General features: G+C 63.6%; 47 protein-coding genes (2 of these 47 running past the window's edge). 33 read left to right on the top strand and 14 right to left on the bottom strand.

Annotated elements, in window-relative coordinates; genetic code table 11:
• The 3 genes in view from ABIE35_RS02605 to ABIE35_RS02595 are tightly spaced (each overlapping or abutting the next) and all read left to right on the top strand, a layout consistent with a single transcriptional unit that may run on beyond the window.
• Window positions 1-266 carry the 3' portion of a DUF4244 domain-containing protein gene (locus ABIE35_RS02605; RefSeq protein WP_354512300.1) on the top strand. Its footprint begins 124 nt before the window's first position, so the window shows 266 of its 390 coding nt (coding positions 125-390); the start codon falls outside the window, past its left edge; its stop codon occupies window positions 264-266.
• Window positions 263-748: a TadE family type IV pilus minor pilin gene (locus ABIE35_RS02600; protein WP_502921345.1), complete on the top strand. Its 486-nt coding sequence runs from the start codon at window positions 263-265 to the stop codon at window positions 746-748. Before ABIE35_RS02605 ends, ABIE35_RS02600 begins: the two co-directional genes overlap by 4 nt.
• Window positions 745-1,107, top strand: coding sequence for an Rv3654c family TadE-like protein (locus ABIE35_RS02595; protein ID WP_354512298.1), 363 nt, complete (start codon window positions 745-747; stop codon window positions 1,105-1,107). Before ABIE35_RS02600 ends, ABIE35_RS02595 begins: the two co-directional genes overlap by 4 nt.
• Before the next feature lie 33 nt (window positions 1,108-1,140).
• Here the strand turns inward: ABIE35_RS02595 and ABIE35_RS02590 are convergent, their stop codons facing one another.
• Together ABIE35_RS02590 and ABIE35_RS02585 are read right to left on the bottom strand one after the other, a co-directional pair.
• Window positions 1,141-3,483, bottom strand: coding sequence for a DEAD/DEAH box helicase (locus tag ABIE35_RS02590; RefSeq protein ID WP_354512297.1), 2,343 nt, complete (start codon window positions 3,481-3,483; stop codon window positions 1,141-1,143).
• A gap of 93 nt (window positions 3,484-3,576) precedes the next feature.
• The gene (locus ABIE35_RS02585) at window positions 3,577-4,272 is read right to left on the bottom strand and encodes a GNAT family N-acetyltransferase (protein WP_354512296.1); all 696 of its coding nucleotides are present in this window, start codon (window positions 4,270-4,272) and stop codon (window positions 3,577-3,579) included.
• A 159-nt stretch (window positions 4,273-4,431) separates the two neighbouring features.
• Between ABIE35_RS02585 and trhO the strand changes: the two genes are divergently transcribed.
• Complete coding sequence (gene trhO, locus ABIE35_RS02580) at window positions 4,432-5,328, top strand: oxygen-dependent tRNA uridine(34) hydroxylase TrhO (protein ID WP_354512295.1); 897 nt, start codon at window positions 4,432-4,434, stop codon at window positions 5,326-5,328.
• Between the two features lie 7 nt (window positions 5,329-5,335).
• Here the strand turns inward: trhO and ABIE35_RS02575 are convergent, their stop codons facing one another.
• The gene (locus tag ABIE35_RS02575; RefSeq protein WP_354512294.1) at window positions 5,336-5,866 is read right to left on the bottom strand and encodes a DUF6023 family protein; all 531 of its coding nucleotides are present in this window, start codon (window positions 5,864-5,866) and stop codon (window positions 5,336-5,338) included.
• Window positions 5,867-5,931: 65 nt separating this feature from the next.
• Entirely contained in the window at window positions 5,932-6,375 is a 444-nt protein-coding gene (locus ABIE35_RS02570; RefSeq protein ID WP_354512293.1) for a DUF6023 family protein, read from the bottom strand.
• 92 nt (window positions 6,376-6,467) lie between these two features.
• On the opposite strand from ABIE35_RS02570, the gene ABIE35_RS02565 reads away from it, so the two are divergent.
• The 7 genes from ABIE35_RS02565 (at window position 6,468) to proC (ending at window position 15,367) form a co-directional block, all read left to right on the top strand.
• Window positions 6,468-8,117, top strand: a complete 1,650-nt coding sequence (locus ABIE35_RS02565; RefSeq protein WP_354512292.1) for a DUF7059 domain-containing protein — start codon at window positions 6,468-6,470, stop codon at window positions 8,115-8,117.
• 23 nt (window positions 8,118-8,140) lie between these two features.
• A complete protein-coding gene (locus ABIE35_RS02560) occupies window positions 8,141-8,824 on the top strand; it encodes an ArsR/SmtB family transcription factor (RefSeq protein WP_369746684.1) in 684 nt (227 codons plus the stop codon).
• Window positions 8,825-8,949: 125 nt separating this feature from the next.
• Window positions 8,950-11,673: a type I DNA topoisomerase gene (gene topA, locus ABIE35_RS02555; RefSeq protein WP_280623479.1), complete on the top strand. Its 2,724-nt coding sequence runs from the start codon at window positions 8,950-8,952 to the stop codon at window positions 11,671-11,673.
• A gap of 66 nt (window positions 11,674-11,739) precedes the next feature.
• Complete coding sequence (locus ABIE35_RS02550; RefSeq protein ID WP_141281152.1) at window positions 11,740-12,174, top strand: SseB family protein; 435 nt, start codon at window positions 11,740-11,742, stop codon at window positions 12,172-12,174.
• Between the two features lie 88 nt (window positions 12,175-12,262).
• Entirely contained in the window at window positions 12,263-13,384 is a 1,122-nt protein-coding gene (locus ABIE35_RS02545) for a Ppx/GppA phosphatase family protein (protein ID WP_354512291.1), read from the top strand.
• Between the two features lies 1 nt (window position 13,385).
• Window positions 13,386-14,219, top strand: coding sequence for a sugar phosphate isomerase/epimerase family protein (locus ABIE35_RS02540; RefSeq protein ID WP_354512290.1), 834 nt, complete (start codon window positions 13,386-13,388; stop codon window positions 14,217-14,219).
• Between the two features lie 317 nt (window positions 14,220-14,536).
• Window positions 14,537-15,367: a pyrroline-5-carboxylate reductase gene (gene proC, locus ABIE35_RS02535; protein WP_089596108.1), complete on the top strand. Its 831-nt coding sequence runs from the start codon at window positions 14,537-14,539 to the stop codon at window positions 15,365-15,367.
• A 67-nt stretch (window positions 15,368-15,434) separates the two neighbouring features.
• On the opposite strand, the gene ABIE35_RS02530 is transcribed toward proC, so the two are convergent.
• Together ABIE35_RS02530 and ABIE35_RS02525 are read right to left on the bottom strand one after the other, a co-directional pair.
• Complete coding sequence (locus ABIE35_RS02530; RefSeq protein WP_011775951.1) at window positions 15,435-16,073, bottom strand: potassium channel family protein; 639 nt, start codon at window positions 16,071-16,073, stop codon at window positions 15,435-15,437.
• A gap of 40 nt (window positions 16,074-16,113) precedes the next feature.
• Complete coding sequence (locus ABIE35_RS02525; RefSeq protein ID WP_354512289.1) at window positions 16,114-17,547, bottom strand: TrkH family potassium uptake protein; 1,434 nt, start codon at window positions 17,545-17,547, stop codon at window positions 16,114-16,116.
• Window positions 17,548-17,649: 102 nt separating this feature from the next.
• Here ABIE35_RS02525 and ABIE35_RS02520 point away from each other — a divergent pair, with 102 nt between their 5' ends.
• The 3 genes from ABIE35_RS02520 to gdhA all read left to right on the top strand — a co-directional run bounded on the left by ABIE35_RS02520 (window position 17,650) and on the right by gdhA (window position 21,068).
• Window positions 17,650-18,876, top strand: coding sequence for an acetoin utilization protein AcuC (locus tag ABIE35_RS02520; protein WP_354512288.1), 1,227 nt, complete (start codon window positions 17,650-17,652; stop codon window positions 18,874-18,876).
• 80 nt (window positions 18,877-18,956) lie between these two features.
• Window positions 18,957-19,523 (top strand): ArsR/SmtB family transcription factor, encoded by a 567-nt coding sequence (locus ABIE35_RS02515; protein ID WP_354512287.1) that lies wholly within the window; start codon window positions 18,957-18,959, stop codon window positions 19,521-19,523.
• Window positions 19,524-19,730: 207 nt separating this feature from the next.
• Window positions 19,731-21,068 (top strand): NADP-specific glutamate dehydrogenase, encoded by a 1,338-nt coding sequence (gene gdhA, locus ABIE35_RS02510; protein WP_354512286.1) that lies wholly within the window; start codon window positions 19,731-19,733, stop codon window positions 21,066-21,068.
• Window positions 21,069-21,145: 77 nt separating this feature from the next.
• On the opposite strand, the gene ABIE35_RS02505 is transcribed toward gdhA, so the two are convergent.
• Entirely contained in the window at window positions 21,146-22,477 is a 1,332-nt protein-coding gene (locus tag ABIE35_RS02505) for an alpha-hydroxy acid oxidase (protein WP_354512285.1), read from the bottom strand.
• A gap of 90 nt (window positions 22,478-22,567) precedes the next feature.
• Here ABIE35_RS02505 and ABIE35_RS02500 point away from each other — a divergent pair, with 90 nt between their 5' ends.
• Window positions 22,568-23,266: a FadR/GntR family transcriptional regulator gene (locus ABIE35_RS02500; RefSeq protein ID WP_354512284.1), complete on the top strand. Its 699-nt coding sequence runs from the start codon at window positions 22,568-22,570 to the stop codon at window positions 23,264-23,266.
• Window positions 23,267-23,307: 41 nt separating this feature from the next.
• On the opposite strand, the gene ABIE35_RS02495 is transcribed toward ABIE35_RS02500, so the two are convergent.
• Entirely contained in the window at window positions 23,308-24,339 is a 1,032-nt protein-coding gene (locus tag ABIE35_RS02495) for a LacI family DNA-binding transcriptional regulator (protein ID WP_354512283.1), read from the bottom strand.
• Window positions 24,340-24,528: 189 nt separating this feature from the next.
• Between ABIE35_RS02495 and ABIE35_RS02490 the strand changes: the two genes are divergently transcribed.
• From ABIE35_RS02490 to ABIE35_RS02470, 5 genes are read left to right on the top strand one after another with little or no spacing between them, the layout of a single operon-like run.
• The gene (locus ABIE35_RS02490; RefSeq protein ID WP_354512356.1) at window positions 24,529-25,941 is read left to right on the top strand and encodes a Gfo/Idh/MocA family protein; all 1,413 of its coding nucleotides are present in this window, start codon (window positions 24,529-24,531) and stop codon (window positions 25,939-25,941) included.
• Between the two features lie 29 nt (window positions 25,942-25,970).
• Complete coding sequence (locus ABIE35_RS02485) at window positions 25,971-26,951, top strand: NAD-dependent epimerase/dehydratase family protein (RefSeq protein WP_354512282.1); 981 nt, start codon at window positions 25,971-25,973, stop codon at window positions 26,949-26,951.
• Window positions 26,948-27,853 carry a 5-dehydro-4-deoxyglucarate dehydratase gene (locus tag ABIE35_RS02480; protein ID WP_354512281.1) on the top strand — a complete coding sequence of 302 codons (906 nt, stop codon included), beginning with the start codon at window positions 26,948-26,950 and terminating at the stop codon, window positions 27,851-27,853. Before ABIE35_RS02485 ends, ABIE35_RS02480 begins: the two co-directional genes overlap by 4 nt.
• A complete protein-coding gene (locus tag ABIE35_RS02475) occupies window positions 27,853-29,010 on the top strand; it encodes a mandelate racemase/muconate lactonizing enzyme family protein (protein ID WP_354512280.1) in 1,158 nt (385 codons plus the stop codon). Before ABIE35_RS02480 ends, ABIE35_RS02475 begins: the two co-directional genes overlap by 1 nt.
• Window positions 28,991-30,442 carry an aldehyde dehydrogenase (NADP(+)) gene (locus tag ABIE35_RS02470; RefSeq protein WP_354512279.1) on the top strand — a complete coding sequence of 484 codons (1,452 nt, stop codon included), beginning with the start codon at window positions 28,991-28,993 and terminating at the stop codon, window positions 30,440-30,442. The genes ABIE35_RS02475 and ABIE35_RS02470 overlap by 20 nt, the downstream gene beginning before the upstream one ends.
• 85 nt (window positions 30,443-30,527) lie before the next feature.
• On the opposite strand, the gene ABIE35_RS02465 is transcribed toward ABIE35_RS02470, so the two are convergent.
• From ABIE35_RS02465 to ABIE35_RS02455, 3 genes are read right to left on the bottom strand one after another with little or no spacing between them, the layout of a single operon-like run.
• Window positions 30,528-31,682: a M24 family metallopeptidase gene (locus ABIE35_RS02465; protein ID WP_354512278.1), complete on the bottom strand. Its 1,155-nt coding sequence runs from the start codon at window positions 31,680-31,682 to the stop codon at window positions 30,528-30,530.
• Window positions 31,679-33,760: a DUF6807 family protein gene (locus tag ABIE35_RS02460; RefSeq protein WP_354512277.1), complete on the bottom strand. Its 2,082-nt coding sequence runs from the start codon at window positions 33,758-33,760 to the stop codon at window positions 31,679-31,681. The genes ABIE35_RS02465 and ABIE35_RS02460 overlap by 4 nt, the downstream gene beginning before the upstream one ends.
• Window positions 33,757-34,995, bottom strand: a complete 1,239-nt coding sequence (locus ABIE35_RS02455) for a dienelactone hydrolase family protein (protein WP_354512276.1) — start codon at window positions 34,993-34,995, stop codon at window positions 33,757-33,759. Before ABIE35_RS02455 ends, ABIE35_RS02460 begins: the two co-directional genes overlap by 4 nt.
• Window positions 34,996-35,365: 370 nt before the next feature.
• On the opposite strand from ABIE35_RS02455, the gene ABIE35_RS02450 reads away from it, so the two are divergent.
• The 3 genes from ABIE35_RS02450 (at window position 35,366) to ABIE35_RS02440 (ending at window position 38,863) form a co-directional block, all read left to right on the top strand.
• Window positions 35,366-36,310 (top strand): carbohydrate ABC transporter permease, encoded by a 945-nt coding sequence (locus ABIE35_RS02450; RefSeq protein ID WP_311214028.1) that lies wholly within the window; start codon window positions 35,366-35,368, stop codon window positions 36,308-36,310.
• Window positions 36,303-37,241: a carbohydrate ABC transporter permease gene (locus tag ABIE35_RS02445; RefSeq protein WP_354512275.1), complete on the top strand. Its 939-nt coding sequence runs from the start codon at window positions 36,303-36,305 to the stop codon at window positions 37,239-37,241. Before ABIE35_RS02450 ends, ABIE35_RS02445 begins: the two co-directional genes overlap by 8 nt.
• A 248-nt stretch (window positions 37,242-37,489) precedes the next feature.
• Complete coding sequence (locus tag ABIE35_RS02440) at window positions 37,490-38,863, top strand: ABC transporter substrate-binding protein (protein WP_354512274.1); 1,374 nt, start codon at window positions 37,490-37,492, stop codon at window positions 38,861-38,863.
• 88 nt (window positions 38,864-38,951) lie between these two features.
• Here the strand turns inward: ABIE35_RS02440 and ABIE35_RS02435 are convergent, their stop codons facing one another.
• Window positions 38,952-41,000, bottom strand: coding sequence for a beta-galactosidase (locus ABIE35_RS02435; protein ID WP_502921344.1), 2,049 nt, complete (start codon window positions 40,998-41,000; stop codon window positions 38,952-38,954).
• Between the two features lie 202 nt (window positions 41,001-41,202).
• Here ABIE35_RS02435 and ABIE35_RS02430 point away from each other — a divergent pair, with 202 nt between their 5' ends.
• From ABIE35_RS02430 to ABIE35_RS02405, 6 genes are all read left to right on the top strand, one after another.
• The gene (locus ABIE35_RS02430) at window positions 41,203-42,489 is read left to right on the top strand and encodes an ABC transporter substrate-binding protein (RefSeq protein ID WP_354512272.1); all 1,287 of its coding nucleotides are present in this window, start codon (window positions 41,203-41,205) and stop codon (window positions 42,487-42,489) included.
• A gap of 51 nt (window positions 42,490-42,540) precedes the next feature.
• Window positions 42,541-43,491 (top strand): carbohydrate ABC transporter permease, encoded by a 951-nt coding sequence (locus ABIE35_RS02425; protein ID WP_354512271.1) that lies wholly within the window; start codon window positions 42,541-42,543, stop codon window positions 43,489-43,491.
• Window positions 43,488-44,411: a carbohydrate ABC transporter permease gene (locus ABIE35_RS02420; protein WP_354512270.1), complete on the top strand. Its 924-nt coding sequence runs from the start codon at window positions 43,488-43,490 to the stop codon at window positions 44,409-44,411. Before ABIE35_RS02425 ends, ABIE35_RS02420 begins: the two co-directional genes overlap by 4 nt.
• Before the next feature lie 34 nt (window positions 44,412-44,445).
• Window positions 44,446-45,087 (top strand): Poxvirus protein I5, encoded by a 642-nt coding sequence (locus ABIE35_RS02415; RefSeq protein WP_354512355.1) that lies wholly within the window; start codon window positions 44,446-44,448, stop codon window positions 45,085-45,087.
• A gap of 105 nt (window positions 45,088-45,192) precedes the next feature.
• A complete protein-coding gene (locus tag ABIE35_RS02410; RefSeq protein ID WP_354512269.1) occupies window positions 45,193-46,500 on the top strand; it encodes an MFS transporter in 1,308 nt (435 codons plus the stop codon).
• Window positions 46,501-46,633: 133 nt separating this feature from the next.
• Window positions 46,634-47,923: an ABC transporter substrate-binding protein gene (locus tag ABIE35_RS02405; protein ID WP_354512268.1), complete on the top strand. Its 1,290-nt coding sequence runs from the start codon at window positions 46,634-46,636 to the stop codon at window positions 47,921-47,923.
• Window positions 47,924-47,981: 58 nt separating this feature from the next.
• Here ABIE35_RS02405 and ABIE35_RS02400 read toward each other — a convergent pair whose 3' ends face one another.
• The gene (locus ABIE35_RS02400; RefSeq protein WP_354512267.1) at window positions 47,982-51,143 is read right to left on the bottom strand and encodes a family 78 glycoside hydrolase catalytic domain; all 3,162 of its coding nucleotides are present in this window, start codon (window positions 51,141-51,143) and stop codon (window positions 47,982-47,984) included.
• Window positions 51,140-53,242 (bottom strand): DUF6807 family protein, encoded by a 2,103-nt coding sequence (locus ABIE35_RS02395; protein WP_354512266.1) that lies wholly within the window; start codon window positions 53,240-53,242, stop codon window positions 51,140-51,142. The genes ABIE35_RS02400 and ABIE35_RS02395 overlap by 4 nt, the downstream gene beginning before the upstream one ends.
• A gap of 332 nt (window positions 53,243-53,574) precedes the next feature.
• Here ABIE35_RS02395 and ABIE35_RS02390 point away from each other — a divergent pair, with 332 nt between their 5' ends.
• From ABIE35_RS02390 to ABIE35_RS02375, 4 genes are all read left to right on the top strand, one after another.
• Window positions 53,575-54,288 (top strand): YesL family protein, encoded by a 714-nt coding sequence (locus tag ABIE35_RS02390; RefSeq protein ID WP_354512265.1) that lies wholly within the window; start codon window positions 53,575-53,577, stop codon window positions 54,286-54,288.
• A gap of 225 nt (window positions 54,289-54,513) precedes the next feature.
• Window positions 54,514-56,043, top strand: coding sequence for an extracellular solute-binding protein (locus tag ABIE35_RS02385; protein ID WP_261609122.1), 1,530 nt, complete (start codon window positions 54,514-54,516; stop codon window positions 56,041-56,043).
• Entirely contained in the window at window positions 56,040-57,014 is a 975-nt protein-coding gene (locus ABIE35_RS02380) for an ABC transporter permease (RefSeq protein WP_354512264.1), read from the top strand. Before ABIE35_RS02385 ends, ABIE35_RS02380 begins: the two co-directional genes overlap by 4 nt.
• Window positions 57,014-57,671: the 5' portion of a carbohydrate ABC transporter permease gene (locus ABIE35_RS02375; protein ID WP_354512263.1), read on the top strand. 215 nt of this gene lie beyond the right edge of the window; the window shows 658 of its 873 coding nt (coding positions 1-658); its start codon is at window positions 57,014-57,016; the stop codon falls past the right edge of the window. The genes ABIE35_RS02380 and ABIE35_RS02375 overlap by 1 nt, the downstream gene beginning before the upstream one ends.

Below are 57,671 nucleotides of genomic sequence, written 5' to 3'. Positions count from 1 at the left end.
TGCGGGAGCCGGAGAACCTCCGCGACCAGGGAACGTTGCGGAAGCGACCAGGGCGGCATCATCGGAAGAACCTGTGGAGGAGTCATGAACGTCTCCGGACACGGGGAATGCTTCCGGGCTCGGAGAGCGGTATGGCCACGGCCGAGTATGCCATCGCTACCCTCGCTGCAGTAGGTCTCGCGGGGCTATTGGTGGTCCTCCTTCGGAGCGAAGAAGTCCGCGGCTTCCTGCTCAACCTGATTCGCACGGCCCTGTCCTTGCCATGACGCACGTGCTGCCTGCCGGCAGGAGTTCATCTGCTGCCTGCGCCGGACCAACATCCGGCCAGAAGGCCGGACCATCATCCAGTCAGAAGGCTGGCGGGGAGGAGTCGGGCGCAGTGACCGCGGAGTTCGCCGTTGCCTTGCCGGCCGTGGTCTTCCTCTTGGCATTGCTGCTGGCAGGCGGCGCTGCGGGACTCACACAACTGCGATTGGAGGAAGCCGCCACGGCAGGAGCACGGGCCTCCGCGCGGGGCGAGACGGGTGGTGCCGTGGAAGGAATTGTGAGGCGGCTTGCCGGTGACGGCGTCAGTTCGTCCGTTACCAACGACGCCGGGTGGCTCACGGTGACGGCGTCGTCCCGGGTAGGCGGAGCCGTGGGATCACTGATCCCTTGGACGTTGACGGCGTCGGCTTCCGCCCGCGCAGAGTCAGCCGGTTCGGGGGCTGATGCCGAATCAGCGGGCTCAGGGGCCGGCATGCCATGAACCCGTTTCCAACCCCTTTCCATCTCGAGCGCGGGGCGGGAACAGTTCTCGCGCTGACGCTGGGTGCAGTGGTGATGGCCTTGCTCGTGGGCGTCCTGGTCCTGGCCCAGGCAGGGGTGATGGCGTCCAGGGCTGCGTCCGCTGCGGACCTGGCTGCGCTCGCCGCCGCCGATGCTGCCAGGGGCCTCACTTCAGGGGAACCGTGCACGGTGGCCTCCGAAGTAGCGGCGCGGCACGATGCAACAGTCACATCCTGCACAGTAACCGGAGGGAACGTAGCTGATGTGGCTACCGAGTTGGCTCATCCCTTCGCCTGGGGAGTCGCTACGGGACGGGCACGGGCAGGGCCACCTCCGTAGGCGCCGTTGTTCGCAGGGCTGACCTGGAGGGGCCTAGATGGCGTCCTTCAGCAACACACCCAGCAGCGTGATGGCGGCTGCCTTGTCCAGCGGGTTGTTCTTGTTGCCACATTTGGGGGACTGGACGCAGGACGGGCAGCCGGCCTCACACTCACAGGCCTGGATGGCTTCTTTGGTCGCCGTCAACCAGATCTTGGCCTTTTCAAAGCCCCGCTCAGCGAACCCGGCGCCACCTGGATGTCCGTCGTAGACGAAGATCGTGGGTACCCCGGTGTCGGCATGGAGGGCAGTGGAGACGCCGCCGATGTCCCAGCGGTCACTGGAGGCAACCAAGGGAAGAAGCCCAATGGCGGCGTGTTCTGCCGCATGAAGTGCCCCCGGGAACTCTGCTTCCACCAGCCCTGCCCCGTGAAGCGAGCGGTTATCCACTACAAACCAGACGGCCTTGGTAAAGAGATCCCGGGCGCCCAACTCCAAGGGTTCCTCACCGAGGATCTCGTTGGAAATCAGGGCCTTACGTTGGAAGGAGACAACTTGTGTAGTCACTTTGACGTCGCCAAAATGCGCGGTGATGTCGCCCCACTGGACCGAGCGCGACGTTTCGAGAACTTCAATCTGGGTTACGTCGCGTGCCGTGGTGTAGAAGTCGGGGTTGACCCGGCGCACCATCACGCAGTGGTCGGCCTCGTTGAGGTCCTCCACCAGGTAGCTCTCGTCTTGGTGGACATAGATCGCACCTGTATGGGCTTGGTAGTGGGTTTGCGGCGAGTCCATGGTCCCCAGCAGCGACCCCGTTTCGGCATCAACGATGCTCACTGGACCGCCTCCGTCCGCCCGGAGGTTCACCATTCCGGCAGCACTCTCCGGATGGGTCCAGAACCAACCCGCAGGCCGTTTGCGGAGGTATCCCTGGACCACAAGACGGTCCAGCAGCCCTTCGGAGGTGGGGCCAAAAAGGTCGAGCTCGGCCGGCCCGATCGGCAACTCAGCGGCCGCTGCACACAAATGGGGACCAAGAACGTACGGGTTGCCGGGATCAAAAACGGTGGCTTCCACAGAGACGTCAAAGATGGCCTCGGGATGGTTCACCAGGTAAGTGTCCAAGGGGTCATCGCTGGCAACAAAAGCGGCGATGGCATCCTGTCCTGCGCGCCCTGCCCGGCCAATCTGCTGGAAAAGCGAAGCCCGGGTGCCCGGCCATCCAGCCACCAGCACCGCATCCAGCCCCGAAATATCGATGCCCAGCTCCAATGCCGAGGTACTGGAAACGCCCAGCAGCTGACCGGACCTCAGAGCCTGCTCCAAAGCCCGCCGCTCTTCGGGCAGGTACCCGGACCTATAGGCAGCAACCCGCCCCGGCAAGCTGGGGTCCACCTCGTCCAGGAGTCTTTTGGTGATGGAGGCAATGGACTCGGCTCCGCGGCGCGACTTGATGAACGCGATGGTCCTCACACGCGAGGAAACGAGGTTTGCCAGGATGTCCGCTGTTTCGGCTACGGCGGTCCGCCGCTGCTTGGCACCGTTCTCACCCTTGACGTCCGTGAGCGCCGGCTCCCAAAAAGCAACTGTGGTGGAACCGTGGGGCGAGCAGTCCTCGGAAACCTCCCTGACAGGCGCACCGATGAGCCGGCCAAAAGAAACGCCGGGGTCGGAGGCGGTGGCGGACGCGGCAATGAATACCGGCTCGGGGAACGTGTTTCCTGCACCGTAGTAGGCGCAGATCCGCCGGAGCCGCCGCATCAGGTTTGCCACGTGGGAGCCGAAGACACCGCGGTAGCTGTGGGCCTCGTCCACAATCACGTAGCGCAGCCGCCGGAAAAACTTTGCCCACCAGGTGTGGTTGGGCAGGATGCCGAAGTGCAGCATGTCCGGGTTGGCCAGGATGAAGTTCGCGTGATCGCGGATCCAACGGCGCGACGCAACATCGGTGTCGCCGTCGTAGGTCTCTGCCCGTACGGTGGGCAGCTTCAGCGAGCGGATCGCGGCGAGCTGGTCCGCCGCCAACGCCTTGGTGGGGGACAAGTACAGGGTGACGGCACCGTCGTCATGGATCTTCCCTGGGTCGGCCAGGACCCGCAATTCGGAACGGTGTATCGCGTCCAGAGCCGGCAGTTGGTAGGCGAGCGACTTTCCGGATGCCGTTCCAGTGGCGATCACCACGTGCTGTCCGGAGTGGGCGAGGTCGGCGGCCTGGACCTGGTGCCGGTACGGTTCGTGGATCCCCAGGGCCTCATAGGCCCCCACGACGTCGGGATGGACCCAGCCCGGCCACGGCTCATTGACGGCCTTCCTGGCGGGGATGGTGTGGACATGGCGCAGCTGTTCCGGGTCAGGCGTCCGGCCCAGCAGGGAGATCAATGAATGAGGTGCAGCCACCGAATCATTCTGTCACTGTGCGGGCATGCCGACGGCGGCACCCGAGGACGCCGCCGTCGAACCTGGCTCAACCAGTAGCCGAACCGAGAGAAGCTACGCCCCTGAAAGGTCGGACCCTTCAGTGCCGCTGGCGGACATCATGAGCACGTGGCACACCACGTCCCAGCCAAGATGGGAGTAGAGCTTCTGGCCGTCCAGGGATGCCAGCAGAAGCCCGTTCTCCACATCATGCGAGAACGCTTGGGCGGCGAGGGCCTTCATGATGAAGCTTCCAAGCCCACGGCGCTGGAAGTCCGGTTCGGTGACGATCTTGTCGAAGACGGCGGTACCGTCCACCACGAAGACCCGTCCGCTGGCGGCCACCTGCTCGCCGGAATGGACCACGGCGTAGTGGACTCCGTTGGATTCGGAGGTGGCGAGTTCAAGGTCGTCGTCGGGCAGCCACGGGTCCTCGGAATCCTGGGTTTCCATGTCCACGATCATCATGGTTTGCGATGCGGACGTCACGGTCAGCCCGTGCTGCTCAGCCAGGTACTTGTACCGTTGGACGTCGTTGGTGAGGACCGTCAGGATCCGGGTAGGGGCTTCTGCGGTCTTGCCCGCAAGGGCGGTGAACTCTTCGTCCGAGGGATCGTGGGCAAAATACTCCCAGTCACCGGTTTTGTCGGCGCGAAGCGCAGCAGGGAAGCGGCCTTCTTGGCGTGACTCATAGCCGCGGCAGCCGGACCAGCCGGCTACCCAGACTTCCAAGAGGTGCGCAATGTCTTCAACCAACGCGTCTGGACTCATGTAGAGAGAGTATGCCAGCGCACCATGAAGCAACAGAGCCCGATCAGCCCCGGAATGCTTGCTTATGGAATTGTGACTTCTCCTATCGGCAGGCGCTGCGCCAGCCGGGCCGGAAGTGTGGCCGGCCTGCGATTTTACTGCACCAAGTACCCTTGAATAGTGGCTTTGAACCGAATTGTGCTCTTCTATGGCTTTACCCCGATCGCCGACCCCGACGCCGTGCGTCTGTGGCAGCGCGCCCTCTGCGAGAAACTGGGCCTCACCGGCCGGATCCTCATATCGAAGGACGGCATCAATGCCACGGTGGGCGGCGAACTGAACAACATGAAGCAGTACGTGAAGACCACGCGTGAATATAAGGGCTTCCACGGGATCGACTTCAAATGGTCGGAGGGAAGCGCCGCAGATTTCCCGCGCCTCAGCGTCAAGGTCCGCGATGAAATCGTCTCGTTCGGTGCTCCCGGGGAACTCAAGGTTGATGCCAACGGCGTGGTGGGTGGGGGCAAGCACCTGCAGCCGGAGGAACTCCACGCGCTGGTGGAGGCCAGGAAGTCCAGTGGCGAGGACGTGGTCTTCTTTGACGGCCGCAACGCGTTCGAGGCACAGATCGGCAAGTTCAAGGATGCGATCGTTCCGGACGTGGACACCACGCACGACTTCATCAAGGAACTGGACTCGGGCAAGTACGACGACCTCAAGGACAAGCCGGTCGTCACCTATTGCACCGGTGGAATCCGCTGCGAAGTCCTATCCAGCCTGATGGTCAACAGGGGCTTCAAAGAGGTCTACCAGTTGGATGGCGGGATTGTCCGCTACGGAGAAACGTTCAAGGACAAAGGGCTCTGGGAAGGTTCCCTTTATGTCTTTGACAAGCGCATGCACGTTGAGTTCAGCGAGGACGCCAAAACCATTGGCGAATGCGTCCGCTGCGCTGCCCCCACCAACAAGTTCGAGAATTGCTCCAACCTCAGTTGCCGCACTCTGACCCTGTACTGTGCCGAATGCGCCTCAAGTCCGGAAACGCTGCGCTGCCCCGGAGGCTGCGAAGCCGCTTAGTGCGGCCTTATAGCCTGCTTACCCGGTAGGCGAAATTGGCATCGGACCTGGATCCGACCGTGATGGACAGGATGGCGTCCTTGTCCAGTTGAACCACGCTTACCCGCGCGTTGGCGCATCCCAAAGTCAGGTCCACCAGGGCCACATCGTTCAACGTCACGGCGAACGTGACCCGGCGGGTGCCACGGCATGCCAGCGTCACGGCGTATGTTCCTCCGGGCAACTGCACCGTTTGCTCGGATTTGGACTCACCGGGGTTCAGATAGCCGCTGCTGGAGTAGAACGACTGACCTTGCGACTCAGGCAGCGCAGCCTTTGCCCATTCTTCAAGGGCATCGCCGCTGACGGTTTCTTCCAGCGCCGGATCGGGCGGAAGAGCGACGTTTCCTGCAGTAGAGGTGGCGGTGCCCTCCGGCCTGCCGCCGTCCTCATAGGTGTATTCGCAACCAGCCACGCCGCCGCCCAGGACAACGAGAAGCACGACGGCGGCCCTCGCCAGCCGCTGTGACATCACCGAGCAAGCTGCCTTGCTGCCCATGCACTGACTTTACGCCCGGGTGGCCGCTGTCTGAAGGCTTGTGGGTGGAAGAAATCCGGAGCCTTCTAGCTTGCCGTCGGAGCCAGGTGATAAGCGTAAATCAGTGGGGCATCGACGCTGCTTGTCGAGATACTGAGGGGGCCGGCGGCAGGCACTTTGATTTTCACCACATCGAGGCTGCCGTTGCATGCTGCAGCAGCATCGGCGATTTTGTCTCCGCTCAAGGAAACTGCGAAGTAGGCCTTGCCGCCGCCGTCGCACGCCATGGTGAGCGTAAAGGTCCCGGCGGACACGCTTGGCGATTCCTTGACCAAGGGGTCCCGGTTGAGGATCTTGCCGGAGTCCTCCAGGACCGCGCCGCTTGCTGTCGGGAGGACCTTTTCCTTCCAAGCGGGAACGTCTGCATCTGCGATGTTGACCGGCGCCTGGCAGGCGCTGACCCCCAGCAGGACACCAGCGGCCAGGGCACCAAGGCCCGCGCGGCGCCTTGTGGAGGAGAAGTTGAGCATGATTCCACGCTACCGGGTTCCAGCGGCGTCCTTTGTCCACATAGCCCGGAACGGGACCGCCCGGCCCGGCGGGCCGCCCCTACACTTGCAGGGTGACTGACACAGCATTCTTGTTTACCGCCGGCAACACTGACGATGCTCCCCGAAGCGACCAACCCGGTCTGCTCCAGGTGCTTGCCAGGGACCTTCGCGCCCTCTCCTACACCGTGGACGGGGTGGCTGCCCTGCTGGGGGAGTCGGCTTCAGCAGCGCTTAGCCGGGACCAAGTGGTTCCTGCGCTCCTGGCCACCGAGCGGTTGAAGGACTCGCACGATCCCGCGGTCCGGTCACTGGCTGTGATTGTCCGTCTCTGGCTTCTGGCCGTCCCACAGTCCGTGGCCGACGTTGACTCCGCCCTGCCCGGAGTCCGTACCCAAGGACTCGTGGAACTTGGCCTGGCTGCCATGGATGGCGGGGTCGTCCGGGTCACAGTAGACCTGCGCCCCTACGGGTGGGACGCGAATGCTGACGGCAGCGGTGGCGCCGAACTCTGGGTCGCCAGTGACCTCGCCGCCCACCAACAGCCGGGAGTCCTGCGTCACGACCATGTCCTGGGCATTGGCCGCGCCTCCACAACGCTGGTCCAAACCACCTTCAGGCAACACACCAAACGCGCCCTGGACCTGGGGACTGGCTGCGGGATACAGACCTTCCACCTGCTGCACCATTGCGAGCACGTTACTGCAACGGACATCTCCTCAAGGGCACTGGCATTTACCCGGTTCAACCTGCTGCTGAACGCGGCGGAGCTTGATCTGGATCCCCAGGACTTGGAAAGCCGGGTAAGCCTGCGCCTGGGATCGCTCCTGGACCCTGTGGAGGGTGAACAGTTCGGCTTGGTGGTGTCCAACCCTCCCTTCGTGATTACACCCAGGACGGGCGGGGAATCGTCGTCGGACCAGTTCACCTACCGCGACGGCGGACTTCCGGGTGACGGGATCGTAGCTTCGTTGGTGCAATCACTTGCAAGCGTCCTGGAACCCGGGGGCACCGCACAAATGCTGGGCAACTGGGAGGTTACAGAGGGCTCGGACTGGAAGGACCGTCCCACTGCGTGGCTGAAGGACTCGGGTCTTGACGTGTGGTTCATCCAGCGCGAGCAAGTGGATCCGGAACAGTATGCGGAGACCTGGCTGCAGGATGCCTCGCAGAACCGTGACCGTGAGCAGTACAAGGAGTCGTACGCCGCTTACCTGGACGACTTCGCCTCCAGGAACGTGGAAGGGATCGGCTTCGGCATGATCTGGCTGCGCCGCCCCGAGCCAGGACACCGGCCCATCATCAGCCGCTTCGAAGAGATCACCTATCCCATCGAACAACCCATCGGACCGCATCTGGGCGCGGCCGTGGAACGGGCCGATTGGGTGGCCGCCACCCCGGTGGCCGACGCGCATCTGGTAGTAGCGGAGGACGTGACCGAAGAACGCCACCAGCGACCTGGAGCTGCCCACCCGGGTGTCATCCTGCTGAGGCAGGGTGCAGGCCTCCGCAGGACCAATCTACTCAGCACGGAGCTTGCAGGTTTCGCCTCTGCCTGCGATGGAGAGTTGTCGGTCCGCCAGATCGTGGCGGCCCTGGTCTCGCTGTTGGGAGGTGACGAGGACTTTGACGAGGACGCTTTCACGGAGGGCCTGTACAGGGATGTCACCAACCTCGTCCTTGAGGGTTTCCTGCTTCCGGACCCGACGCAGACCAGCGAATGAGCAGCGACGCGACGCCGCCGGCGATGAACTCCGATGGTCCCGCAAGTGACCCTGACTACACTGATCAAGTGATTGCGAACAACGAGACATCCCAAACGTCAGGCGACGTTCCGCGGCGGAAGCGGGCCGAGAAGACGGTTGAGATCACCGATCCCAAGGCTATCCGCGCCTTGGCGCACGCTGCCCGCATCGAGGTCATTTCTGAGCTTTACGCCACCCAGGTGAGCCACACAGCAACCGAACTCGCTGCCCGGACCGGCCTGACTCCCAGCGCCATGAGCTACCACCTCCGCGCCCTCCAGAAATGGGGAATCGTGGCACCGGCCGAAAATGCCGGCGATGCACGCGAGCGGCGTTGGAAGGCGGCCGGAACAGACTTCACCATCTCCGGAGGCAGTGTCGCCAGCCCCGAGATTGCCGTGGTTGACCTGGAGCTCGATGCGTTCCGTCGGCGCGCTTCTGCCTTCGCCAAAGCCCGGGGGGAGCGCCGCCAGCGCGGTGAAGGGGGAGACGAGCCGGTATCGGTGGTCCTCTCCAGCAACCTGCTCTATCTCACCAACCCGCAACGGAAGGAACTGGCGGACAGAATCCGCGAGGTCGTGAGGGAGTACGAACTTGAGGATCCCACGCAGATTCCGGAAGGTGCCGAACGTGTGGCAACCTTGTGGTCGATGATCCCGGACGACCGCGTGGCACCTGGGCAATAACCCTCCGGCCTGGTCACCGAATGACCGCCCTGGTTTCCGTACCAAAACGCAGGATTCTGCAAACTATGGTGAACTAGGCCAATATGGGCACCAGCCCAATTACACATTTTTTCTGTAGGAGCACCGTGCCCAGCAAGGCAAAAACCGGCAAGAAACTCGTGATCGTGGAGTCTCCCGCCAAGAGTAAGACCATCGCCAAGTACCTTGGCGAAGGCTTCATCGTCGAGGCTTCCATCGGCCACATCCGGGACCTCCCGCAGCCGTCTGATCTCCCTGCAGAACTGAAGAAGACCTCGCTGGGCAAGTTCGCCGTCGACATCGAAAACGACTTCAAGCCGTACTACGTTGTCTCCCCGGACAAGAAGAAAAAGGTTGCCGAGCTCAAGGCCCAGCTTAAAGACGCTGATGCGCTCTACCTCGCAACCGATGGGGACCGCGAAGGCGAGGCCATCGCGTGGCACCTCTTGGAGGTCCTGAAACCCAAGGTTCCCGTCTATCGCATGACCTTTGGTGAAATCACCAAGGAAGCCATCCACCGCGCCATGGACAACCTGCGCGATGTGGACACCGCTTTGGTGGATGCGCAGGAAACCCGCCGCATCCTCGACCGCCTGTATGGCTACGAGATCTCTCCTGTCCTGTGGCGCAAGGTTGCCCGCGGGCTTTCGGCCGGCCGCGTGCAGTCCGTGGTGACCCGCATGGTGGTGGACCGCGAACGTGAACGCATGGCATTCCGGGCAGCCTCCTACTGGGACCTCACCGGCCAGTTCGGTGCTGACTCGGGTTCCTTCAAGGCCAAGCTTGCTGCTGTGGACGGTTCCAAGGTTGCCAGTGGCCGTGACTTCAATGACAACGGCCAGCTCACCTCCTCCACAGTGGTGCACCTCAACGAGGAACTTGCCACGTCCTTGGCCGCGGGCCTGGAAAACGCCGAATTCCGCGTACGCTCCGTAGATACCAAGCCGTACACCCGCCGTCCGGCCGCACCGTTCACCACGTCGACGCTGCAGCAGGAAGCCGGCCGCAAGCTGCGCTTCTCCTCCAAGAGCACCATGCAGGTAGCCCAGCGCCTGTATGAAAACGGCTACATCACGTATATGCGTACCGACTCCTCGGCGTTGAGCGACGAAGCCCTCACGGCATCCCGCCGCCAGGCCGCCGAGCTCTACGGCCCTGAGTACGTGCCCCAGAGCCCCCGCGTTTACGCCAACAAGGCAGCCAACGCGCAGGAAGCGCACGAGGCCATCCGTCCCGCAGGAGACTCTTTCCGCACCCCGGCACAGGTTGCCAAGCAGCTGAGCGGCGATGAGTTCCGGTTGTACGAGCTCATCTGGAAGCGCACCGTCGCCTCGCAGATGGCCGACGCCAAGGGCTCCACCGCCACTATCCGCCTCGGTGCGGTGGCGGCAGACGGACGCGACGCCGAATTCTCGGCTTCCGGTACCGTCATCACCTTTCCCGGCTTCCTGGCCGCCTATGAAGAAGGTAAGGACGAGAGCCGCGGCGATGATGAGTCGGACGAAGCCCGTCGCTTGCCCAATGTTGCCAAGGGCGACTCCCTGAAAGCATCGGAAATCCAGGCTGTAGGACACGAAACGTCTCCACCGCCGCGGTACACAGAAGCCTCGCTGACTGCTGAACTGGAAAAGCGGGGCATCGGCCGTCCGTCCACTTATGCCTCCACGATTTCCACCATCCAGGACCGCGGGTATGTCCGGAAGCAGGGTTCCGCCCTGGTTCCGAGCTGGATTGCTTTCTCGGTGATCCGTTTGCTGGAACAACACTTCACGGACTACGTGGACTACGAGTTCACTGCGGACATGGAAGGCGACCTGGACAAGATCGCCAATGGCCAGGCCGCAGGCGCCGCCTGGCTCAAGCACTTCTACTACGGTGAAGACGCCGATCCGGGTCTGCTGAGCATCGTCAACAACCTCGGCGAAATCGACGCCCGCGAGATCAACTCCGTGCCCATCGCCGAAGGCATTACACTCCGCGTAGGCAAGTTCGGACCCTACCTGGAAAGCTCGATCCCCACCATCGACCAGAAGACCGGCGAGGTAGTTGAGTCCTCCCGGGCCAACGTCCCTGAGGAACTTGCCCCGGATGAACTCACGGCAGCCAAAGCCATTGAGTTGATGGAGACTGCCGCCCCGGAGGAACGCGTCCTGGGCACTGATCCCCACACCGGGCACACCGTGGTGGCCAAGAACGGCCGTTACGGGGCCTACGTCACCGAGATCATCCCGGAAATGACAGAGGAACAGTTGGCCAACCAGCCGGTTGAGTACTACAAGAACGGCAAGCCGAAGCCGCCCAAGAAGCCAGTAAAGGCCAAGCCGCGTACAGGATCGCTGTTCAAGTCCATGACCGTGGACACGGTTACCCTTGACGAGGCGCTGCAGCTCATGAGCCTTCCGCGGGTACTCGGTGAGGATGCTGACGGCAATCCCATCACGGTGCAGAACGGCCGCTTTGGTCCGTACCTGAAGAAGGGCACGGATTCCCGCTCCATCGGTTCGGAAGAGGAAATCTTCACGATTACCTTGGAACAGGCACTGGAGATCTATTCACAGCCCAAGCAGCGGGGAGCCCGTGCGGCTGTACCGCCGCTTGCCGAGTTCGGCCCGGACCCTGTTTCGGAAAAGAACATCGTGGTGAAGGAAGGCCGGTTCGGCCCGTACATCACAGACGGCATCACCAACATCACGGTCCCGCGCACCACCTCGCTGGAGGAACTGACCCGGGAACGCGCCGTCGAACTTTTGGCTGAAAAAAGGGCCAAGGGCCCGGTCAAGCGGACCACCACCCGCAAAGCGCCGGCCAGGAAGACCGCAGCCAAGAAGTAGCTTCAGCGAAGGCCGGGACAGCATGCGCGAATTGCGTCCCGGCCGGCATCGTGGTCGAGTAGAACCATGACTGAACAGACTGTTTCACCGGACAACGAACCCTTGAACGACCTCGAGGCGAAGCTCGCCTCGGCCGAGCAGCCGGACGCCAACCCGGTGGATGTCATCCTCGCTTTCCTCAACAACGAGGTTTACCTGGTCAGCTCCGAAGCCGTGGACGGCCCGGACTCGTCGGTGGAGCCGCTGGTGCTCTCCAACGCCGACGGCCAGCCCGTCCTGGCAGTCTTCAGCCACCCGAGCCGCGTCGATGAGCGCTTCCTCGAAGCAGCCCCGCACGTCCTGGGCACCATGGGCTCGGCGATCCTCGGCAACATCGGTGATGAACTGGGCATGGTCATCAACCCGGGCAGCGAGTTCGGCTTCGAAATTGATCCCGAAGGCATCGCCAACATCCGCCGCGACTTCAAGCGTGCAGACGAAGCTGGGGAGCCCGCGGAATAGGGCCCGCCCCACCATCAGCCACCCTTCCGTCGACGAAACGTCGTCGCCAAGTTGCTTCGCGGGCTTCGAATCGGTGAATAATGGCAGAATGCGTCTTGGCGTTCTAGACATCGGTTCCAACACCGTCCATCTGCTGCTTGTGGATGCTCATCCGGGCGCGCGTCCGGTGGCTTTCGCATCCCACAAACGTCCTCTGTCCTTGGTGCAATACCTTGACGGTGACGGCAACATCAATGACGCCGGCCAGCATGAGCTCATCGAGTTTGTGCTGGAAGCCTGGGAGTTCGCGGCCAGCCACAAAGCGGAGGACCTTCTGGCGTTCTGTACGTCCGCCATCCGCGAGGCCACCAACGGCCCGGAAGTCCTGGCCAAGGTGAAACACGAAACCACGGTGACCCTCCAGGAACTCACGGGCAGCGAAGAAGCCTCCATGACCTTCTTTGCTGTACGCCGTTGGTATGGATGGGGCGCAGGGCCCATCCTGGACCTCGACATCGGGGGTGGCTCGTTTGAAATGGCCTACGGAACGGACGAGCTCCCTGAGTTCGCCACCTCCGTTCCCCTGGGTGCCAGCCGCCTGACGCGGGACTGGCTCCACGATGATCCGCCAACTGCCAAGAGCGTCAAGGAACTGCGGCGTTACATCCGTTCCACCCTGAAGCCGGTGGTCCGTAATTTCCATGAGCTGGGCCGCGCGAACCTGGTGGCGGGCACCTCCAAGACCTTCCGTTCGCTGGCCCGCATCGCCGGAGCTGCTCCCAGCGCAGCTGGACCATACGTGAAGCGCGAACTCCACGCAGCGGACCTTGGCCTTTGGGCCCAGCGCATTTCCGCCATGACCGTGGAAGACAGGCTGTACCTCCCGGGCGTCTCGGATGCCCGTGCCCGCCAACTGTTGGCAGGCGCGCTGGTGGCCGAGGCTGCGCTGGAGCTCTTTGAGTTCCCCACCATGGAAATTTGTCCATGGGCGCTGCGGGAAGGCCTGATCCTGCGGCGGCTTGACCAGCTGGTGTTCGAAGAGGCCCTCGACCCGGCTCCCCATGTGGGCAAGCGGAAGAAGGACAAGTCCAAGAAGAAAGCAGCCAAGGACGGTACCAAAACGGTGGACAACAACCAGCCCCACTCCGGGATCAAGGAATTTCCTGTTCCCGTAAACACCCCGTCCCCTGCACCAATCCCAGCCCCCGTGGCAGGCGGGCTGGCCTCCTGAGATGAGCAACGACGTCGAACCCGAAGTGAATGACCGCCAGATTCCCGTAGCGCTGTCCAGCGCGTCCGTCTATCCCTTGAGCGTCCACGACGCTTTTGCCGTGGCGCAGGACCTGGGGTACGAGGGCGTGGAGGTGATGGTCACCAACAACGCTGTGAGCCAGAACCCGGACGCCCTGATCCAATTGAGCCACCGCTACCACCAGGAGATCGTCTCCATTCACGCGCCCACCTTGCTGCTGACGCAACAGGTGTGGGGCACCGCGTGGAACAAGATCGAGAAGTCGTGCCAGATGGCCGCGGATGTCGGTTGCGACACCGTAGTGGTCCACCCGCCGTTCCGTTGGCAGTCCAACTACGCCGAGAACTTTGTGGAAGGCGTCCGGGAGATCGCGGCCATGTACCAAGTGCATATCGCCGTGGAGAACATGTACCCATGGCGTGTCCGAGGCCGGGAAGCGGTGGCCTACCTGCCGCACTGGGATCCACTGGGCCAGGATTACGACGACGTCACCTGGGACTTCTCGCACGCCGCCACTGCCGGGGCCAACAGTCTGGAAGCCATCAAGGCGCTGGGGAACAAGCTCCGCCATGTTCATCTCACTGATGGCTCGGGTTCGGGCAAGGACGAGCACTTGGTTCCGGGTACAGGAACGCAGCAGTGTGCCGATGCCCTGCAGCACCTGGCAGCCACGGGTTTCGACGGCGTGGTGGTGGCCGAAATTTCCACCCGCAAGGCCAAAGTAGCGGGGGAGCGTGAGGAAATGCTGGCGGAAACCCTGCGCTTCGCGCGGCAGCACCTCAGCGTTCCGATGCTGCGGTCCGTAGACAACTAACGGCGTCGAGCGTTTCACGCGGTTCCCGGGTTTGTTCGTCTGTCCCGCCCTTCAAGGGTGTGTCAGGCGAACAAATGGGGGATCCGTGCACTTAAAAGCGAAAGCACCGGCGGCCGAATCGGGAAATGGGGGAAAACCCGCCCGGCCACCGGTGCTTGTGGCGGACATCCCCATGCCCGCCTCATCACTCGCACCCTCAATGAGGTAACTACTAAGTTACGGACCAACCATGAGTGCTGCCTGCAATATCCTTGTGAGCTAGCTGGGAATCTGGAATCCGTTAGACCCCGTCCAAGGCCAACTGCAATGATGGAGCCATGAGCAACCGAATCGCATTCCTTGGCTGTGGATCCATGAACGAGGCAATCCTGGGAGGCCTGCTGGCAGCAGGGACGGACCCCTCAGACATTGTTGCCACCGTCCGCCGGGCCGAGCGGGCCGATGAACTCGCCCAGCGCCATGGCGTCATGGCCATCGCGGGCGAAGAGGAGCCGGACAACAACAAGCTGGCCACCAAAGGCTCGGGCATGGTCATCCTGGGCGTCAAACCGGTGGGCATCCTGGATCTGGCACGGGAGATCAGCCCGGCCCTGGCGAAGGACACGATCGTTGTCAGCGTCGCCGCAGCGGTTTCCATCGCCCAACTCGAAGCAGCGCTGCCTGACGGCCAGCCGGTGATTCGAACCATGCCCAACACGCCCTCAAGGCTTGGCCGCGGTGTCATCTCGGTCTCCCCGGGAACCCACTGCACGCCAGAACAGCTCGAAAAAGCCAAGACGGCGCTGGCAGGTGCCGGCACGGTGGTGGAGATACCCGAAGAGCAGGTGGACGCGCTGTCCGCGATCAGTGGTTCGGGTCCGGCCTACGCGTTCTATCTGGCCGAGGCCATGGCTGCGGCCGGTGTCGAGCTCGGACTGGACCAGGAGCTGTCCGTCATGCTGGCCCGTGAAACCGTGGCAGGCGCCGGGTTCATGTTGGCCGAACCGGGAGCCGATCCCACCGCACTTCGCGTTGCCGTCACCAGCCCCAAGGGAACCACCGAGCGGGCCATCATGGCCTTCGACGACGGCGGCATGCCCAGGATCATCGCCGACGGCGCCCGCGCCGCTGCCGCCCGGGCAGCAGAGATCACCAAGCAACTCGGCTAGTTTTCGTACAGATAACGCCCCTTAGAGCCGCTCTTAGGGGCGTTATCTGTACAAAAACTCCCATGGATTACGGGCGGGCTGCGAACCGCTCCAGCAAGTCCACGTGTCCGGACACAATCAGCATGTCGTGACCGGACACTTTGGTTTCCGGCCGCGCATAGGTGAAGTCCTCGCCCGGGGTTTTCACGCCGACAATGGTCACGCCGTACTTGGATCGGACCTTGGATTCCTCCAAGGTGAAGCCCACAGTTTCCTTGGGCGGGTACATCTTGACGATCGCGTAGTCGTCGTCGAATTCAATGAAGTCCAGCATGCGCCCGGACACCAGGTGCGCTGCACGGACCCCTGCGTCCGCCTCCGGGTAGATCACGTGGTTGGCGCCGATGCGGGTGAGGATCTTGCCGTGCGAGGGCGTGATGGCCTTGACCCACAGATGCTGGATGCCCAGATCCACCAGGTTCACGGTGATGAGCACCGAGGACTCGATGGACGTGCCTACGCCGACTACGGCTGAGCTGAACTCCTGGGCGCCGAGCTGGCGCAGGGCGTCGATATTGGTGGCGTCGGCCTCCACCACGTGAGTGAGTACGGGCGCCCACTTCTGGACCAGGGTGCGGTCACGTTCGATGGCCAGGACTTCACGGCCCTGCTTGACCAGCTGCTCAGCGGTGGCGGATCCGAACCGGCCGAGGCCAATGACCAGCACTGGTGCGTTGTGTGCGGGGCGGTTGGCAGCCCCCGTGGTACTAGCCAATGATTGGCCTCTCTTCCGGGTAGTGGTACAGCTGGCTGCGCTGGCGCAGGGCCAGACCGGCGGCAAGGGTTACGGTGCCGACGCGACCGGCAAACATCAAAGCGGTGAGGACATAAACGCCCGACGGCGGCAGCTCGGCGCTGAGGTTGGTGCTGAGTCCCACGGTGGCGAAGGCGGAAATGGATTCGAAGAGCACCCGGTCCAACGACGCTCCACTGATGGAGAGCAGAAGGAACGCGGCCACCGACACCAAGGTGGCGCCGGCAACGATCACCGAGATGGCCACGCGCATGGTGCCTTGGGGGATGGTTCGGCCGTAGACTTTCACGTCGGCGTCGCCGCGGGCTTCAGCCATGATGGCCAGGAACATGACGGCAATGGTGGTCACCTTGATGCCGCCGGCCGTGGACGCGGAGCCGCCGCCGGCGAACATCAGGGCGTCGGTGAGGAGCATTGTGGTGGATTCCATGTGGTTCTGGTCCACCAGGTTGAAGCCGCCCGATCGCGTCATCACCGACGCGAACAGCGAATGGGTGATCTTGTCGCCCAGGTTCATGGTGCCGATGGTCCGCACGTTGTCCCACTCCATCAAGCCCCAAAGGACCGTGCCCGCTGCCAGCAGGATGAACGAGACCTGGATGGTGAGCTTGGTGTGGAGGTTCCACTTTTTCCAGTTGAGCCCGTTCTGCTGGAGCACCATCACCACAGGGAAGCCGAGGCTGCCCAGGAACACGCCCAACATCAGCGGGATGAGGATCCACAAATCGGTCTCGTACGGGACGATGCCATCGGAGTGCGGCGTGAATCCGGCGTTGTTGAAAGCGGAAATCGAATAGAAGACGCCGTGCCACACGGATTGCCAGAAGCTCTCCCCGAGCACCATGAAGCGGGGGATCAGCACGATGGCCAGAGCGGCCTCAATCACCACCGAGGTCACAATGACGATCCTGAGCAGGGTACCCACTTCACCGAGCCGGCCTGCGTTGTTCATGGCTTCCTGGGCGATGAGCTTGCCGCGCACGCCCAGCCGCTTGCTGACCATGAGGGCCAGCAGTGAGGCCAGGGTCAAGGTACCAAGACCACCTACGAAAATGCCTATCAGGATTACCAACTGGCCGAAGAAGGTCCAGTGCGTGGCGGTGGAAACCACCGTCAACCCGGTGACGCAGACGGCGGAGACCGCCGTGAACATGGACTGGTGCAGGGGTGTGACAGTTCCGGCGGAGGAAGCCGCAGGCAAGGACAGCAAGCCGGTGAAGACCAGGATCACCACAGCGAAGACGGTCAACGCCAAACGGGCCGGTGACGTGTTGGCAATGTTGTCGATGAAGTCGCGCACGCGGGTAAAGATCCAGAGACCTTCCCGCTCCTGCTGGTTGGTTTGCCAGTTGGCCGGGCTCGTGGACCGCGACTGGCTTTGAGACATGGCGCTCTTCCTCGGTTGAACAAGCTTTCCTGAGTAGTAAACCACTATTCCCGCGGCGTAACCGGGCAGTAGGGCCCGCCAGGCTCAGGTAGCCTGTTCTGGATGAACTCCAGGCTTGGAACCACGGCTTCCAGCATTACGCGCTCCGCACTGCCAACGACGGTGGTGTGGGACCCAGCCATGACTGCCTACAATTTTGGCCCCGGCCACCCCATGGCACCGCAGCGGCTGGAACTGACAGCGCGGCTGGCCGAGTCCTTGGGGCTGTTCGGACACGAGCATGTGGCCGTCGAGGCACCCGCTGTGGCCTCCGACGTCGAACTTTTAACGGTCCACAGCACCGGCTACGTGGAGGCCGTCCGACGCGTCAGCGAGGATCCGTCCACGCCGGACGAAAGCCGTGGGCTGGGCACGGAGGACGATCCCGCGTTCGCTGGTATGCATGAGGCCAGTGCCCGCCTTGCCGGTGGCTCGCTGCTGGCCGCTGACACCATCCTGTCGGGCCGGGCCGTGCGCGCGGTGAACTTCAGCGGCGGGATGCACCATGCTGCACGCGAGCGGGCCAGCGGCTTCTGCGTCTACAACGACGTCGCGCTGGCCATCCAAAGACTGCTCGACGGCGGGGTGCAAAGGATCGTCAGCATCGACGTCGATGCGCACCACGGCGATGGGACCCAGAGCATCTTCTGGAACGATCCCCGCGTCATGACCATCAGCCTCCACGAGACAGGCCTGTCGCTCTTCCCCGGCACCGGCTTTGCCAATGAAACCGGTGGGCCGGACGCTCCCGGGACCGCGGTCAATGTTGCGCTGCCCACTTTCACGGGAGACGCGGCCTGGTTGCGGGCCTTCCATGCCGTGGTCCCGCAGCTCGTGGGTGCCTTCCAGCCCGAGGTGATCGTGAGCCAACACGGCTGCGACTCCCATCGCGACGATCCCCTGACCCACCTCACCCTCAGCATCGACGGACAGCGTGAGGCGGCGTCCGCCGTCGCAAGCCTTGCCGCCCGCTATTGCGACAACCGCTGGATCGCTACGGGCGGTGGCGGCTATGACGTCACCGGTGTTGTGCCGCGCTCATGGAGCCACCTGATCGGGATGGTGACGCAACGCCCGGTACCGCTCAGCACGCCGGTGCCCGAAGCCTGGCGGACGTACGTGCGCGAAACCTATGGCGTGTGGGCTCCGGAATCCATGGGCGATGACGTGGACGTGTGGTGGCGCTCCTGGGAGGTAGGCTACGACCCCGCGGACGAGGTGGACCGGACCATCATTGCCACGCGCAAGGAGATCTTCCCCCTGTACGGCCTGGACCCCTGGTTCGACTGACGCTGGTTCCGCCCGAATCCCGCCTGCATCACAACGAAACAGGGATGCCAATTGGCGTATATGTCGCTAGGGTGGGAGGCATGGTGACTGACGACGTATTTGCCGTCATAGCTGAGGCAACCAGACGCGACATCCTGGTCTCCCTCCGCTCTGGGGATAAAGCAGTAGGCGAACTGGTGGAAGAACTGGCTGCAAGCCAGCCCACAATCTCCAAGCATCTGAAGGTGCTCCGCGAGGCTGATCTGGTCAGCATGCGCGCGCAAGGCCAGAAGCGCTTCTATGCCCTGAATCCCAAGCCGCTTGCGGGCGTCGCGAGCTGGCTTGAAACGTTCGACGTCGGAACCCCGGCTCCCGCCGTCGTCGTGCCTGCTGCTGCGGCGACTTCCGCCGCTGCCGCCACGGACGTGCCCGCCGCTGTGGCTCCCGCCGATGCCGCCGTCGCGTCAGTACCCAACCGCGCCGACGCCATTGGCCAGGCCGTCAAGGTCCACGCGAGTGGAACGCCCGTCTCCCTTGACCCGGCCTCCGATGACACCGTCCCCCAGCAAATCGGCCGCACCGTTGGCCGCGCTGCCACTAAGGCTGCTGACCTCCTGGCCAATCTTCCGAACCTGCCCAACCTTCCCAAATTCGGTCGTAAGCGGTAGCGCACCCCTACTTAACGTGATCCTCATCACATTGTGAGTTTTTGTTTACCTTGGGTTTCCTTGTGTTTTCAACGATTTTCTACAGTTGTGTTAACACGGCGATGAGGGTCACATTGGCTCCGGATGGAGATCCCACCTCCCTCGGTGCAACCATGAGCGGGACTGATCGTCTCGCCGCGGGTCGGCGCACTGAGGATAGGAACACGCATGGATTCAAGGCTCGAAGCTGTCCGCGACACCGTGTTGGCACGGAACCCGGGGGAGAAGGAATTCCACCAGGCCGTCACTGAGGTCTTCGAAAGCCTCGGCCCCGTGCACGATCGCCATCCTGAATTCCTTGAGGGCGCCGTCCTGGAGCGTCTTTGCGAACCGGAGCGTCAGATCATCTTCCGCGTCCCGTGGACCGACGACGCCGGCCGCGTCCACGTGAACCGCGGCTTCCGGGTTGAGTTCAACTCCGCGCTCGGTCCCTACAAGGGCGGGCTCCGCTTCCACCCCTCTGTGTACCTGGGAATCGTAAAGTTCCTTGGCTTTGAGCAGATCTTCAAGAATGCACTCACCGGCATGCCCATCGGTGGCGGCAAGGGCGGCTCGGACTTCGACCCCCGCGGACGTTCCGATGCCGAGATCATGCGCTTCTGCCAGTCCTTCATGACCGAGCTGTACCGGCATATCGGTGAATACACCGACGTTCCCGCCGGCGACATCGGTGTGGGCGGACGCGAGATCGGCTACCTCTTCGGCCAGTACAAGCGCATCACCAACCGCTATGAATCGGGCGTCCTCACGGGCAAGGGCATTTCGTGGGGCGGCTCCCTGGTTCGCCCCGAGGCCACCGGCTACGGCACGGTGATCTTCGCCCAGGAAATGCTCAGGACCCGGGGCCAGTCCTTTGACGGTCAGCGCGTAGTGGTCTCCGGTTCCGGCAATGTGGCTATCCATGCGATCGCCAAGGCCCAGTCCCTTGGTGCCACCGTAGTGGCCTGTTCGGATTCGGCCGGTTACATCGTGGACGAGGCGGGGATCGACGTCGCGCTCCTGAGCCGGATCAAGGAAGTGGAGCGCGGTCGCCTCACGGAGTACGCCGCGCGCCGCACCGGGGCCAGCCATGTTGCCGGCGGTTCCGTGTGGGACGTCAACGGCACCGTAGCATTGCCGTGCGCCACCCAGAACGAGCTCGACGGCGATGCTGCCGCCAAGCTGGTTAGCAATGGCCTGATCGCGGTGGCCGAAGGTGCCAACATGCCCTCCACGCGGTCCGCAGTATCCGTGTTCCAGGAAGCCGGGATCCTGTTCGGGCCGGGCAAGGCAGCCAACGCCGGCGGTGTAGCGACGTCTGCCCTGGAGATGCAGCAGAACGCCAGCCGCGACTCATGGTCCTTCGAGCACACCGAGCAGCGCCTCACCGAGATCATGGTGGGCATTCACGACCGCTGCGCCGAGACTGCCGAGCAATACGGTGCGCCCGGAAACTACGTGGTGGGTGCCAACATCGGCGGCTTCGTCAAGGTAGCCGACGCAATGCTGGCCCAGGGCCTTATCTAGCGCCGCTTACCCAACTAATAGCAGTAGAGGCCGTTTGAACGCTCAAACGGCCTCTGCTGCTACTTACATGGGTGCGGTCAGCGCTGGAGCAGCCGAACGTGGTCCGGGTTCAGGTCCGCCACCTTGCTGACCCCCAGCAGCGCCATGGTCCGGGTCATGTCCTTCTCCAGGATCTGGATGGTCCGGTCCACGCCTTCGCGTCCACCGGCCATGAGACCGTACAGGTACGCGCGGCCGATCAGGGCAAAGTCTGCGCCCAGGGCCAGGGCAGCCACGATGTCCGCGCCGCTCATGATGCCCGTGTCCAGCATGACCGCGGCCTTGCTGTTGTCCGCCTTCAGCGCCGTGGTGACCTCCGGCAGCAAGTGGAACGGGATGGGTGCGCGATCCAATTGGCGGCCACCGTGGTTTGACAGGATGATGCCGTCCGCGCCGTGGTCCACTACCCTGCGGGCGTCTTCCACGGTCTGGATGCCCTTGACCACCAGCTTGCCCTTCCAGGTTTCGCGGAGCCAGTCCAGGTCCTCGTAGGTCAGGGTGGGGTCGAACATCGAGTTGATGAGGTCGGCCACGGTGCCGGTGTAGCGCGAAAGCGACGCGAAGGTCAATGGCTCGTGCGTGAGGAAGTTGAACCACCAGGCCGGGCGGTACGACGCGTCCAGGACGGTCTTGATGGTCAGCGCCGGCGGGATGGTCATGCCGTTGCGGACATCGCGCAGGCGGGCGCCGGCAACAGCTGTGTCGACGGTGACCATGAGGGTGTCGTTCCCGGCTTTGGCGGCGCGCTCGATCAGTTCCAAGGAACGCTGGCGGTCCGTCCAGAGGTACAGCTGGAACCAGTTGCGGCCGTTCGGGGCGGCCGTGGCAACGTCCTCGATGGACGCGGTGCCCATGGTGGACAGGGTGTAGGGGATGCCCGCGGCTTCGGCGGCCTGCGAGCCGGCGTATTCACCTTCGGATTGCATCATGCGCGTGAATCCTGTGGGAGCGATGCCGAACGGCAGGCGTGATTCCTTGCCCAGGATGTCAGTGCGGAGATCGATCCTGGAGACATCGCGCAGGATGCCGGGACGGAACTCGATGTCCTGGAACGCCTGGCGGGCGCGGCGGAGGGTGATCTCTTCTTCGGCGGCACCGTCGGTGTAGTCGAAGGGTGCCTGCGGGGTGCGGCGCTTGGCCATGTCCCGCAGTTCCCAGATGGTGCTGGCGCGCTTGAGCCGCGCGGCCTTGCTGAATTCGGGCTTCTTGAACTGCATGAGCGGAGCCAGGTCGGAAACCTTGGGGACGCGGCGTTTCAGTGCCGGCGGCAGCACGACGGCGGGACGCGGCTGGGGCGGACGTGTCGCGTTTTCGTCGCTCCCGGCGTTGGCGGGCGCGGCCGTGATTTTGGGATCGAGGGTGTCGGTCATGCGGTTCTCCCTTGAATTCTGTGGTCTTACCACTGTGGTCTAACCACACTGTAATCCATGTGGTTGGACCACATCAACTAGTATTCCGTTATGCGTACCCACGAGTTGGTCCTGCAATGGATCGAGAAGCAGCTGTCCGATGGAGACCTTGCCCTCGGCGGCAGGCTCCCGGGGGAACGCGCCATGGCCGAGCAACTGAAGGTTTCCCGGACCTCCGTGCGCGAGGCAGTCCGCATCCTCGAGGCGATGGGCGTGGTCCGTGCCGGAGTGGGGTCCGGAAAGGACGCCGGGACCGTGGTCATCGCCGAGCCGGGCTCAGCGCTGGGTTCCACGCTGAGGTTGCACGTGGCCACGCGCCATCTGCCCGTGGCGGACATCGTGGAGACCCGCGTGCTGCTGGAATCGTGGGCTGCGGAACGGGCCCAGGTGGGCGTTCCGGAGCTGGAAGAAGCTGCAGAGCTGCTGGACCGGATGGACGTCGCCCCGGACATCGATACGTTCCTTGCCCTGGATGCCCGCTTCCATGTGGCGCTCGCGCAGGCTGCCGGCAACTCCGTGGTCAGCGCCATGATGGCCTCGCTCCGGGGCGCGATCGAGAACTACGCCGGTGAGCTGACCGGAAACCTGCCCGACTGGAACGCGACGTCCAGCAGGCTCCGGGCCGAGCATCGCGCCATCCTCGCCGCGGTGAACAACCACGACGGCGGCAAGGCAGCTGAGCTGGTGGCCGCGCACATCCAGGGCTTCTACAAAGAGGCCGGAGTAGGCGCAAACCCCGCACCCAAGTGACACTAAATGCCAAGGTCCGTCCGGGACGTTGGCATAAAGTATCAGCTCGCGGGCTTGAGGGCCGGTGCTGCGGTGCTCTTGCGGATCTCCATCCGCGGGGAGAATTCGTCCTGCGCCTGGACGGAGCTTTCCCCGGCCTGCTGGATCTGTTCCCGCATCCTTCGCCACGCCAGGCTGCCGAGCTCGTTGATGGGAACGGCTGCCGTTGTCAGCGGGGGAGTGGTGTATTTGGCGAACGGGATGTCATCGAAGCCCGTCACGGAGATGTCCTCCGGAACGCGCACTCCGCGCTCGTGCAGTCCACTGAGCAGCCCCATGGCCACGAGGTCGTTGAAGGCCAGAATTCCGGTGGCGCCACTGGCAATGATGGCCTCGGTGGACTCGTGGCCGGAATCGAAGTTGGATCCACCGTGGAGCATCTGCAGCTCGATCTCCGGGTGCCCGGCGCGGAACTGGTCCAGGCCCACCAGTCGTTGGCGGTTGGAGGCGCTGTGCTCGGGGCCGGAGAGGAACACGAGGCGACGGTGTCCCAGGGAGACCAGATGCTGCGCCAGTTCCTGGATGCCCTGCCCGTAGTCCACGCTCAGGCTCGGCGTGTTGGTGGCGATGGTGGTGCGGTTGATGAGGACCAAGGGGTGCAGGGTGGGTGCCAGCTCTTCAAGTTCGGCGTCGGCCATGCGGGGTGCGCAGAGGACCACGCCATCGCAGCGTCGTCGGGCTTCCCCGGCCAGGATGGCTTCCTCGCTGGTGACTTCGGAGGAATCGGCAATCAGGACGCGGTAACCATCCTGGGCGGCGGCGATGCTGAGTCCGCGGAGGATGGCCTGGAAGGTTGGATTAGCCAGATCCGGGACCACGATGCCGATGGTGTCGGTCTTTCCCAGGGCAAGGCTGCGCCCCACCGGGTTGGGCTGGTACTTCAATTCCGCTGCCGCTGTGCGAACCCGCGCCGCGATCCCGGGATCCACTGCGGCGTTACCGTTCATGACGCGTGAGACGGTGGCGTGCGAGACGCCGGCCTTCTCCGCGACATCGGCTATCCCGACGCGCCTGTTGGTGTTCCTGCGTGCCATGTGGCCCCTTCCCATTGGTCGTCTCCCGAATGCGCCGTCGTTGGAGCAGTGGTTGACGTGACCACCAGAGTCTTGATACAAAGCTTATAACGCTCTGAGAAAACGCTTTCTCATGATTCTTCCCACACGAAGCCGGGCCGTCAAGCGGTTCACTCCTGCCTTTTGAAAGGGGCATCTCTCATGGCCAACATGGTCAACGTCGACTCAGCCGAGACCCAGACCGGATCTGCCGCCACGACAACCGCGGCCGGGGGACGCAAGCGGACACGCATTGCCCTCATCGGAACAGGCGGGCGCTCGGAAATGTACATCCGGGCCATCTACGGGCAGCACGCGGACGTCGCGGAACTTATCGCCCTCTCCGACGTCAACCAGGGCCGCGTGGACTTCTACCAGGAACTCATCAAGGAACTTGGCGGTACAGAGCCTGTGGCATCGTTCGAGCCCGGCCAGCTCACCGGCTTCATCCAGTCCAACGACATCGAGCGCGTCATCGTGACCACGCCCGACTACACCCATGCGGACTACATCGTTGAGGCGCTCCAGGCGGGTGCCGACGTCGTGGTTGAAAAGCCGCTGACGATTGACCTTGACGGATGCCGCCGTATTACGGAAGCCGTGGCGAAGACCGGCAAGAACGTGGTGGTGACGTTCAACTACCGCTACTCGCCGCGCAACAGCGCGCTCAAGGAAGTCATCCAGAACGGCGTGATCGGCAAGGTGACGTCCATCGACTTCAGCTGGGTCCTGGACACCGTGCACGGCGCGGACTACTTCCGCCGCTGGCACCGTGAAAAGAAGAACTCCGGCGGCCTGCTCATCCACAAGGCCTCCCACCACTTCGACCTGGTTAACTGGTGGATCAACGATGTTCCGGAGCGCGTCTTTGCCTCCGGTGGTCTACGGTTCTACGGCGACAAGAACGCTGCAGAGCGTGGCCTGGGAGCCCGTCCGGAGCGCGGCACCGTTGATGGCCTTGGGCACGATCCCTTCCGTCTGGACATGCGCGACGACGAGCGCCTGAAGGCCCTGTACTACGACAACGAAAAGTTTGACGGCTACATCCGTGACCAGGACGTCTTCACCGAGGGCATCACCATCGAGGACAACCTGGCCCTCGTGGTGGACTACCAGGGCGGCCCGACGCTGAGCTACTCCCTCAACGCCCACAGCCCGTGGGAAGGCTACCGCGTCACCGTCAACGGCACCGAAGGCCGGGCGGAACTCGAAGTGGTGGAACGCGCCGCCGTCGAGTCCAGCACGGACAAGAAGACCGTGGTGGACCCGAGCGCCACTCCCATCGAGGAAGAGGATGCCGTCCGCCGCAACGGAGAACGCCTGGTGGTCCAGCGCCACTGGGAAGCTGCCTACGAAGTTCCGATCGTCAACGGCGAGGGCGGCCACGGCGGCGGTGACAACCTGCTGCTCTCGGACCTCTTCAACGGTCCCGGCATTGATCCCCTGGGCCGTCCGTCCGGATACATCGACGGACTGCGCTCCGTGTCGGTGGGCATCGCCGGTAACCAGTCCCTGGACACCGACCTCCCCGTCCGCATCAGCGAACTTGGCCTCGGCGCCGACCTCAGCCGCAGCCAGGCCTGACCGGTTCACTACCAAGCAAGGACAAGACTATGAGCAGGATTTTCGTCACCGGAGGCTCCGGTCGCCTGGGACGCAGCGTTGTGGCCGGACTGGCAGACGCCGGCCACAAGGTGATCTCGGTGGACCGGGACGCCATCCCCGCAGAGCAACTGCCCGCCGGAGCCGAGCAGTACACCGCTGATCTTTTGGCGCCGGGGGAAGCGGAGCGGCTCATCCGCGAAACAGCGCCCGACGCCGTCATCCACCTCGCTGCTATTGCCGTACCTTTCAGCGCACCCGAGGACGTCATTTTCAGCACGAACACCCGCCTCGCCTACGCGGTGGTCGGTGCCGCTACCGAAGCGGGCGTCCCGAAGATCGTGACGGCGTCCAGCCCCACCGCCCTGGGCTATGGCTCACCGGCCGGGTGGCTGCCGCCGTCGTTCCCTCTGAACGAGCAGACGCCGCCCAAGCCGTGGAACGCCTATGCGTTGTCCAAGCTGATCGCCGAGCAGACCGTGCAGATGTTCGCCGCAGCACAGGGCGACAAGATCCGGTACGCGGCTTTCCGCCCGTGCTACGTCCTGTCCCCGGAGGAATGGGAAGGCGCCCTCACACAACAGGGGCACACCATCCGGCAGCGCCTGGACGATCCCGCACTGTCCGCACCGGCACTGTTCAACTATGTGGACGCACGGGATGTGGCCGACTTCCTGGACGTGCTGTTGGAGAAGATGGACAGCATCCCCAACGGCCAGGTCTTCTTTGTTGGTGCCAAGGATGCCTTGGCTACAGCGCCCCTGGCGGAATTGTTCCCGCGCTTCCTTCCGGGCAGCGGACCCCTCACTGAACACCTGACCGGCACCAGCCCGGCGTTCTCCATCGACAAAGCCCGCGAGCTCCTCGGTTGGGAACCCAAGCGTTCGTGGCGCACCGAACTCACGCCGCCGTACGAAGGCGCGGACACCGCATCTGACCAAGAGAACCACGCCGGCCTGGTCCCGGCGGGAACAACCAAGGAGACACCATGAACTTCGACGGCGTACTGTTCTTCCCCGTCACTCCCTTCGCTGAAGACGGCACCGTGGATGTGGCGTTGCTGAAGGAGCACATCACCTCCCGCCTGCCGTTCGGCCCGGGCGGTGTCTTCCCAGCCTGCGGTACCGGTGAATTCCATGCGCTCTCCATCGATGAGATCCGCACCGTGGTGACCGCCGCCGTCGAGGCTGTTGCTGGAGCTGTTCCCGTCGTCTCCGGTGCCGGTGGACCCCTGGGTCACGCCATCGCGGCAGCCAAAGTGGCCGAGGAAGCCGGCGCGGATGCCCTCCTGGTCCTCCCGCCCTACCTAGTGACCGGTCCTACCGATGGTGTGGTGGCGTACGTCGAAGCCATCGCGGCCGCCAGCAGCCTGCCGGTGATCGTGTACCACCGTGGAACGGCCAAGTTCACCGCCGAGGCCATCACGCGCCTCACCGCCAACCCGAAGGTGGTTGGCTTCAAGGACGGAATTGGCGACGTCGGCCTGGCCCAGGAAATCGTCTCCGCGATCAACGCCAGCGGCCGCACCGACTTCGCCCTGTTCAATGGCCTGCTGACCGCAGAGCTGACCCAGGGCGCCTACCGCGGCCTGGGCATCCCGCTTTACTCCTCGGCAGCGTTTGCGATGGCCCCGGAAATCGCCAAGGCCTATTACGACGCGTACATGTCCGGTGATGAAGAGCGCCGCCACGCCCTGCTGGAGGGTTTCTACGCTCCGCTGGTCCGGCTCCGCGACCAAACCCCGGGCTTTGGCGTTTCCCTCATCAAGGCCGGGCTGCGCCTCGCTGGCCTGCCCGTCGGCCCGGTCCGTCCTCCGCTGGTGGACCCCAGTGAAGAACAACTGCTGGAGCTCAAGTCCATTCTGGCCAAGGGCCACGAGCTGGCCGGCAGCTGATGGCGGCCCGCATTACGGGCCTCACCACCCGGCTGATCACGGTCCCGCTGCTGCGCAGCTGGGGTGCCGAGGCGCCCGAGAACCACGTGATCGTCACCGAGCTGACTACAGACGACGGCGGCGCGGGCCACGGTTTCTCATGGACACCCACCATTGGTCCCCAAGCGGTCAAAGCCCTTCTGGATTACGACATTGCGCCGTTCATCCTTGGCCTCGAAGCGAACCCGGAGATCGTGTGGGACCAGCTCTGGAAGCGGCTGCATGAAGCCGGCGGGGGAGGGCTCACCACCATCGCGATGGCCGGCGTGGACTTGGCCCTGTGGGACCTGAAAGCACGTCATGCCGGCACCTCGGTCACAGGTCTATTGGGCCAGCGCCGGGAATCGGTGGAGCTCTATGGCTCCGGCGTGAACCTGCATTACACCCTGGATCAGCTCGTGGAGCAGGCGCATCGATGGGTTGCTGCCGGGCATAACGCCGTGAAGATCAAGGTGGGCAAGCCCGATCTCCGGGAAGATGCCGAACGCGTTGCCGCGGTCAGGCAAGTCATCGGCCCGGACCGGTTGCTCATGATCGACGCCAACCAGCGTTGGGATCTGGCCCATACCTTCCGTGCCTTGGACGTTTTGGGGGAGTACGGACTGGAATGGCTGGAAGAACCGATCCGGGCCGACGACCTCTGGGCTTACCGGCGTCTGCGCAAGCACTCTCCAGTCCCCATTGCCCTGGGGGAAAACGTCCACACCATCTACCGTTTCCGCGACTTCATCGAAGCCGAAGCCGTGGACATCATCCAGCCCAACATCGTCCGGGTGGGCGGCATTACGCCGTTCCGCAGGATCGCTGAGTTGGCCCGGGCCAACAGCATCAGGGTGGCGCCGCACCTGCTTCCGGAGCTCTCAGGGCAGCTGGCGCTCACCCTTGCCGAAACCGTGAGCGTGGAGGACGTGGAAGACGCGTCGTTCGAACAACTCGGAATACTGTCTGGGCCTTCGCCGGTACGGATCACCAACAGCAACGGCCAGAGCACCCTGAGCAGCACAGGCCGCCCCGGACTGGGCTTTGAGTTCGCCGGAAAGCCCACGCCGCCGCTGCCCGCATCTGAGAGCGCCGCCACTGAGAGTAAAGGAAACCGCATTGAGTACAGCAACTCTTGACCTGACAGCCATCACCGCCGCAGCCACCGAAGCCGCAAAGGTGACCGCAGCAGCTTCCGACGCCGAGCGCGCAGCCTGGCTGACCGCCGTCGCCGACGCCCTGGACGCCAACGTCACCGAACTGGTGGCCATCGCCGATTCCGAGACGAGCCTGGGCACCGTCCGGCTCACCGGGGAGGTGGCCAGGACCAGTGGCCAGCTGAGGCTGTTCGCCACCGTGATCACCGAGGGTTCCTACCTCGAAGCCGTGATCGACCACGCCGACCCGGACTCCACCCCGCCCAAGCCCGACCTGCGCCGCATCCTGCGTCCGATCGGTCCGGTGGCCGTGTTCTCGGCGTCGAACTTCCCGTTCGCTTTCTCCGTGGCCGGTGGCGACACCGCCTCCGCGCTGGCAGTGGGGTGCCCGGTGATCGTCAAGGCGCACTCGGGGCACCTTCGCCTTTCCGAGCGCACCGCCGGGATTGTCAGCGAAGCCCTGGCCGAGGCCGGAGCTCCGGAGGGGATCTTCGCCCTGGTCAGCGGCCGCGAGGCAGGCACAGCCCTGGTCCAGGACCCCGCCATCAAGGCCGTTGGCTTCACCGGTTCCATTCCCGGTGGGCGCGCACTGTTTGACCTCGCGGCCTCCCGTCCGGAGCCGATTCCCTTCTACGGTGAGCTCGGCAGCCTGAACCCCGTGGTCATCACTGCGGATGCCTTGGCCGAACGTGGCCAGCAGCTCGCGGCAGGCCTTGCCGGCTCGTTCACGATGGGTGCCGGCCAGTTCTGCACCAAGCCGGGACTCGTGTTCATCCCCGCCGGTACTGACTTCGCCTCGCACCTGGCCGAGGCCAGCAAGGACAAGCCCACCGCTGCCATGCTCACCGAGCGCATTGCCGAGGCATACCCGGACGGACTCCGTAATGTCGCAGACCAGCCGGGTGTCGCCGTCGTCAGTGGCACTGTGCAGCAAGACAGCCTGGCCGATGGCGCCGCACCCGTGGTGTTCTCCACCAGTGCAGCCAATGTGCTGGAACGCCCCGAAGAGCTGTTGGAGGAGTGCTTCGGCCCCACCACGCTGCTCATCGAGTACGCCAACCAGGAGGAACTGTCCGCGGCCCTGGCAAAGGTTCCGGGCAGCCTCACGGGCACGGTGCACGCGGAACCGGGCGAAGACGTATCTGCACTCGTGGAGCAGCTCAGCGGTTTGGCTGGCAGGGTCCTGTTTGACGGCTGGCCCACAGGTGTTGCCGTGAACTGGGCCCAGCAGCACGGCGGCCCGTACCCGGCCACCACATCGCTTTTCACCTCCGTGGGCGCTACCGCTGTACGCCGCTTCCAGCGTCCGGTGGCCTACCAGGATGCTCCGGAGACTGTCCTGCACCCGGCCCTGCGCGACGCCAACCCGCTGGGCATCCCGCGGCGCGTGGACGGCGTGCTGACGCTCAGCTAACCCACCCCCCGCGCCCAAACCAAGTAACAGCAAACGTCGCTATGAGGGCTCATAGCGACGTTTGCTGTTACTGGTTGGGTAGGTGCTACGGGCGCAGTGTCAGTGGACGACGGCGGCCGTCCACGTCGGTGGTCGGCCACCGGTCGTCGGTGGTCAGGACGCGCACGCCGGAATCCGTGAGCAGGACAGTGTCCTCGATCTTCACACCAGGCCCGGACGGGTTCCACGTGAAGGGCTGGTTGAGCACCACCGTGTCCGTGACCTCTGCGGTGACCCGGGGATCGCGGCCTGCATAACCGGCCGGCCCGCCCTGATGGTGCAACGTCCACTGATCCTCGCCGAAGCCATGCCGCGCGTAAGCCAGCTTGATCTCCGCGAAGATCTCATTGAGCCGGGCTCCGGGGACCGTGGCACGGAGGATGTCGGCCTCCACGGCAGCTATCCGGGCCTCGGCGTCGAGCTCCCGGGGCGTCCCGGCGTCGAACGCCACCCACCGGGTTACGTTGGCAACCAAGCCGTTCCGGCGGGCGCACACCACCGCCATGGCGCGCCGTCCGATGGGGGAGTGAGTGGCCAGCGGATGGCGGAAGTCGCTGCGGGAAGCACCGTTGCAGAGGAGGACCAGCGGCTCGGCGCCCACAGCAACAATCCGCGCGGCCAGGTTCGAGACGAGTTGGAACTCCGTCGTCTCCGGGGTTGCCGCGGTGAGGACATCCGTCAGGGCAGCGGCGGCATCAGCGGACAGCTCGGCATAACGGACAGCCTCGGCCGGGAGCAGTTCCTGGCGGGCCGCGCGCAGTTCAGCGGTGACGGCGGCTTCCACCAAAGGGTCACCATCAACGGCAAGCCCGGCTGCCGCCGCATGCAGTTGACCATGCCACGGCACGGCGTGAAGGCTGACGCAGCCGGGCAATTCCTCGGCAGCGATGCGCCCGGCCTCGTTGTTGAACGTCACCAGGTGGTCGCCGTCGCGGTCCACCAAGAGGGCTGCGACGGGGTCGCCGGCCAGGCTGATGTGGACGCGGCTCCCGTCCAGGTACCAGGTGAGCGCTGTGTTGGTGGTCAGAAGGAGCGAGTCGCGGCCTGCGGCGTCCAGGATGTCCAACACGCGGCGGCGCTTCACTGCGCGGTCTGCGGTGTTGCCGGGTGCCGTGCGGGCTGTTGCCGGTGCGCTCGCCGGCGTCGATGCCAGTGTTGGTGCCTGACGGGCCAAGGGCGTGGATTGAGTAGGCGTGGTCATGCCGGTTCCCCCAAAGGTGAGATGAGTTGTTCTATGTCTTGTGTTGCCAGGAAGCCGTCCGTGACGAGCACGGTGACTGTTCGGTGGACTGGGTTGCCGGGTTCGGCTGCTACCGGGCCGTCCCAGGCCAGGGAAAGCCCGACGCCGGGATAGCCCAACTGCCGCACGAACCACGGGTCCGGCGCCTGCGGTGAGGCAAGGAACACCAGCGTTGCCGGGTGCCCCAACCCGGGGTCGCCGGTGACGTGCGCGGCGCCGGCCGTTCCGGCGTCGAAGGTTCCCGACCACGCCAACCATGGCGCCGCGGTGCCGTGAACAGCGTCCTCGCCGCGAAAATCGGGGGTCCAGATGGTGGCATCGTTGACTTTCGGCAGCCGCCAGAAGAAGCCTCCGTAACCACCCTGCGGTCGCCCGTTGGAACCCGGGCTGCCCAGCAGCACCGGACGTCCCGTGGCAGATTCCAGCAGGAAGTCCAGCGTCAGCTTCCACGCTGAATGCCCGACGGCGGCCCAGCGCCATTCGCGCTGTTCGCGGAGTACTGGTGATCCGTCGGGACCGAGCCAGCTCAACTGTTCGCGCCGTTGTCCGTCGGAGTGGTCAACGGACTCCGTGACGATGTGGCCGTGGTCCTTTCGCCAGACGTAGGCGCCGGCGTCCCGGGTGTAGGTGCGGCCACCCCAGAAGTTGATGCCGTCCACGTCCTGGATGGCGACGCCCGCGCCCAGATGCCACACGTGGTCTTCCGGGACGTGATCCGTCACTACGGTTCCCGCGAGGGTTCGCACGGGGTGCAGGTAAGGGCGGGGTGACGACGTGGGGCGGATGCGGGCTCCGTCCTGAAGCGTTGCGACGGGGATGCCAGCGACACGGAATTCCGCCACGTCTGAGGGGGCCGCCGCGGATTCCGCCCACGGCGCTCCGAGTTCAGCAAACGTGGCTTGCCCCAACGCTGCCCGGCGGATCAACGATTCGATGCCGTGCACCACGGGGTGGGCGTCGTCGCCCTCGCCTTCCCACGTGACGTAATCCGGATGAATCAGCCGGGGAGCCCCTGCTGTGCGGATCGCCTCGAGCACGGACACATACGCGCCGACGCCACTGAGGGGGCTGAGGAGATCCTCCTCGCTGCTGGCGGACAGCAGGTTCTCCAGCAGGTCGGCCCGTCCGAAAATCTCGGTCCGGACACCATGGGGCGTGGTGATCTCAACGCGGTCCTCGGTATAGAAGAGCGTCAGCTGCCCCAACGTGCCGTAGATGGTGACTGCAGGCGCCGACTGCACAGGTGCGCACAACGTCAGGGCGCACGTCAGCACGGTGCCTCCCGGGAAACCGGTGCTGCTTGTAGTTCGAACCCTTACTACTGAGGTGTCGTCACTCTCGGTATCATTGGCGCGGTATAGGTCTGTCTCCACGGAGGCAACGTCCGAAACTGTTCGTGCCCCGGCAAGCCGCAGCCCCGTCGCCACAGCGTGTGCCAAGGCGTTGGTGACCACGCCGTCCACCACGTCGGTCCCGTTCAGGCTGCGCTTGCCGGCCCAACGGGAACGCTTGAAGTAGGACTGGGTCCTCAGCCACAAACCTGTTGCGCTGAGGCCGCGGACCTCACCAATTTCTCCGGCGGCCACCAGTGCTTCAATGGCGGGGAGGGCCTCGGAGCCAAGGCTCTGGAACCCCACCTGCACCAGGCGCCCGGCGCTCGCTGCCGCTGCCATGACCTCCTGGTATTGCTCCATGGAAGCCACCGGGGGCTTTTCCAGGTATACGTTGGCGCCGGCCTCGAGTGCCGCCAGGGCCAGGGGCGCATGCGTTTGGATCGGCGTGGAAATGATCACGACATCCGGCGAGGTGCCTGCCGCCAACAGCTCGTCGAGGGAAGGGAAAACCCTCACTTCGGCGCCAAGTTTCCCTTCGGCGGGAGGACGCGGATCGGCGACGGCCACCAGGTCCAGTGCGCCGGCAGCAGCCAGCCGATCCAAGTTGGCGAGATGCCGTTCGCCGAAGCCATGGACACCCACCAGTGCGACACGGGGGAGCCGGGAGTGAAGCTCCGCAGCGGAGGCTGTTAAGGGCTGGGTCATGAGGCTGTCCTAGTGAGGTCAGATGTGGGGGAACTGCCGGAGGGGATGGGTTTCAGGGCCTCTGCAAGGAAGGTCGCGGCCTCGTCCTGCATGGCACGGGTAAAGACATGGGGTTCCTGCCAAAGACTGCCGGTGTAGCGGGTGGGCAGGTGCTCAACCAGGTGTTGGTGGGCATCGCGCATTCCCTGTTCCGGGAAAAGCTGGTCACCCATGCCGTATTGGACCAGGACGGTGGCGTTGGAGCGCACGGCCAGGTCCGGCCAGTCCCCCAGCTTCGCGAGGCCGGGGGAGTGCAGCAACCACGAGTGGGCATCCAGGTACGCCGGCAGCAGCGAGCCAAAGGTGGTCATCATGCACGTCACCACGTAGCTGCGGATCAGGGGACTCAAGGCAGCGAGCATCATGGCACGTCCGCCTCCGCCGGAGAACCCGAGGCAGCCGAGCCGTCCGGAATCCACCCCTGGGAGCGTCGCGAGGATGCCCAGCGCGGCAAGGTCGTCATGCGCTACGGTTCCGGCGACGCTGCTGCCCAACAGCGTTGCGGCCTTGGCCACGGTTTCCTCATGGGCAGCTGCGGCCGCGTTGTACTGTTCCGCTGCGGATGGTTCGACGCCGGACTCCCGCCAGAGTGCCCGCTGGCCGTTGACGGCGGTGGCGGTCCGCCAGGGCAGGGTGTCCAGGCCAAAGCCCCGGCTTCCCCACATGAAGGTGTCGTGGGCCAACACTGCGAAGCCCTGCTGCGCCATCCAGGTGGCGAGTGCGCGGCCGTCATAGAGTTTCTTTCGCAGCTCGGCCGGGATAGGGCCAAAGGGGAGCAGCGCCTGGCCGGAGCCGCCCGCGGTGGAGGCGCCACCGTCGTGTACTTCTTTATTGGCCGGGATGGACACGAGCCGCTCCGCACCGTAGGCCTTGACTCCGCCATGGCAGTGCAGGGCGAGAACTCCGGGCAGCGGGCCGGTTTCCCCGGCGGGCCGGACGAACCAGGCCGATGTCCTCGGCCCAAAGCCCAACTGCCATGACAAGTGGGAGGTGGTGACGTCGTCGTTCACTGTTTCGGAGTGCACCGTGTACTCAAGGTCCGGTGTCACGGAAGGAACGCCAAGTGTGTCGGCCAGCTCCTGGGCGGCCGGAGAAGCCGCGTTGAAGCGATGGCGGACGGCGTAGTCCGGCCAGTCTTCGTAGCGCGTCAATGCGCTGGGGCGGATGGGCGTATCTTCCATGTCAGCCGCGCTCATGGCAGGGGCAGTCGGTGGGAAACAATGGTGTCCTGCCTTTTCGATGCGTCAAGGTGTGCGGGGGCGCACGCCGGGCCTCTTCAGCGTGGGGAAATCGGATGGGGCGGCTTCGTCAGAAAACGCTTTCTCAAAAATTAGCAAAAGGCTGTACATGGGTCAAGAAAACGTTTACTTTGGTACGGAGCCGCTGAAGCCGGGAGCTATATCCAGGTCCTTCAGGGGGACGGGCCGGAGCGTCGGCGTCCCGGAAGGCAAGCACCAACCAGACTCGAAGTCCGTGGATGGCCACGATGACCAAAGGAGACCACATGGCCGCTGTACTGCACACGGGGACGCCGCAAGGCGTTCGCGGGCCGGCGAGGGGGAAGCGATGAGCGCCATAGGCGAACTCTCAACGATGACCCGCCGCAAGGGCCCCATGACCAAGGAAGAGAAGAAGGCAAACGGCCGCGACAACAAGGCCGCGTACATCTTCCTTTCGCCGTGGTTGGTGGGTTTGGTGGCCATCACCGTTGGCCCCATGTTGATGTCGTTGTACTTGTCCTTCACGGACTACAACCTTCTCCAGCCGCCGGAATGGGTGGGCTTGGATAACTTCGTCCGCATGTTCGGCGATGCCCGGCTTCACAACTCGCTGGGTGTGACCTTTACGTACGTGCTGGTGGGTGTTCCGCTGCAGTTGGCGGTGGCGCTGATCATCGCACTGGTCCTGGACAAGGGTCTCCGCGGTCTTCCGTTCTACCGGTCCATCTTCTACTTGCCCTCCCTGCTGGGCGGCTCCGTTGCCGTTGCCATCCTGTGGAAGCAGATCTTCGGGACCACCGGCCTGGTCAACCAGGTCCTGGCGATGGTTGGCATTGAGGGACCGGGCTGGATCTCAGATCCCAACACAGCCCTCGGCTCCATCATCCTGCTGCACGTGTGGACCTTCGGCAGCCCCATGATCATCTTCCTGGCTGGCCTCCGACAGATCCCTGTGATGTATTACGAGGCAGCCGAAGTTGATGGCGCCACCACGTTGCAGAAGTTCTGGCGGATCACCCTGCCGATGCTGAGCCCCATCATCTTCTTCAACCTGGTGCTGCAGATCATTGGCTCGTTCCAGTCCTTCACCCAGGCATTCATCGTCTCCGGTGGCAACGGCGGCCCGTCCGACTCCACCATGTTCTTCACCCTGTATCTCTACCAAAAGGGCTTCGGCCAGTTTGATATGGGCTACGCCTCAGCGATGGCCTGGTTCTTGCTGGTCATCATCGGCGTCTTCACTGCCATCAACTTCATCGCTTCAAAGTATTGGGTGTTCTACGATGACTAAACTCCAAACCCTCCCCGCAGCTTCTTCCGACGACGCCACAGCCGGCAAGTCCGGAAAGAGCCCGCGCCGCCGCGAATCCCGTGGCAGCCTGGCCTTCAGCCGCAGTGCCCGCGTCAAAGGCCTGATCAAGCACGCCATCCTGATCATCGTGGGCGGTGTGATGATCTACCCGCTCCTGTGGATGGTGGTTTCCTCCCTGCGGCCCAACGACCTCATTTTCCGCGAACCCGGCCTTTGGCTGGAAAACCTGGAAATGAGCAACTACACCGATGGCTGGTCCGCACTGACGCACCCGTTCGGGCATTACATGGTCAACTCGGCGATCGTGGTTCTGGGCTCCATCCTTGGCAACCTGATCTCCTGCTCCATGGCGGCCTACGCGTTCGCCCGCTTGCAGTTCAGCGGCAAGAAGATCTTCTTCGGCATCATGTTGCTGACCATCATGCTGCCGTTCCACGTGGTGATTGTGCCCCAGTACATCCTGTTCTCCCAGATCGGCTGGGTGAACACCTTCTGGCCGCTGATCGTACCCAAACTCCTGGCCACGGATGCGTTCTTCGTGTTCCTCATGGTCCAGTTCATCCGTGGTATTCCGAAGGACCTCGATGAAGCAGCACGCATCGACGGCGCCGGCCACCCCAGGATCTTCCTACGGGTGATCCTGCCCCTGATGGTCCCGGCACTGGCCACCACCACCATCTTCACGTTCATCTGGACGTGGAACGACTTCTTCGGAGCCCTTATCTACCTGACGGACCCGGACATGTTTACCGTCCCTGTGGCCCTCCGGGCCTTCGTTGACTCGCAGTCCGCCACCAGCTGGGGATCGCTCTTCGCGATGTCCATCGTGTCCCTGCTCCCGGTGTTCCTCGTCTTCCTGTTCGGCCAGCGGTTCCTCATCAAGGGCATCGCCACCACCGGCATTAAATAGGCCGCGGGCATCGCCGGATGGGGGCGGCGGTTGCCGCCCCTTTGTGGTGAGTGCCGTCCGGGGCCAGGTGTCGACGGCGGTGCGTACCGCCGTCGTCATGCGCACCGACGGCGCTGGCTACCGGCGTCACACCTCAACAACTAAGACAAGTTTGTATCTTGTAATACAAGATTGTGACTTGTATCATAATTCTCAGTAAGAAAACGCTTTCCCAATCGCATCAGGATCAATGAAGATCGGAGACAACAGTGCCGGTACATCCCAAGGGTGAAGCAGTCGCCCCTGTAGCCGCGTCAACAAAATCGGCCCCCAAAGCCCAGCGCGGCAAGCGCAAACTTCGCGCCTCAGCGTTGGTCGCGGCAACGGCAGCAGCCGTCCTCGCCCTCACCGCTTGCGGTGGCGGGGGAGGTTCGGATGCCAAGAGCGCCGACGGCAAGGTGGAGCTGCGCTTCGCGTGGTGGGGCGGCGACAAGCGGGCCCAGGTAACCCAGGCGGCCATCGCAGCCTTCGAAGCCGAGAACCCCAACATCAAGATCAAGCCCGAGTACGGCGACTGGAGCGGATACTGGGACAAGCTGGCCACCCAGGTGGCAGCCAACGACGCTCCTGACATCATCCAGATGGACGAAAAGTACATCACTGAGTACTCCACCCGCGGCGCCTTGCTGGACCTCTCCAAGTACCAGATCGATACCTCCAAGCTCGACGAAGCCGCGCTGGAAGCCGGCAAGGGCGAGAAAGGCCTGACCGGCATCGCTGCAGGTATCAATGCCGCGACTATCCTGGCCAATCCGGCAGTCTTCCAGGCGGCAGGCGTTGCCATCCCGGATGATAAAACCTGGACCTGGGAAGACTTCGAGCGCGTTGCCGCCGAGGTTACCGCCAAGTCGCCCAAGGGCACCTACGGCGCCGCCGCTTACGGCACGGATGAAGCATCCCTCGGAGTGTGGCTCCGCCAGAACGGCAAGTCCCTCTACACGGAGGACGGCAAGCTGGGCTTTGAGCCCTCGGACATTGCAGAATGGTGGGGCTTCCTGAAGGAACTCAGCGAGAAGAAGGCTGTTCCGTCGGCATCGGAGGTTGTTGAAGCCGAAGCCGCTCCGCTGGACCAGAGTGGTTTGGCTACCGGCAAGAACGGCCTGGCTTTCTGGTGGTCCAACCAGCTTCCGGCGCTCGAGAAGGCTGCCGGCGGCGAACTCCAGATCCTGCGCTTCCCGTCCAAGACGGGCAAGGCTGAAGACGCCAAGCTCTGGTACAAGGCTTCCCAGTTCTGGTCCGCATCATCGCGCACCAAGCACCCGGAAGAGACAGCCAAGTTCATCGACTTCCTGACCAACAACGTCAAGGCCGGCGAGGCCCTGCTGGCAGACCGCGGCGTGTACCCGAACTCCGAGGTCCGTGAGGCTATCGCCCCCAAGTTGGCCAAGGCCGACGTCAAGGTTGTCAGCTTCATCGACGGGATCAAGGGGGAACTTGGCGACGCTCCGGCAGCACCGCCGAAGGGTGCAGGCGCCATCCAGGAAATCATCAAGCGCTACACCTCGGAGGTCCTGTTCAACAGGCTCTCCACTGAAGAGGCCGGCAAGAAGGCAGTGGATGAAATGAAGTCCGCCATCAGCTAGCTGTTCCTCAGCAAATAACCGCGCCCCGGGTTGGTCCGTAAGGATCAGCCCGGGGCGCGGTGTTTTTGTGCGCGCCAGCCTACTTGGGTTAGTCCTCCGCGATGACGGCCACGGCTCCGGCGGGGACGACGCCGGTGAAGCGCAATCCGCTGAGCAGTTCGGCGCCGTCGGCCTTGACCGTGACGTCTTCCCGGCTGTGGTTGATGGCGAACAGGAAGCTGCGGCCGTCGTCGGCGCGCCGGCGGGAAAGTTCGACGCCGGCAGTCGCCTCAGCCACGGCCGTTACGCCCGCCTCGTCCACCAGCCGAGCGGTCAGGGCGTCGATGCCGGCGGCATCCGGGAGTGTGGCGAGGTACCAGGCCGAACCGTGTCCGACGGGTCGACGCGTCAGTGCAGGGACGCCGTCGAGCGGGTAGTCGGTGAAGGTCGCCAGGACCTCCGCCGAAGCCCCGGCGGACCCGGCAACGTGTACGTGCTCGCTCCACACAGAGCCAGCAGTTCCATCGCTCAACGTGACCGTGGTGCCGGGGAACAGCGGGTGGAATTCCTCGCCGCGGATGCCCAGCAAGTCACGGAAAGCGCCGGGGTAGCCGCCCAAGCGGACGTGGTCGCGCTCATCGACGATCCCGCTGAAGTAGCTGATCAGGACTGTCGCGCCACGTTCCGCGGCGGCGGAAATCGAGGCAGCGGCCTGATCCGTCACGGAGTACAAGGTGCAGACCAGGATGAGGTCGTAGCCGGAAAGGTTCGCGGAGGGGTGGACGAAGTCCGCGGTGATTCCGCGGAGGTACAGGGAGCGGTGGAACGCCCGCATCGTATCCAGGTACTTCAGCGAATTGTTGGGGTGCGAGTCCAGCTCCGACGCCCACCAGGCCTCGTAATCGAACACGATCGCCACCCGGGATTCCACCCGTGAACCTTTGACGGGTTCCAGCCTGGCCAGTGCCTCGCCAAGGTTCACCACGTTGCGCCACACCTGGGTGTCGCGGCCACCGTGGGGAACCATGGCCGAGTGGAATTTCTCCGAGCCGGCCTTGCTTTGCCGCCACTGGAAGAACATCACGGCATCGGCACCGCGCGCCACGTGGGCGAGTGAATTGCGGAGCATTTCGCCGGGCATCTTGGGCTGGTTGTGCGGCTGCCAGTTCACCGCCGACGTCGAGTGTTCCATCAGGATCCACGGCTGGCCGCCTGCTACGCCACGGGTGAGGTCTGCGCTGAACGCCAACTCGATTTCCCGCTCCGGGTCCGCGGCCACCAGATAGTGATCGTTGGCGATCACGTCCATGTCCTTGGACCAGTCAAAGTAGTCCAGGGCCTTGGTGGCGCTGGAGACCATGAAGTTGGTGGTCGCCGGGATGTTGGGGGTGACTTCGCGGATCACGGCCAGGAGTTCGCGGTAGTAGTCCATGAACACCCACGAGTTGAAGCGGGCAAAGTCCAGTTGCTGGCCGGGGTTGAGCGTGGTGGGTGCGGCCCCCGGCGGGATGATTTCCCCGAAGGAAGCGTAGTGCTGGGACCAGAACGCTGTTCCCCAGGCGTCATTGAGGGCCTCGATGGAGCCGTAGCGGCGTTCCAGCCAGTCCCGGAAAGCGGCAGCGTCTTCCTCACCGTGGAACTCGCCGACGTGGCAGCCAAGCTCGTTGTCCACGTGCCACAGTGCCAAGGCCGGGTGGTCCTTGTAGCGTTCCGCGATAACGCGGGTCATGGCGGTGGCGTACCTGCGGTACACAGCCGACGACGGCGTGTAGTGGCGTCGGGAGCCACGTTCAAGTCGGATTCCTTCCGCGGTCACGGGCAGGATCTCAGGGTATTTGCGGGCGAGCCAGGCAGGGGGAGAAGCAGTGGCGGTGGCGAGTGCCACCTTGATACCGGCGCCGTGGAGGTTATCCAGGACATCGTCCAGCCAGCCGAAATCGTAGCTGCCTTCGCTCGGTTCCAGGAGGCCCCAGGAGAAGATGGCGACGCTCAGGAAGTTAACGCCGGCTTCCTTCATCAGCTCGATGTCTTCCAGGCGGATGTCTTCAGGCCACTGTTCCGGGTTGTAGTCGCCGCCGTAGGCGAGGCCGTCGATGCTGTTCCAGACAGATGGACTGCTGGTTTTTTCGGGGGAGGTCAAGGAGGACTCCTTCGTCATGGTGGCGGTCTTGGTTTCTACTGTGGCTGGTGCGTATGAAAGCAGCGTAACGATGAAATCAGCTGTTAGCAGGTTCTTTGGAAAACGCTTGCCCAGATTCGCGATTAGGGATATTGTATCGATTCAGAACGAGTGTAAGCGAGATCACTGCCACGTTGTAGAGAACTCGACAAGCTTGCACCAACTGAGCAAGGAGGCTCTCATGATCGATAGAAGGAAATTCCTGGGTACGGTGGCCCTCGGCACTGCATCTGCCGCGTTCCTGGCCGCATGTGGCCAGTCCTCATCGCCGGCCCAGACTGGTTCGGCGGAGAACCCCGTCACCATCACGTACACGTGGTGGGGCAACGATGACCGTGCGGAACGTACCCGCAAGGCCATTGCCCTGTTCGAGTCCAAGAACCCGGACATCAAGGTCAACGGCAACTTCTCCGACTTCGCCGGGTACTGGCAGAAGCGCGCCACCGAGGCTGCCGGTGGCGGCCTGCCGGACGTGATGCAGTGGGACCTGTCCTACCTGCGTGACTACGGGCAGAGGAACCAGCTCCTTGACCTGGGCACGGTAAAGATCAACACGGACGCGTTCGACAAGTCCCTCCTTCCCTCGGGCCAGATCCGCGGCAAGACCTACGGCATCCCCACCAGCACCAATGCTTTCGCGGTCTACTACGATCCCGCCAAGCTCGCTTCCCTGGGCATCGCGGAGCCGGACGGATCCTGGAACTACAAAGAGTTCAACGCCTTCCTGACCGAGGTTGGCGCCAAGGGCAACGGCACCCTGTTTGGCGGCACCGACTACACCGGTATCTGGTGGAACTTCAACATCTGGCTGCGCCAGAACAACATCCAGGCGTTCACCGAGGACGGCAAGCTTGGTTTCTCCAAGGATGATCTGAAGAAGTGGTGGAACCTGACCGCTGACCTGCGCGGCACCCCGGCGATTGTGGGCGAGGACAAGGCTACCCAGTTGCTGCCCAAGTCCCCGTTCGGTTCCAACGTCACGGCCACGGAAGTCACGTGGGACAACTTCATGGCCGGCTACCTCGCGGACAGTGGTGCGAAGGAACTCAAGCTCGTTCCTGTTCCGTCGGACGACCCGGACAACCTGGGCCTGTTCCTCAAGCCCTCCATGCTGATGGTGGCCAGCGCGAAGACCAAGAACAAAGACGCCGCTGCCCGGTTCATCGACTTCATGGTCAACGATCCCGAGGTGGGCCAGATCTTCAAGACCTCCCGTGGTGTTCCGGCGTCCAAGACCCAGCGCGATGGCACCACGTTCGAAGGCACTGACAAGCTGGTGGTGGACTACGAGAAGTCCATCGAGAAATACCTCAAGGATGCCCCGGAGCCGCCCATTGTTGGTTTCGGCACCCTGGAGTCCACGTTCAAGCGGGTCACGCAGGACCTGAACTACGGCAAGTTGACCGTGGACGGCGCAGCTGATGCGTGGTTCAAGGAAGCCGAAGACCTTATCAAGCAGAACGCCTGATCCAGACCTTCTGTGTCTGATCCCGGCCTTCACAACTGACGGATTATTCTCGTGACGCAAAGCCCAACCCTGAGCAGGCGTGCCGCCTCCGCTCCCACGCCGCCGCGTAAATCGCGTCGGCGTGGGGCGGACACCCGCGCCGGCTACACCTTCCTGTTGCCTTGGCTACTGGGATTCATCGCCCTGACCGTGGGTCCGATGATTTCCTCGCTGTACCTGTCCTTCACCAACTACAACCTCTTCGATGCCCCCAAATGGATCGGTTTCGATAACTACGTCACCCTCTTCCAGGACGAACGGTTCCTGCAGTCGGTAGGTGTGACCATGCAGTACGTGGTCTTCGGTACCCCGTTGAAGCTCGCGGCAGCGTTGGCGATCGCGATGCTGCTCAACAGCAAGCGCAAGGGCCAGGGTTTCTACCGGTCCGCGTTCTACGCACCCTCACTGATCGGTGCTTCGGTGTCCATCGCGATCGTATGGAAGGCCATGTTCGGCGATTCCGGCCCAGTGGACCAGGGGCTGTCCTTCTTCGGGATCAACCTCGGCGGCTGGGTGGGTAACCCCAACATGACCATGGGCATGATGATCCTGCTGACCGTCTGGCAGTTCGGTGCCCCCATGGTGATCTTCCTGGCCGGCCTGAAGCAGATTCCCACGGACCTGTACGAGGCAGCGTCGATGGACGGTGCCGGCCCGGTGCGGAAGTTCATGAACATCACCTGGCCCATGCTTTCCCCGGTGATCTTCTTCAACCTGCTCATGGAAACCATCCACGCGTTCCAGATCTTCGCCTCGGCCTACATCATCTCCAACGGTGAAGGCGGCCCGGCAGGCTCCACCCTCTTCTACACCCTCTACCTGTACTTGCGCGGGTTCTCCGATTTCCGGATGGGCTACGCCTCGGCGATGGCCTGGCTCCTGGTGATCGTGGTCGGCATCATCACGCTGATCTTCTTCAAGACCTCCAAGTCCTGGGTCCACTACAGCGGTGATTCGAAATGACAACCATGGCAACACCCACCCAGCCCGCTCCCACGAAGCCCTCAACGGCACCGGTCTACAACCCGAAGTCCGAGTCCACCACGGCCAAGCGGATCAAGAGCGCCATCTTCCACATCGTGGCTCTGGCCTTGGTGGCCATGGTCCTCTACCCGGCCCTGTGGATGATCTCCGCGTCCTTCAAGCCGAACTCCGAGATCGGCGGCGCCAACAACGCGTTGTGGTCGGCCAACTTCAGCTTCGATAACTTTGCCACGGCCATGGAAGGCATCGGAGGGGTCTCCACTCTGACGTTCTTCACCAACTCACTGATCCTGGCCGTCGGGGCCGTGGTGGGCACCGTGCTCTCGGCTTCGATCTCCGCCTACGCCTTCGCCCGGATCAACTTTCCGGGCCGTGGACTATTCTTCGGCATGATGATCGCAACCCTGCTGCTGCCCTTCCACGTGGTGATCATCCCGCAGTACATCGTGTTCCAGCAGCTTGGCCTGGTGGACACCTACGTGCCGCTGCTGATCGGGAAGTTCCTCGCCGCCGACGCGTTCTTCGTCTTCCTCATGGTCCAGTTTATGCGTGGACTCCCGGCCGAACTGGATGAGGCAGCCCGCATCGACGGCGCCGGACACGTCCGCATTTTCGGCTCCATCATGCTCCCGCTGATGAAACCGGCCCTGATCTCCACCTCGATCTTCTCCTTCATCTGGAGCTGGAACGACTTCCTGGGCCCGCTGCTCTACCTGAATACCCCCGAAAAATACCCGCTCCCACTTGCATTGCGGCTCTTCGTTGACCAAACCCAGTCCTCGGACTACGGAGCCATGATCGCGATGTCCGTCCTGGCACTCCTCCCGGTTCTGGTCTTCTTCCTCGTCTTCCAGCGCTACATCGTTGAAGGCGTCTCAACTCAAGGCCTCAAAGGCTGACGGACACGGAAGAGAATACTGAAGAATGAGCACTATGAATGCCACAGGCACGTCATCGGGAAAGCCCGGAATTCCGGTCAACCGCTTTGCCCTCTTCGCCGAGACCATTCTGGCCGGGGTCATCGTGCTCCTCTTGTCCGTCCCCTTGGTGACGGCGCCGGCTGCCTATGCGGCCGGCGTCGCGCACCTGGAAAAGCACCTCAGCGGCAGGGACGATTCCCTCCGCAGCTTGTGGGGTAATTTCCGTCGTGCGCTTCCCGGCAGTTGGAAGTTTGGCATCGCGACGGCGGTAGCCGCCGTCGTGATTGTCCTGAATCTGTTGCTCGCCCTGGTGGGGCAGCTGCCGGGGCGCGCCGTTATCCTGCCGGCCACGCTGATACTGGCTGCGGCAGGGGCGGTCCTCCTGCTCCGCACCGCTGCCAACTGGAGCGGTGGCGTGAACTGGGACGGCGATGCAGGCCAGCAGCCTGCCGAAGTACCGGGCGAGCAGCGCTGGGCCGTTGCCTACTCAGGCGCCAAGGATGACTCAGTGCGTGACTGGAGCGGTTCTTTGCTGCTGCTCGCCGCCCTGTTCATGACGGTCGTCTTCGTCTGGATGCTGCAGGCGTTGTTCGTGATCGTTCCCGGGACCTTGGTCCTGGCGGCCGCAGCCATCAAGATTCGCTCCCACCGCTGAGTTTTTGTACAGCTAATGCCCTTTAGGAGCCTCCTTAAGGGCATTAGCTGTACAAAAACTCCATAAGAATCCGCCCCCGACCCGCTGAATCGAGCAGTCCACCCCGTGTCGCCGCGCCCGTTCCCACTGCGCCCTCAATCCACCAGATCCCCCAAGTCCACCGGTCCGGCCCCACGCCCCCGTTCCACAGAAACCTGGCACTACCCGCTGCGGCACCACAATTACCGGATTTTCGTGGCTCTCTCCCTGGTGGGAAGCGGCGGCGTGTGGATGCAAAGGCTGGCGCAGGACTGGCTGGTTCTCCAGCTCACGGGGAGCCCGGCCGCAGTGGGCCTCGCCGTTGCCCTCCAGTTCCTGCCCATGCTGGTGGTGGGACCCGTCAGTGGTGTGTTGGTGGATCTCTTCCCCAAACGCCGCATCCTCCTTGTCTGCCAGTCTGTCGCGGTCTTGCTGGCCGCCGGACTCGCGGTGTGGAACGCCACCGGCGGCACCGACGTCTGGGTGGTCTACGCTTCCTGCATCGCCTTGGGCGTCACCAGTGCCATCGATGGACCAGCGCGGCAGGTGTTCGTCAACGAGGTGGTGGGCGATACCGGGCTCCCCGCGGCCATCGGCCTGAACAGCGCCATTAGCCAACTGGGTGCCATGGTTGGACCCGCACTTGCCGGCGTGGTCATTGCCCATGCAGGTCCGGCCGCGGCGTTCGCTGCCAATGCCGGCTTGGGAATGGCCGTCCTGGTGATGATCATGTCCATCCGGCCAGGCGAGCTCCACCACTCACCCGAGGTCGGTGGGCAAGAGCCTCGGCGCGGCCGGATCCTTGCTGGTTTCCGCTTTGTCCGGGCGCGTCCGCCGTTGCTCCTGACCATGCTGCTGGCGGGTTTGCTGGGCGCTTTCGGCATGAATGGGCCCGTGGTCCTGGCGGCCTTCGCGGACCAGGTGTGGCATAGCGGTCCTGCTGGATTCGGCCTCTTCAACACAGTCAGCGCCTTGGGGGCCTTGGCGGGTGCTTTGGTGGCCACGCGGATCAAGCGCTTTGGCCGCAAGGGGATTGTTGCCAGTGCGGGGCTTTTTGGCCTGACGCAACTGCTGGCCGCTGTGATGCCTACGCAGGAATGGTTTGTAGTGATGCTCATTGTGGTGGGCTTCATGACGCTGCTGTTCCTCACGAGCGCAGCTACCGCCGTCCAGTTGGAGGCCGGCGCCAGCGTTCGTGGAAGGGTCCTGGCCCTCTACTTCCCTTTGCTTCTGGGCGGGCACGCGCTGGGCGGATTGCTGGCGGGATGGCTGACGGAGGATTTTGGCGTCCGTACTGGATTGGTGGTGACCGGTGCGTTGGGTATGGCCTCGGCAGGGGTGATTGGGCTCCTTCTGTGGCGGCATTCGGCCATGCGCACCCGCACAACTGGTTGAGCCTTTTTGTTAAAAGTGATAGCTCAAACAAACAAAAACTCCCTTGACTGGTGACGTAGACCACATCTACGCTGAGAAAGCGTTTTCTCCGACGTGCATCTGCAAGATTCACCCTGCCCAGACAAGGACCCAGATGTCGATCCGTGCAACAAAGAAGTTCGCGCTCAGAGCTGCAGCCGCCGCGGCCGTTGTAGCCATCACCATGACAGGCTGCGGCAGCTCGCCGCAGGCCGCCTCCGACGGCACAGTCACCCTGCGCTTCAGCTGGTGGGGCTCGGATGTCCGCCACAAGATGACCCAAAAACTCATTGACGCTTTCGAGGCCCAGAATCCCACCATCAAGGTCAAGGGCGAATACGGCGACTGGTCCGGCTACTGGGACAAACTCGCTACGCAGGTTGCCTCGCAGGACGCCCCGGACATCATTCAAATGGATGCCGCCTACCTGGGCGAGTACGCCGAGCGCGGCGCCCTTCTGGAGCTGAAGGACGTAGACCTTGGCAAGTTCGATTCTGCCGTTGCAGATGCAGGCAAGGTTGAAGGCAAGCAGTATGCCGTCACTGCCGGCGTGAACGCCCAGGTAGTTCTGGCCAACCCATCGCTCCTGTCGGCCAGCGGTGTCACGTTGCCCGATGACAAGACCTGGACCTGGGACGAATACAACAAGACGGCAGCCGCCATCACCGAAAGCAGCAAGAGCGGCGTCTATGGCTCCGGCGCCGTCAGCGGTGACGCTCCCATGAATCTCTGGTTCCGCCAGCACGGCAAGTCGCTCTTTACCTCTGAGGGTAAGTTTGGCTTTGACGAGGGCGACCTGACAGGCTGGTACGAATACCAGGCCGAACTCCGCGATTCCAAGGCCGTGCCGCCGGCCTCGGTCATGACCGAGGACGCCACCGCTTCTGTGGACCAACAGGGCCTGGCAACCAACAGGTTCGGGCTCGCCTGGTATTGGTCCAACCAACTGAGCGCCTTGACCAAAGCCTCCGGCCAGCCCTTGGAAATCCACCGTCCGCCGAGCACTGACGGCAGCGCCGCGAGTGCCAAGCAGTTCTACAAGTCCTCACAGTTCTGGTCGGCGAGTTCCCGCACCAAGCACCCGGCCGAGGTGCAGAAGTTCATCGACTTCCTGGCCAACAATGTGGAAGCCGGCGAAATTGCCCTCGCAGACCGCGGCATCCCGGGCAACTCGGAGGTCCGCGCCGCAGTCCTGCCCAAGCTGACACCGGAAGACGCAGCCACGGCAAAGTTCATTGACGAGATCTCCTCCGAACTGGGAGATGCAGTGCCGGTACCTCCGGCAGGTTCCAGTTCCGCCGTCGAGGCTTTTGGCCGTTACGGCCTGGAAGTGCACTTCAACCGGATGTCACCCGCAGAAGCTGCCAAGAAAGCCATGGACGAAGCCAAGAGCGCGCTGAGCTAGCTCCACTTAGACCCCGCGAGGTGGCATTTAATGACAGTTCGGACGACGAACATTGTCATTAAATGCCACCTCGCGGGCCGAACGTCCATGTGCCAGGTCCGGCTGGAACTGTACGGTCCGGTAGCACCACCTGGGCCGTAATGCCCGCGGGAATGCTGCACTCCAGCTCCATGCCGTCGGCCGTCCGCTGCCAGGAAACGGCAACTACTCCGCGCTGCGTAGGCACGCTGCCCGCAGCCCGTTCCAGCCGGCACACCGGAGGTTGAATCACGACGGCGGTCGCGCCCGGCCCTGTCACCCGGATACCGAGGAGGTACTCAAGGATCTCCCGGGTCACGGAGGCGGACCAGGCGTGGGACTGGCTGTAGTCGCTGCCCTCATCGAGTTCCCAGGCTTCCCAGGTGAAGGACCCGCCGGCTTCCAGCCAACGTGCCCATCCGGGCTGGCCTGGCTCCGTAAGGAGATCCAGGACAGCGTCCACGCGCCCCTGCGAAAGCAATGCCCGGAACAGCCGGTGCACCGTCATGGGGCCCTGCCGCATGCCCATTCCGGCGATGCGTTCAGCGTCCTTGGCCGCGTGCACGGAGGGTGTAATGCCCAGCGATAACGGGAACGACGTCGCATGCTGTGAGGCACTCAGGCTCGGCCGGCCGTCGGCGTACAAACCATCCACCATCACGCCGTCCACGCGCAGACGGGTGTTGATATGCTCCGCCAGCTCATCCGCCGCTTCCTTGTACCGCGCGGCCTCGGGCGCAAGGCCTGCCAACCCGCACAGCCGGCTGACGGCGTCGAGCACTGACCAGGACTGGGCGTTCACCGTGGTGCGCGCCGCGCAGTCCATGTCGTAGCCGAAGCGGCCCGGCGCCGGCCAATCCACGATTCCGTGGAGGTACGGACCCGCACCGCCGCCAAGGTCCGTGACCAACCCTGCGGTGGGACCATTGCCTGGGATGTGCCGGAGCACGTACCCGGCCGTTTCCTGGAGGCAGGGGAGGAGCTCCTGGACCAGCGCGTCATCACCACTGAGCCGGTAGTAGTCATCCACCCATTCGGGCATCATGAGCGAGAAATCGGGGATGTCACGCTTGCCGTCGCCGTTGGGATACACCGCGTTGTAGCGGCCCCTTTCCTGCGGCGAGTCCCAGTAGCGTTTCGCCGAGCCAGCGAATTCACGTAAGGCCTTGGCGGTGAAGTGACGCTCCCCGAACAACGCCATGGTGGCGTAGGAGATGTTCACGGCGTCGCCCAGGAACTGGCCTTTCTCGCGGGTGGGTGTGTCCACGAACTGTTCCTGCACACCGAACAGCGCAGAGTCCCGAAGGAGCGTGAAGACACGGTTCAGGGTCTCGTCGGAACTGTGGAAGCTGCCCTCGGCCGGGTGTTCGGCGTGGATGACCGTTGCCCCTACCGCCCCGAGATCCCCCCTGTCCACACCGGGTAGTTCAAGGTACCTGAACCCCAAGTGCACAGCCGCTTCATAGCGCTGCGGCCCGTCCTTCTGCGTGCAAGGGAAGGTCATGTCCGTGTTCTGGCTCGCGGTTTTTCCCGCGTCAACACGGCCATTGGCCAGCAGGTTGTATCCCGCACGCAGCATGACGGTCCGCCCGTGCGTGCCGCTAAGGAACTCCACCACGGGGCGCCCCGGGATCACCGTGCCGAAGTCCGCCACCGGTGTGCCGTCGTCGGCCGTGAAAATCCCGACGGCGGGAGCATGGTTCCGCGCGACGGTTGCGTGGTTGGGGTTGAGGACCGGGAAAGCGGGGACGGGATGGGCTCCGAATGAAAGCGCAGGCTGCCAGTCTTTGGGCTCCGGCCACGCGGTCGCGTCGAAGTGCTCCACCGGGTCACCCTCATCGTTGCGGTACCCGCTCTGGCGGTAGGGACCCTCTGCCACCAGCCACCCCGGCCCGGATCCGAACACGTCCTGCGTGCCGTCGTCGTACTCCACCGTCAGCTGGGCCAGCAAACCAGGGCGGCCGGCCGCGCGGCCCTGGCCCGGACCGTACCAATGCGCGACGGCGGTCAGGGCGGCGGTACCGCTCGACTGCAGTGTGTCAGTGACGTCGGCGGCGTTGTAAAAGTGTTCGCCCGGGTAGCCGAAGTTGGTGCTCTCCAGGCAGGGAGCGCCGTTGAGGGTGAACGCGGCGTGGTGGCTCGCCGCAGCATAGAGGCGGGCTCGGACCACGGGACGCTTGAGGTTGACGGTGGTTTTTGCGAGGGTCCACTCGTCCGGCTGGCGGAGGGGAGTGGTGGTGGTCCAGTCAGCCAGTGAGCCCGGGCTGGTGAAGTCGCTGCTGAAAAGGGTCTTCCCGTCACTCCGGACATCAAGGGAGAGGTATTCAGCCTGGCTCCGCGGTCCTTGGTGGAAGGCGATGCCCGTGCCCCCGGTGTTTGCGACGTCCGAGTCCAAGGCCGTGGTTCCGTCAATGGTGACGGTGATGCGCTGCCCGTTGTCGGTGACCACCAGGTCCTGCCAGCCGTCGTGGGGAGCGGCGCCCGCCCGTGAAACTGCGGTTGCCTCGAAGGCCGGGGTTTCGGCCAGTGCCTCCGTGGCAGGCGCAGCCATGGCGCCGATCTCCCAATCTGGAGCCTGCCGGAGGACGGCTGTGCGGTTGGGTCTCAGTTCCAGCAGCAGCCCGGTTCCGGGTCCCTGATTGCGGAGGAGAATTCCGGCAGTACCAAGACGGAAGCGGAAGCGCGCCGTGATCACCGTGCTGCCGCTGGCTGACACGGGCCACGGAAGATGTGGCGAGCCACTCACACGCAGCAAACCCTGCACCAGTTCCAGCGGCGCGCGGCCACCCGGGGCACGATGAATCCACTCGGCGTTCCAGCCGCTGGTTCCCGACTCGGAGAGCCCAGTGCTGAAACGCGCCGGAGCGCTCGGCTCCCCTTCAGTGCCGGTGGAGTCCGTGAGCTGGACGGTCCATTGGTAATCACTGTCAGGGATGAGGCGGGGGCTGTTTTCGGGGACTGTGGAGGACTGGTGGTGCTGCTGCTCCGTGATGACAGTGCCCGAATCCCACACTTCTGTGCCGGCACGGTCCATCACCCGGAGCCGGTACGCACCTTGGAACGATTGCCCGGCGTCTGCGGAGGGATCGGCATCCAGCAGCCAAGCGAACCTGGGCCGTGCCGGGGCCATCAGGCACTGCGTCTTGCCCTCCACGGTGAGGCTCGTCGCGAGGAGTGGTGATGCCGGGGCGCTGGAACTCATCGAGCTGACACCAAGTCCTCGATGTCAGGAGTGTCGAGTATTCCATCACTGATCCACACTGCTACCGAACGGGTCAGTGACTCGCCCGCCGCCAACTCGACTGCGGTGTCCCACGCCAGCGCCGAACCCACGGCTGGGTAGCCGCTGCATCGCACAAACCATGGGTCCGGGGACTCGGACGGTGCGCCGAACACCAACGTGGCCGGCCCGCCGTCGAACTCCCCGGTCCACACCAGCCACGGCGTCACTGAACCATGTACGGCGGGTTCGCCCTCGGCTGTGGAGGAGAACACGTGTGGAGATGCATTGACAGGAAGCCTCCAGAAGAAGCCGCCGTAGCCACTTCCCGCGGCGCCGTGCGATCCAGGACTACCCAGCGCGGCATCCACGACCGCGGTGAGTTCTGTTGTGATGTCCAACCGCCACGTTCGCGGGGTGATGAGCGAACGACGGAAAGTGCGACGCTCCTCCAGGAGCAAGCTGCCATCGGCGGCCAGCCAGTGAAGGTCCGCGGTTGAGTGGTCCGGTCCGTGGGTGATTTCGATGACCCCGATGGTGCCGTGGTCGTTCAGGTCCACGTATTTTCCTGCGGACCGGCGATAACTGCGCCCGCCCCAGAAGTTGCTGCCGTTGACGTCCTGCAGTGCGAATCCGGCGCCCAGATGCCACACGTGGTCCGAAGCAAGGTGGTCTGTCACCACAATGCCGCCGCGGGTGGTCACCGGATGAAGGTAAGGCCGCGGCGACAACGCCGTGTCGAGCTCGCTTCCACTGCGGAAGATGGCGGCGGGATCTTCCTCCCTGGGATCACCATCGCCTGCACCCTCAGAATCCGCAGCGGGGGCGAAGAGAGCTTGGGAGCCCGCTGCGTCTGGTCGGGCCCACGGCAGGCCGAGTTCGGAGAACGTTGCGTGGGACAGCGTGGCCCGTTCCAGGATGTCCTCGATGCGGGGGATCACTGCATGGGCTTGATCGCCGGATCCCACCCACGCCAGGAATTCCGATGGGATCAGGGCAGGAGCTTCGGCTGTTCGGATGGCCTCAAGGACTCGCATGAAGGCGCCACTGTGATCCAACGGGCTGAGCAAGGCGGTGCCCTCGCTCAGGTTCTGGAGCAGGTTCTCCGTGAGATCGTCCCGCCCGAAGACATGGGTGGTTTCACCGGCTTCGGTTCGGACCGTGACGCGGTCTTCGGTGTAATGGAACACCGCTGTTCCCTCGGTGCCGTGAAGCGTGACGTACGGTTCCACGGATTCGGTGGCGCACAGCGTGAGGGCGCAGGTGATGGGCAATCCTTTGACGGTCTTCATGCGGATCACGGAGGTATCGTCCGCTTCAATGTCGTTGGCGCGGTAGAGATCCGTGTCCACGAAGGCCAGGTCTTCTGCCTGGCGGGCTCCGGCGATGCGGAGGGCAGTGGCAATCGCGTGGGCCAAGGGGTTGGTTGCGACGCCGTCCACCACATCCACGCCGTCGAGGCTGCGTTTGCCCGCCCAGCGCGAGCGCTTGTAGTAGGCGCGGTCGCGGACCCAGCGGCCGGTAGCGGAGATGCCCTTGAGCGTGCCGATGCCGGGAAGTTCTTCCGTGGCTTGGCCGTTGGCCAGCTGTTCCAAAGCGCCCAATGCATGGGAGCCCAGGCTCTGGAAACCGATCTGTACGCTGCGTCCGGCTGCGGTTGCGGCCTCCTTGAGTCGGAGGAAGTCCTGCATGGAAGCGACCGGAGGCTTTTCCAGATAGAGGTGGGAATGGGACGCCAGGACGGACAAAGCCAGTGGGGCGTGGGTCTGAATAGGAGTAGCCACGATGATGACGTCCGGGTGGTGATCGCCGGCCAGCAGCGAATCCAGATTTTCGTGGACAGCAGTGGTCCCGGGCAACGCACCAGCGGACGGGGGATTGGGGTCCGCCACGGCAACGAGTTCCACCACACCCTGCGCGCTCAGCCGATGGAGGTTGTGGAGGTGGTGTGCTCCGAAGCCATGGACTCCCACCAGGGCAATTCTGGCGGGTGCCGTATGGGGTGCGGGTGCCGTCCGGGGTGCCGGTGCAGCCCGATGCGGGTCGGGGCTGATGATGGACTCGATGGAAGGGGTGTCCATGGCTCTCCTCTGCTGGCGCTGCAAGGCGGTGACGCCGTCGTCAGGGTATTCGCGTAAGTATCCGGCGGGTTCAGGCTATACCCAGCAAGCGCTTTCCCAGTTCCGGCTTTCGCCCAGTGTAGCGCGGCTGCCCGGTAAATGTAACGATTCAAGAATGATCTTGACTCAACCCTCGCCCAGCGTCTAAGTTGACGGGAAAGCGTTTACTTAGTGACATGGCCCACGTGGGCCGACCCCAACTGACCGGCCCGGTGGCTGTAGTGAGGCTCCTCAATTGTCGCCACTCACAGTCACGCGGGCCTGATCTGCAACGATGGAGAAAGGGGAGTGCCGTGGCCTCTGGTGGATTTGGCTTCCGTGCGTACACGCTCTTCGACACGCTCGTCTGGATAGCTTGCCTGAACGTGTTGTGGATTGCCTTCACTGTCCTCGGTGGAGTTGTCCTGGGAATCGGTCCCAGCACCGCTGCGGCCCACGTCCTGGTCCGCGACAAGGTGCGGGGAAATGCCGCGCCGTTGATGCGGCGTTTCGTGAAGGAGTACTTCAAGAACTTCGGCAAGGGCAATGCCTTGGGTTTGCCCTTGCTTGCCGTGGGTGTCGCCCTGACCCTGAACTGGGGCTACTTCTCTGCAGGCTGGGACTTCGGCTCGCAGATCGCTTCCGCAGGAATCCTTATGGCTGCCCTCTTTGCCGCCGGCGCGGCCTGCTACCTGTTCCCGATGTTCGCCCGCTACGAGCTTTCCATTCCGCAGTACTTCCTGATGTCCTCACGCTTTGCGATGCGTCATCTGGCGGGAACTGTGATTCTCCTTTTCATCACAGCGGCAGCCCTGTTCGTGTGCCGGTCGGTTCCGGGGTTGATTCCGTTCTTCGGCATTGGTGCATGGCTTTATGCCACGGGGTGGCTCTGTGACCGGTTCTTCACGGCCAACGACGAGGCGATGTCAGCCGCTGACGGCGACGCGGCTGCCGCCAGCGCACCGTCCGCCGCCGCCGTCGGCCCTGTTTCCACCATGACCCGCAGTAAGGAGGCCAGCCTTGCCTGAACTCAACCGCATCCGCCCCGCTTTGAGCGGGCCGCCGGTCCTTCACCGCTCCCTCGATGTCCAAGGGAGCAGTGAACTCGTTCCGAACGATCCTGGCGCGAGGACTAATGAAACGTATCAAGATGAGCATGGCCAGCACATTTGGAGCCTCAAAAGGTTCCCAGGTGTGCCGTCAAACCAAGAGTCGAAAGAGACCAACCCCGATGAAGTGGAGCAGGTAAGAAAATGATCCGTAGAAAACACACGCTGGCCGCCGCCGTCGTCGTTTCCGCAGCCCTGGCGCTCACCGCCTGTGGCGGCGAAGCCCCGGCGTCGGACCTTTCCTCCGTCAAGATCATGGCGCCGTTCCTGGAAGCGCAGCCGCCAACAGCTGATGGCGCGGTGCAGAAGAAGCTTGAGGAACTCACGGGCAAGGACGTCAACATCACCTGGACGCCCAACGCGTCCTACGAAGACAAGATGAACATCACGCTGGCTTCCTCGGAAATCCCGCACGTTCTGGTGGTCCAGGGCAAAACGCCCGGCTTCGTGAAGAACGCCGAGGCGGGCGCCTTCTGGGACCTCACGGACAAGCTCAACGACTATCCGAACCTGAAGACCACCTTCCCGGAGGTCCAGCAGAACGCCAGCGTCAACGGCAAGGTCTACGGTGTTTACCGTGGCCGCAACCCGATCCGTGCAGCGGTCATGTTCCGCCAGGACTGGCTGGACAAGCTGGGTCTGAAGGCGCCCGAAACCACCGAAGACCTCTACAAAGTCGCCAAGGCGTTCACCGAACAGGATCCGGACGGAAATGGCCAGAACGACACTTACGGGATCACCATCCCCAAATGGGGCGCGCTGGGAACCAACAGCCCGTATGACCTGATCGAGACCTGGTACGGCGCCGGCAACCGCTGGACCGAGCGGGACGGCAAGCTGGTCCCCAGCTTCGAAACCGACGAATTCCTCGAAGCCAACCGCTTCATCAAGAAGATGGTGGACGAGAAACTCATCAACCCCGATTTCGCCACGTTCGACGGCACCAAGTGGAACGAACCGTTCTTCAACGGCAAGGGCGGCATCATCGTGGACGTTGACTCCCGCGTCAGCGTTCTGATCAACCTCTTCAAGCAGGCCAACCCGAACGACTTTGAGAACAAAGTGGGCTTCGTAGGCAGCCTTAAGGGACCGGACGGCGAACTGCACGCCCACCCCACCGACGGGTACTCCGGCTTCCTGGCCATTCCCAAGTCCAGTGTCAAGACCGAGGCTGACCTGAAGAACGTGCTCAGCTTCCTGGACAAATTGAACAGCAAGGAAGTTGCCGTGCTCATGAACAACGGCATCGAGGGCGTGAACTTCACCCTGGAAGAGGGCCTGGCCGCCACCATCAAGCCTGAAACGCCGGAGGGCAAGGTGGTCAACACTGACATCAAGAGCTTCGCCCAGCTTGGCACCAACGTCACGGGCAACAACTTCTACCCGGTCAAGCAGGCCTCCGAGTACGAGCAAAAGGTCTTCGATGACCGCGTCGCCGTCATGGCCGAGGACCTCAAGAGCGCTGTGTACAACCCGGCAGCTGCCTTCGTCTCGCCCACCTACGTTGCCAAGGGCGCGCAGTTGGACAACATCGTGGCCGACGCCCGCATCAAGTACCTCGCCGGGCAGACCGACGAGCAGGGCCTGAAGGACGCCATCAAGCTGTGGAACACCAGCGGCGGTGACAAGGTCAAGGAAGAAATTAATAAGCTCTGGCAGGAAAACAAGAAGTGACAGCCCCGGTTGCAGAAGCCAAAGCCTCGGAGCGGGAGGCCACCATGCCGCCCGCCCCGGCGCGGCGGCGCGGGTTCGCCGTCCACTTCGCGCATTACAAGTGGCTGTATCTGCTGTTGCTGCCCGGAGTCCTGTACTTCGCGATTTTCCGGTACGGACCCATGTACGGCGTGTCCATCGCTTTCAAGGACTACGTCCCGTTCCTTGGCGTCAACGGCAGCCCGTGGGTTGGTGTCCAGCATTTCCAGGACTTCTTCGCCAACCCGGACTTTCCCCGGTTGCTGGGCAATACGCTGATCCTGGCGTTCCTGAACCTGGGCATCGCGTTCCCGCTCACCATCGTGCTGGCGCTCCTGCTCAACGAAGTCCGTCTTTCGGTGCTCAAGCGCACCGTCCAGACGCTCGTCTACATCCCGCACTTCCTGTCTTGGACCATTGTTGCGTCGCTGAGCTTCCTGCTCTTCGCCCTGGACATCGGACCGTTGTTCCAGTTTGTGAATGGGCTGTTCGGGACCAACGTGGACATCCTGTCCGATCCCAACTGGTTCCGGCCTTTGATCGTGCTCCAGGAAATCTGGAAGAACACCGGCTGGGGCACCATCATCTTCCTCGCCGCGCTGGCTACTGTGGACCAGGACCAGTATGAGGCAGCGATTATCGACGGCGCCGGCAGGTTCCGTCGCGTCTGGCACATCACTTTGCCGGGCATCCGGTCCACCATCATCGTGATGCTCATCCTGGCCATCGGGCAGATGCTCAACACCGGCTTTGAGCAGATCTACCTTATGACCAATGCACTCAACCGCAGCGTGGCCGACGTCTTCGATACCTACGTGTACTTCGTGGGCATCACCCAGGGCGCCTACAGCTACAGCACCGCCGTCGGGCTCTTCAAGTCCCTCGTGGGAATCGTGCTGATCTTCGGCACTAACTGGCTGTCCAAGCGGTTCAACCAGAGCGGACTGTTCTAATGAAGATTCATAACACCCGCGGCGGACGGGTCTTTGACGCCGCAAACTACGTCTTCCTGAGCCTGGTAGGCGTCATCACCCTGCTGCCGTTCGTCTACGTGATCGCCGGGTCCTTCGCCAACGAGGCCGAGATCACCCGGCGGGCGTTCTTCGTCTGGCCCGAGCAATTCACGCTGGGCGCCTACGAGTACATCTTCTCCACCCCCGCCTTCACACGGGCACTCATCACCACCGTCCTGGTGACGCTGGTGGGCACCTTGATCCAGCTCATCCTGACCGTCACCATGGCGTACCCGTTGGCGAAGAAAAACCTTCGGGGCCGGAAGCTGATCATGTCCCTGGTGGTCTTCGCCATGGTGTTCTCCGGCGGCATGATTCCCACTTTCCTGCTGGTCAAAGACCTGGGCTTGCTGAACAGCTACTGGGCGCTGATCCTGCCCGCGGCCATCAACCCGTTCAGCCTGATCATCATCAAGAACTTCTTCCAGGAACTCCCTCAGGAGCTGGAAGAATCCGCCAAGATGGACGGTGCCACGGAAATCGGGATTCTCTGGCGGATTCTGCTGCCGCTGTCCAAGCCGGTGCTCGCCACGTTCGCGCTGTTCTACGCGGTGGGGATCTGGAACGATTTCATGTCACCCCTGCTCTACCTGAGCG

The organism is Paenarthrobacter sp. 4246 (genome assembly GCF_040546855.1).
In the GTDB taxonomy this organism is placed as follows: domain Bacteria; phylum Actinomycetota; class Actinomycetes; order Actinomycetales; family Micrococcaceae; genus Arthrobacter.
This window is presented reverse-complemented; position numbering and strand designations above follow the sequence as displayed.

Coding starts and splice junctions, on each gene's coding strand:
- ABIE35_RS02600 (WP_502921345.1), top strand. CDS start 263: ATGACGCACGTGCTGCCTGCCGGCAGGAGTTCATCTGCTGCCTGCGCC.
- ABIE35_RS02595 (WP_354512298.1), top strand. CDS start 745: ATGAACCCGTTTCCAACCCCTTTCCATCTCGAGCGCGGGGCGGGAACA.
- ABIE35_RS02585 (WP_354512296.1), bottom strand. CDS start 4,272: ATGAGTCCAGACGCGTTGGTTGAAGACATTGCGCACCTCTTGGAAGTC.
- ABIE35_RS02575 (WP_354512294.1), bottom strand. CDS start 5,866: ATGGGCAGCAAGGCAGCTTGCTCGGTGATGTCACAGCGGCTGGCGAGG.
- ABIE35_RS02570 (WP_354512293.1), bottom strand. CDS start 6,375: ATGCTCAACTTCTCCTCCACAAGGCGCCGCGCGGGCCTTGGTGCCCTG.
- ABIE35_RS02560 (WP_369746684.1), top strand. CDS start 8,141: ATGAACTCCGATGGTCCCGCAAGTGACCCTGACTACACTGATCAAGTG.
- ABIE35_RS02550 (WP_141281152.1), top strand. CDS start 11,740: ATGACTGAACAGACTGTTTCACCGGACAACGAACCCTTGAACGACCTC.
- ABIE35_RS02545 (WP_354512291.1), top strand. CDS start 12,263: ATGCGTCTTGGCGTTCTAGACATCGGTTCCAACACCGTCCATCTGCTG.
- ABIE35_RS02540 (WP_354512290.1), top strand. CDS start 13,386: ATGAGCAACGACGTCGAACCCGAAGTGAATGACCGCCAGATTCCCGTA.
- proC (WP_089596108.1), top strand. CDS start 14,537: ATGAGCAACCGAATCGCATTCCTTGGCTGTGGATCCATGAACGAGGCA.
- ABIE35_RS02525 (WP_354512289.1), bottom strand. CDS start 17,547: ATGTCTCAAAGCCAGTCGCGGTCCACGAGCCCGGCCAACTGGCAAACC.
- ABIE35_RS02520 (WP_354512288.1), top strand. CDS start 17,650: ATGAACTCCAGGCTTGGAACCACGGCTTCCAGCATTACGCGCTCCGCA.
- ABIE35_RS02515 (WP_354512287.1), top strand. CDS start 18,957: ATGGTGACTGACGACGTATTTGCCGTCATAGCTGAGGCAACCAGACGC.
- gdhA (WP_354512286.1), top strand. CDS start 19,731: ATGGATTCAAGGCTCGAAGCTGTCCGCGACACCGTGTTGGCACGGAAC.
- ABIE35_RS02505 (WP_354512285.1), bottom strand. CDS start 22,477: ATGACCGACACCCTCGATCCCAAAATCACGGCCGCGCCCGCCAACGCC.
- ABIE35_RS02500 (WP_354512284.1), top strand. CDS start 22,568: ATGCGTACCCACGAGTTGGTCCTGCAATGGATCGAGAAGCAGCTGTCC.
- ABIE35_RS02495 (WP_354512283.1), bottom strand. CDS start 24,339: ATGGCACGCAGGAACACCAACAGGCGCGTCGGGATAGCCGATGTCGCG.
- ABIE35_RS02490 (WP_354512356.1), top strand. CDS start 24,529: ATGGTCAACGTCGACTCAGCCGAGACCCAGACCGGATCTGCCGCCACG.
- ABIE35_RS02485 (WP_354512282.1), top strand. CDS start 25,971: ATGAGCAGGATTTTCGTCACCGGAGGCTCCGGTCGCCTGGGACGCAGC.
- ABIE35_RS02480 (WP_354512281.1), top strand. CDS start 26,948: ATGAACTTCGACGGCGTACTGTTCTTCCCCGTCACTCCCTTCGCTGAA.
- ABIE35_RS02475 (WP_354512280.1), top strand. CDS start 27,853: ATGGCGGCCCGCATTACGGGCCTCACCACCCGGCTGATCACGGTCCCG.
- ABIE35_RS02465 (WP_354512278.1), bottom strand. CDS start 31,682: ATGACCACGCCTACTCAATCCACGCCCTTGGCCCGTCAGGCACCAACA.
- ABIE35_RS02460 (WP_354512277.1), bottom strand. CDS start 33,760: ATGACCCAGCCCTTAACAGCCTCCGCTGCGGAGCTTCACTCCCGGCTC.
- ABIE35_RS02455 (WP_354512276.1), bottom strand. CDS start 34,995: ATGAGCGCGGCTGACATGGAAGATACGCCCATCCGCCCCAGCGCATTG.
- ABIE35_RS02450 (WP_311214028.1), top strand. CDS start 35,366: ATGAGCGCCATAGGCGAACTCTCAACGATGACCCGCCGCAAGGGCCCC.
- ABIE35_RS02445 (WP_354512275.1), top strand. CDS start 36,303: ATGACTAAACTCCAAACCCTCCCCGCAGCTTCTTCCGACGACGCCACA.
- ABIE35_RS02435 (WP_502921344.1), bottom strand. CDS start 41,000: ATGACGAAGGAGTCCTCCTTGACCTCCCCCGAAAAAACCAGCAGTCCA.
- ABIE35_RS02430 (WP_354512272.1), top strand. CDS start 41,203: ATGATCGATAGAAGGAAATTCCTGGGTACGGTGGCCCTCGGCACTGCA.
- ABIE35_RS02420 (WP_354512270.1), top strand. CDS start 43,488: ATGACAACCATGGCAACACCCACCCAGCCCGCTCCCACGAAGCCCTCA.
- ABIE35_RS02415 (WP_354512355.1), top strand. CDS start 44,446: ATGAATGCCACAGGCACGTCATCGGGAAAGCCCGGAATTCCGGTCAAC.
- ABIE35_RS02405 (WP_354512268.1), top strand. CDS start 46,634: ATGTCGATCCGTGCAACAAAGAAGTTCGCGCTCAGAGCTGCAGCCGCC.
- ABIE35_RS02400 (WP_354512267.1), bottom strand. CDS start 51,143: ATGAGTTCCAGCGCCCCGGCATCACCACTCCTCGCGACGAGCCTCACC.
- ABIE35_RS02395 (WP_354512266.1), bottom strand. CDS start 53,242: ATGGACACCCCTTCCATCGAGTCCATCATCAGCCCCGACCCGCATCGG.
- ABIE35_RS02385 (WP_261609122.1), top strand. CDS start 54,514: ATGATCCGTAGAAAACACACGCTGGCCGCCGCCGTCGTCGTTTCCGCA.